At 65.9% G+C, this 57671-nt stretch carries 47 protein-coding genes and 1 tRNA gene; 23 read left to right on the forward strand and 25 right to left on the reverse strand.

Features of this window, described 5'->3' with window-relative positions; all coding sequences use genetic code 11:
* Nucleotides 1–369 (reverse strand): LysM domain-containing protein (locus tag G3N96_RS12870; protein ID WP_206137454.1); only part of this gene is annotated, 369 nt, incomplete at its 3' end.
* 424 nt (nt 370–793) lie between these two features.
* Between G3N96_RS12870 and G3N96_RS12875 the strand changes: the two genes are divergently transcribed.
* Nucleotides 794–1114 carry a hypothetical protein gene (locus G3N96_RS12875; RefSeq protein ID WP_206137455.1) on the forward strand — a complete coding sequence of 107 codons (321 nt, stop codon included), beginning with the start codon at nt 794–796 and terminating at the stop codon, nt 1112–1114.
* 138 nt (nt 1115–1252) lie between these two features.
* Here G3N96_RS12875 and G3N96_RS12880 read toward each other — a convergent pair whose 3' ends face one another.
* From G3N96_RS12880 to G3N96_RS12900, 5 genes are all read right to left on the reverse strand, one after another.
* Nucleotides 1253–1597, reverse strand: coding sequence for a DUF4148 domain-containing protein (locus G3N96_RS12880; protein ID WP_043177725.1), 345 nt, complete (start codon nt 1595–1597; stop codon nt 1253–1255).
* A 200-nt stretch (nt 1598–1797) separates the two neighbouring features.
* Entirely contained in the window at nt 1798–3210 is a 1413-nt protein-coding gene (gene gndA, locus G3N96_RS12885) for an NADP-dependent phosphogluconate dehydrogenase (RefSeq protein WP_043177729.1), read from the reverse strand.
* Nucleotides 3211–3307: 97 nt separating this feature from the next.
* The gene (locus G3N96_RS12890) at nt 3308–3949 is read right to left on the reverse strand and encodes a DUF938 domain-containing protein (protein WP_206137456.1); all 642 of its coding nucleotides are present in this window, start codon (nt 3947–3949) and stop codon (nt 3308–3310) included.
* Nucleotides 3946–4842 (reverse strand): NAD-dependent protein deacetylase, encoded by an 897-nt coding sequence (locus G3N96_RS12895; RefSeq protein ID WP_206137457.1) that lies wholly within the window; start codon nt 4840–4842, stop codon nt 3946–3948. Before G3N96_RS12895 ends, G3N96_RS12890 begins: the two co-directional genes overlap by 4 nt.
* A gap of 1090 nt (nt 4843–5932) precedes the next feature.
* Entirely contained in the window at nt 5933–6331 is a 399-nt protein-coding gene (locus G3N96_RS12900) for a lysozyme inhibitor LprI family protein (RefSeq protein WP_124576335.1), read from the reverse strand.
* A 185-nt stretch (nt 6332–6516) separates the two neighbouring features.
* Here G3N96_RS12900 and G3N96_RS12905 point away from each other — a divergent pair, with 185 nt between their 5' ends.
* Nucleotides 6517–7476 carry an LLM class oxidoreductase gene (locus tag G3N96_RS12905; protein ID WP_206137458.1) on the forward strand — a complete coding sequence of 320 codons (960 nt, stop codon included), beginning with the start codon at nt 6517–6519 and terminating at the stop codon, nt 7474–7476.
* A 299-nt stretch (nt 7477–7775) separates the two neighbouring features.
* Nucleotides 7776–10250, forward strand: a complete 2475-nt coding sequence (locus tag G3N96_RS12910) for a mechanosensitive ion channel domain-containing protein (RefSeq protein ID WP_206137459.1) — start codon at nt 7776–7778, stop codon at nt 10248–10250.
* 27 nt (nt 10251–10277) lie between these two features.
* Here G3N96_RS12910 and G3N96_RS12915 read toward each other — a convergent pair whose 3' ends face one another.
* Nucleotides 10278–11111, reverse strand: a complete 834-nt coding sequence (locus G3N96_RS12915; protein WP_206137460.1) for a CerR family C-terminal domain-containing protein — start codon at nt 11109–11111, stop codon at nt 10278–10280.
* Nucleotides 11112–11203: 92 nt separating this feature from the next.
* Between G3N96_RS12915 and G3N96_RS12920 the strand changes: the two genes are divergently transcribed.
* The 8 genes from G3N96_RS12920 (at nt 11204) to G3N96_RS12955 (ending at nt 23457) form a co-directional block, all read left to right on the forward strand.
* Nucleotides 11204–12325, forward strand: coding sequence for an HlyD family secretion protein (locus G3N96_RS12920; protein WP_206137461.1), 1122 nt, complete (start codon nt 11204–11206; stop codon nt 12323–12325).
* A complete protein-coding gene (locus G3N96_RS12925; protein WP_206137462.1) occupies nt 12318–13904 on the forward strand; it encodes an MDR family MFS transporter in 1587 nt (528 codons plus the stop codon). Before G3N96_RS12920 ends, G3N96_RS12925 begins: the two co-directional genes overlap by 8 nt.
* A 13-nt stretch (nt 13905–13917) precedes the next feature.
* Nucleotides 13918–15405, forward strand: coding sequence for an efflux transporter outer membrane subunit (locus G3N96_RS12930; protein WP_206137463.1), 1488 nt, complete (start codon nt 13918–13920; stop codon nt 15403–15405).
* A gap of 327 nt (nt 15406–15732) precedes the next feature.
* Entirely contained in the window at nt 15733–17268 is a 1536-nt protein-coding gene (locus G3N96_RS12935) for a catalase (RefSeq protein ID WP_206137464.1), read from the forward strand.
* Nucleotides 17269–17345: 77 nt separating this feature from the next.
* Nucleotides 17346–17957 (forward strand): ankyrin repeat domain-containing protein, encoded by a 612-nt coding sequence (locus G3N96_RS12940; RefSeq protein WP_206137465.1) that lies wholly within the window; start codon nt 17346–17348, stop codon nt 17955–17957.
* Between the two features lie 79 nt (nt 17958–18036).
* Nucleotides 18037–18507: a VirK family protein gene (locus tag G3N96_RS12945; RefSeq protein ID WP_206137466.1), complete on the forward strand. Its 471-nt coding sequence runs from the start codon at nt 18037–18039 to the stop codon at nt 18505–18507.
* Nucleotides 18508–19493: 986 nt separating this feature from the next.
* Entirely contained in the window at nt 19494–21323 is a 1830-nt protein-coding gene (locus G3N96_RS12950; RefSeq protein ID WP_206137467.1) for a S53 family peptidase, read from the forward strand.
* Between the two features lie 448 nt (nt 21324–21771).
* The gene (locus tag G3N96_RS12955; protein ID WP_206137468.1) at nt 21772–23457 is read left to right on the forward strand and encodes a DUF3300 domain-containing protein; all 1686 of its coding nucleotides are present in this window, start codon (nt 21772–21774) and stop codon (nt 23455–23457) included.
* Nucleotides 23458–23594: 137 nt separating this feature from the next.
* On the opposite strand, the gene G3N96_RS12960 is transcribed toward G3N96_RS12955, so the two are convergent.
* Nucleotides 23595–24245: a pyridoxamine 5'-phosphate oxidase family protein gene (locus tag G3N96_RS12960; protein WP_124576323.1), complete on the reverse strand. Its 651-nt coding sequence runs from the start codon at nt 24243–24245 to the stop codon at nt 23595–23597.
* 312 nt (nt 24246–24557) lie between these two features.
* On the opposite strand from G3N96_RS12960, the gene G3N96_RS12965 reads away from it, so the two are divergent.
* Nucleotides 24558–26024 (forward strand): PLP-dependent aminotransferase family protein, encoded by a 1467-nt coding sequence (locus G3N96_RS12965; protein ID WP_206137469.1) that lies wholly within the window; start codon nt 24558–24560, stop codon nt 26022–26024.
* 22 nt (nt 26025–26046) lie between these two features.
* Here G3N96_RS12965 and G3N96_RS12970 read toward each other — a convergent pair whose 3' ends face one another.
* The 7 genes from G3N96_RS12970 to G3N96_RS13000 all read right to left on the reverse strand — a co-directional run bounded on the left by G3N96_RS12970 (nt 26047) and on the right by G3N96_RS13000 (nt 34717).
* Nucleotides 26047–27597 carry a phospholipase D family protein gene (locus G3N96_RS12970; protein ID WP_206137470.1) on the reverse strand — a complete coding sequence of 517 codons (1551 nt, stop codon included), beginning with the start codon at nt 27595–27597 and terminating at the stop codon, nt 26047–26049.
* A 260-nt stretch (nt 27598–27857) separates the two neighbouring features.
* Nucleotides 27858–27933 (reverse strand) — tRNA-Ile (locus tag G3N96_RS12975).
* A gap of 129 nt (nt 27934–28062) precedes the next feature.
* Complete coding sequence (gene rpoD, locus G3N96_RS12980) at nt 28063–30483, reverse strand: RNA polymerase sigma factor RpoD (RefSeq protein ID WP_089427997.1); 2421 nt, start codon at nt 30481–30483, stop codon at nt 28063–28065.
* An 88-nt stretch (nt 30484–30571) separates the two neighbouring features.
* A complete protein-coding gene (gene dnaG, locus G3N96_RS12985) occupies nt 30572–32449 on the reverse strand; it encodes a DNA primase (RefSeq protein ID WP_206137471.1) in 1878 nt (625 codons plus the stop codon).
* A gap of 70 nt (nt 32450–32519) precedes the next feature.
* Nucleotides 32520–32966, reverse strand: coding sequence for a GatB/YqeY domain-containing protein (locus G3N96_RS12990; protein ID WP_089447354.1), 447 nt, complete (start codon nt 32964–32966; stop codon nt 32520–32522).
* A 210-nt stretch (nt 32967–33176) separates the two neighbouring features.
* On the reverse strand, nt 33177–33389 hold the full coding sequence (gene rpsU, locus G3N96_RS12995) for a 30S ribosomal protein S21 (RefSeq protein ID WP_006479415.1): 213 nt from the start codon (nt 33387–33389) through the stop codon (nt 33177–33179).
* Between the two features lie 107 nt (nt 33390–33496).
* Nucleotides 33497–34717, reverse strand: coding sequence for an NAD(P)/FAD-dependent oxidoreductase (locus G3N96_RS13000; protein WP_206137472.1), 1221 nt, complete (start codon nt 34715–34717; stop codon nt 33497–33499).
* Between the two features lie 130 nt (nt 34718–34847).
* Between G3N96_RS13000 and tsaD the strand changes: the two genes are divergently transcribed.
* Nucleotides 34848–35888: a tRNA (adenosine(37)-N6)-threonylcarbamoyltransferase complex transferase subunit TsaD gene (gene tsaD / locus G3N96_RS13005; RefSeq protein WP_174949174.1), complete on the forward strand. Its 1041-nt coding sequence runs from the start codon at nt 34848–34850 to the stop codon at nt 35886–35888.
* 99 nt (nt 35889–35987) lie between these two features.
* Here tsaD and folE2 read toward each other — a convergent pair whose 3' ends face one another.
* Entirely contained in the window at nt 35988–36797 is an 810-nt protein-coding gene (folE2, locus tag G3N96_RS13010; RefSeq protein WP_089428001.1) for a GTP cyclohydrolase FolE2, read from the reverse strand.
* An 86-nt stretch (nt 36798–36883) separates the two neighbouring features.
* Here folE2 and G3N96_RS13015 point away from each other — a divergent pair, with 86 nt between their 5' ends.
* On the forward strand, nt 36884–37936 hold the full coding sequence (locus tag G3N96_RS13015) for an RNA-guided endonuclease TnpB family protein (protein ID WP_206137473.1): 1053 nt from the start codon (nt 36884–36886) through the stop codon (nt 37934–37936).
* A 171-nt stretch (nt 37937–38107) separates the two neighbouring features.
* Here the strand turns inward: G3N96_RS13015 and dxs are convergent, their stop codons facing one another.
* The 3 genes from dxs to G3N96_RS13030 form a co-directional block, all read right to left on the reverse strand.
* Nucleotides 38108–40012 carry a 1-deoxy-D-xylulose-5-phosphate synthase gene (gene dxs, locus G3N96_RS13020; protein WP_011355804.1) on the reverse strand — a complete coding sequence of 635 codons (1905 nt, stop codon included), beginning with the start codon at nt 40010–40012 and terminating at the stop codon, nt 38108–38110.
* A gap of 81 nt (nt 40013–40093) precedes the next feature.
* Nucleotides 40094–40978 carry a polyprenyl synthetase family protein gene (locus tag G3N96_RS13025; RefSeq protein ID WP_124576318.1) on the reverse strand — a complete coding sequence of 295 codons (885 nt, stop codon included), beginning with the start codon at nt 40976–40978 and terminating at the stop codon, nt 40094–40096.
* A complete protein-coding gene (locus G3N96_RS13030) occupies nt 40975–41268 on the reverse strand; it encodes an exodeoxyribonuclease VII small subunit (protein ID WP_027791079.1) in 294 nt (97 codons plus the stop codon). The genes G3N96_RS13025 and G3N96_RS13030 overlap by 4 nt, the downstream gene beginning before the upstream one ends.
* 270 nt (nt 41269–41538) lie before the next feature.
* On the opposite strand from G3N96_RS13030, the gene G3N96_RS13035 reads away from it, so the two are divergent.
* Nucleotides 41539–42645: an aromatic ring-hydroxylating dioxygenase subunit alpha gene (locus G3N96_RS13035; protein ID WP_124576317.1), complete on the forward strand. Its 1107-nt coding sequence runs from the start codon at nt 41539–41541 to the stop codon at nt 42643–42645.
* Between the two features lie 117 nt (nt 42646–42762).
* Entirely contained in the window at nt 42763–43632 is an 870-nt protein-coding gene (locus tag G3N96_RS13040) for a sulfurtransferase (protein ID WP_124576316.1), read from the forward strand.
* 54 nt (nt 43633–43686) lie between these two features.
* On the opposite strand, the gene G3N96_RS13045 is transcribed toward G3N96_RS13040, so the two are convergent.
* From G3N96_RS13045 to polA, 3 genes are all read right to left on the reverse strand, one after another.
* On the reverse strand, nt 43687–44562 hold the full coding sequence (locus G3N96_RS13045; RefSeq protein WP_206137474.1) for a dienelactone hydrolase family protein: 876 nt from the start codon (nt 44560–44562) through the stop codon (nt 43687–43689).
* Nucleotides 44563–44974: 412 nt separating this feature from the next.
* On the reverse strand, nt 44975–46309 hold the full coding sequence (locus tag G3N96_RS13050; protein WP_124576313.1) for an NAD(P)/FAD-dependent oxidoreductase: 1335 nt from the start codon (nt 46307–46309) through the stop codon (nt 44975–44977).
* Nucleotides 46310–46579: 270 nt separating this feature from the next.
* Nucleotides 46580–49333: a DNA polymerase I gene (gene polA, locus G3N96_RS13055; RefSeq protein WP_124576312.1), complete on the reverse strand. Its 2754-nt coding sequence runs from the start codon at nt 49331–49333 to the stop codon at nt 46580–46582.
* A 1-nt stretch (nt 49334) separates the two neighbouring features.
* On the opposite strand from polA, the gene G3N96_RS13060 reads away from it, so the two are divergent.
* The gene (locus tag G3N96_RS13060) at nt 49335–50093 is read left to right on the forward strand and encodes a TIGR00730 family Rossman fold protein (RefSeq protein ID WP_089497407.1); all 759 of its coding nucleotides are present in this window, start codon (nt 49335–49337) and stop codon (nt 50091–50093) included.
* Between the two features lie 387 nt (nt 50094–50480).
* Nucleotides 50481–50777: a hypothetical protein gene (locus G3N96_RS13065; RefSeq protein ID WP_124576311.1), complete on the forward strand. Its 297-nt coding sequence runs from the start codon at nt 50481–50483 to the stop codon at nt 50775–50777.
* Between the two features lie 126 nt (nt 50778–50903).
* Here G3N96_RS13065 and G3N96_RS13070 read toward each other — a convergent pair whose 3' ends face one another.
* Nucleotides 50904–52430 carry an AMP nucleosidase gene (locus tag G3N96_RS13070; protein ID WP_124576310.1) on the reverse strand — a complete coding sequence of 509 codons (1527 nt, stop codon included), beginning with the start codon at nt 52428–52430 and terminating at the stop codon, nt 50904–50906.
* 129 nt (nt 52431–52559) lie between these two features.
* Between G3N96_RS13070 and G3N96_RS13075 the strand changes: the two genes are divergently transcribed.
* The 5 genes from G3N96_RS13075 (at nt 52560) to G3N96_RS13095 (ending at nt 56073) form a co-directional block, all read left to right on the forward strand.
* Nucleotides 52560–52955 carry a hypothetical protein gene (locus G3N96_RS13075; protein WP_021160838.1) on the forward strand — a complete coding sequence of 132 codons (396 nt, stop codon included), beginning with the start codon at nt 52560–52562 and terminating at the stop codon, nt 52953–52955.
* A gap of 101 nt (nt 52956–53056) precedes the next feature.
* Entirely contained in the window at nt 53057–54055 is a 999-nt protein-coding gene (locus G3N96_RS13080; protein WP_206137475.1) for a homoserine kinase, read from the forward strand.
* On the forward strand, nt 54046–54855 hold the full coding sequence (locus G3N96_RS13085; RefSeq protein ID WP_069251080.1) for a BPSS1780 family membrane protein: 810 nt from the start codon (nt 54046–54048) through the stop codon (nt 54853–54855). Before G3N96_RS13080 ends, G3N96_RS13085 begins: the two co-directional genes overlap by 10 nt.
* A 190-nt stretch (nt 54856–55045) precedes the next feature.
* Nucleotides 55046–55498 carry a MarR family transcriptional regulator gene (locus G3N96_RS13090; RefSeq protein ID WP_089428013.1) on the forward strand — a complete coding sequence of 151 codons (453 nt, stop codon included), beginning with the start codon at nt 55046–55048 and terminating at the stop codon, nt 55496–55498.
* A 155-nt stretch (nt 55499–55653) separates the two neighbouring features.
* Nucleotides 55654–56073 (forward strand): organic hydroperoxide resistance protein, encoded by a 420-nt coding sequence (locus tag G3N96_RS13095; protein ID WP_039358076.1) that lies wholly within the window; start codon nt 55654–55656, stop codon nt 56071–56073.
* A 113-nt stretch (nt 56074–56186) separates the two neighbouring features.
* On the opposite strand, the gene G3N96_RS13100 is transcribed toward G3N96_RS13095, so the two are convergent.
* Both G3N96_RS13100 and G3N96_RS13105 read right to left on the reverse strand, forming a co-directional pair.
* The gene (locus G3N96_RS13100) at nt 56187–56363 is read right to left on the reverse strand and encodes a DUF3563 family protein (RefSeq protein ID WP_069251078.1); all 177 of its coding nucleotides are present in this window, start codon (nt 56361–56363) and stop codon (nt 56187–56189) included.
* 81 nt (nt 56364–56444) lie between these two features.
* Complete coding sequence (locus G3N96_RS13105; protein WP_206137476.1) at nt 56445–57554, reverse strand: PHB depolymerase family esterase; 1110 nt, start codon at nt 57552–57554, stop codon at nt 56445–56447.
* Between the last annotated feature and the right edge of the window lie 117 nt (nt 57555–57671).

The following is a 57671-nucleotide window of genomic DNA, read 5'->3' on the forward strand; positions in this document are numbered from 1 at the left end:
CGAGCCCGCCCGCGCGGCCGCCGCTGGCGGCTGCCCGAGCGACGTCGCGGCAGGCGGCGGCGCGACGCGCAACACCTGACCGGGATACACGGCATCGGTCGGCGCCATGTGGTTCCAGCTGGCCACGTCCTGGACGCGCTGCCCGTAGGCGTTCGCGACGCCCGCGAGCGTATCGCCCGGATTCACGCGGTAATAGCCGGCGATCACGCCCGGCGTCGCGGCCGACGTGGGTGCCGGCTGGCGCGCCGGCTGCCAGTTGTCGGTCCACGGCGTCATCGTGCAGCCCGTCAGCGCGAGGGCTGCGGCAGCGAGCGCCGCCTGCGGCAGCCAGCGCGTCAGCGCATCGTGGATGGGAATAGTTTCTCTCAAGGGTCCTCCCGGATTTGCGTCGTTGCGCCGCCCACCGCCCCCCGGCGCGCGACGCACGATGTCCGGCCGAACGGCCGGATCAACCAGTATCCGACCGCGCTCGCGGCCGTCAGTTTCCACAGCGGGACGTGGGTGCGAATGGGCTCACCGGCCCCTTTTTCGCTTCGTCCCGACCGGCAAAGATACCATTTGTGGCGGTCAAGGCCGCGTGAGGTGCCTGATCCGGCAACAATCTTGCGGCGTCGCACCGGCGTGCCGGTGGCCTGCAAGCCGCGCCGCGCGGGCCGTCGGGCGGGCTGTGGCGGCCCCTCCGCATGCCGCGCCGCCCGCGCGGGCAGTGTCGATCCCGTCACATTCTCCCCGTCGATCGCCACCTATACTCGGTGATGCACTGCGCGATCCAACGACAACGAGGAGCATGACAATGAACAACGCGACGTTTCTTTCCGTGCAGCTCAACGCCGACGACTTCTCCGGCTCCAGCGGCCTGGTCGACTTGCTCAATCGGCACCTGCTGTTCGCGACCGACGTCGCCGAGGCGGCCGATGCGCTCGTCCAGCTGGCGAGCGTCGCGCACATGACGGGCGCCACGCGCCACAGCGTCGAGCTGCCGATCCTCGCGATCGAGCGGCTGCGCGATGCGCTCGACACGTTGAGCGGCTACGACGAAACGTGGCTGCAGGTGCTGGAACCGGCCGAAGCGTTGTTCCGGGACATCGGGCACCGCCGGCACGCGCTGCACTGAACTGAACTGAACTGAACTGGACTGGCAGCTGGCGCGATAGGCGCGCCGCCAATGAAAACAGCCCGCCGTTCCGCATGACGGAACGACGGGCTGTTTGTGCTTCCAGGGTCGGATCAGGCCGCCGATGCGGCCGCGCCATTAACGACCCTTGTAGATCGGGGCGTCGTCAGCGATACGCTTGACTTGCCAGCCGGTCTTGGCCTTGGCCGGCGCGCCGGATTCTTGCGCGGCAGCCGGTTGCGCGCCGTAGCCGGTCGTGTCGGCAGCGGCGACGTTCTGTTGCGGGTTCAGGCGGGCTTCAGCAGCCTGGATGCCTTCCGGGTAGTTCGTACGGTCGCTGCCCAGCTTGTAGCCGGCCTGTTGCACGGCGACCAGATCGGCCTTCACTTGTGCACGGGTGACGGGCGCGTTCTGTTGGGCGAACGAGACGGCGGGAACGGCGAGGACGGCAGCTGCGGCGAACGTTGCGATCAGCGATTTCATGATTACCTCCGGGATTTTTTTGCTCCGCCGCACACACCATGTCTGCAGCGATGGAACAGAGTTTAGTCCCGGCAACACCTAGGGAAAACCATGAAACAACGAAAACACTATTTCCCAGGAACCAACAATCTCGGCATCCGGTATCGAAAAACCCTATCGATAGAATAGATTTTCGCAACAATGCCGCCCTCGCGGGCGGGTTACGACCAGTTCGCGTGGAAGCTGCCTGGCTTGTCGGTACGCTCGAACGTATGCGCGCCGAAGAAATCCCGCTGCGCCTGCACGAGGTTCGCCGGCAGCCGCTCGGAGCGGTAGCTGTCGAAGTACGCGACCGCCGACGCGAACGCCGGTACCGGCACGCCGGCCTTCACCGCGGCGACCACGACGTCGCGCAGCGATGCCTGGTAATTCGCGGCGATGTCCTTGAAGTACGGGTCGAGCAGCAGGTTCGCGAGCGCCGAATCCTTCGCGTACGCGTCCGTGATCTTCTGCAGGAAGCGCGCGCGGATGATGCAGCCGGCACGGAAGATCTTCGCGATCGTCCCGAGATCGAGGTTCCAGCCGTACTCTTCCGACGCCGTGCGCAGTTGCGCGAAGCCCTGCGCGTACGAGATCACCTTGCTCAGGTACAGCGCGCGGCGCACCGCTTCGACGAACGCGGCGCGATCGCCGTCGAACGGCGCGGCGGCCGGGCCCGACAGGACCTTGCTGGCCGCGACGCGCTCGGTCTTCAGCGACGACAGCACGCGCGCGAACACCGATTCGGTGATCAGCGGCAGCGGCACGCCGAGATCCAGCGCATTCTGGCTCGTCCACTTGCCGGTGCCCTTCTGCGCCGCGCGATCGAGGATCACGTCGACCAGGTGCTTGCCGGTTTCCTCGTCCTTCTTGCCGAAGATCTTCGACGTGATCTCCATCAGGTAGCTGTCGAGCTCGCCCTGGTTCCACTCGGTGTACACCGCGCCGAGTTCGTCGTTGGTCAGGCCCGCGACGTCCTTCAGCACCGCATAGCTTTCGGCGATCAGCTGCATGTCGCCGTATTCGATGCCGTTGTGGACCATCTTCACGTAATGGCCTGCACCGTCCGGGCCCATGTACGCGACGCACGGCTCGCCGTCCGACGGCGCCTTGGCCGCGATCTGCTTCAGGATCGGCTCGACGAGATCGTACGCATCACGCTGGCCGCCGGGCATGATCGACGGGCCGCGCAGCGCGCCCTCTTCGCCACCCGACACGCCGGTGCCGATGAAGTGCAGGCCCGATTGCGCGAGTTCCTGGTTGCGGCGGATCGTGTCGGTGAAGTGCGTATTGCCGCCGTCGATCAGCACGTCGCCCTTCTCGAGCAGCGGCTTGAGCGACGCGATCGTCGCATCGGTCGCCTCGCCGGCCTTCACCATCATCAGGATCCGGCGCGGCGTTTCGAGCGACGCGACGAATTCCTCGAGCGTATAGGTCGGCACCAGATTGCGGCCGGGGAATTCGGCGATCAGTTCGTCGGTTTTCTCGCGGCTGCGGTTGTACACCGACACCGCGTAACCGCGGCTCTCGATATTGAGTGCGAGATTGCGGCCCATCACCGCGAGCCCGATCACACCGATTGCTTGTTTGCCCATTAGTCAATTCTCCGGAAAAAACGGGGCGCGACCCGAGCCGGGTCGCGCGCACAGGCGAAAGGATAGTGGAAACCCGGCGGCGATGCGCGCTTGCCTGTCATTGCTCCGCGTCCGGCAGCCGCCGGAACACGACGCTCAGGTTGTTCGCCGGCATCTCGACCACCTCGATGCAGTCGAGCCCGCGATCGAGGCCGAGCGCGACGACGGTCTCGAGATCGCGCACGCCCCACGACGGGTCGCGGCCGCGCAACTGCAGGTCGAACGCTTCGTTCGACGGCGCCGTATGCCGGCCCTCGCGACGATACGGCCCGTACAGGAACAGCACGCCGCCCGGCCGCAGCAGGCGCGACGCCCCCGCGAACAGCGCGTCGGTGCAGGCCCACGGCGAGATGTGAATCATGTTGATGCAGACGATGGCATCGAGCGTGTCGACCGGCCAGGACGCGTCGCGCACGTCGAACGCGAGCGGCCCGGCGACGTTGGCGAGACCCGCATGGGCAACCCACGCGGCGATCGAGCGCCGCGCCTGCGCATCGGGATCGCTCGGCTGCCAGTGCAGGCCCGGCAGCGCCTGCGCGAAGTGGACCGCGTGCTGCCCCGTGCCGCTCGCGATTTCGAGCACGCGGCCGCTCGCCGGCAGCACGCGGCGCAAGACGTCGAGGATCGGCCCGCGATTGCGTTCGGCCGCCGGCGCCGACAGCCGCGCGGACGGCTCGGGAGAACAGGTCGGATCGGTCACGATGCCTGCTCCGGTGCGTGGCTCGCGAGGCCCAGCCGCGCAGTCAGCGCGTCGAGCGCGGGCGCGCAGCGCGCCTCGACCTTCAGCGTCAGCATCGGATCGGCGCGCGTATGGCCGAGATTGAGCGCGGCGACCGGCTTGTTCTGTGCCTGCGCCCACACGCAGAAGCGGTAGCCGGAATACACCATCAGCGACGAACCGACGACCAGCAGCGCATCGGCCGCCTCGAGCGCCTGCGACGCGAGCGTCACGCGCTCGCGCGGCACGTTTTCGCCGAAGAACACGACCGCCGGCTTCAGCAGCCCGCCGCACGCGGGGCACGCCGGAATGCGGAACGTGTCGAGCGCGGCCCATTCGAGGTGCGCGTCGCCATCCGCGGCCGGCTCGGCCTGCGCGCCCAGCAGTTCGGGATTGTCGGCCTCGAGCATGACCTGGATCGTCGCGCGCGCATGATGCGCGCCGCAGCCGAGGCACGTGACGCCGTCGATGCCGCCGTGCAGTTCAATGACGTCGCCGCTGCCCGCGCGCTGGTGCAGGCCGTCGACGTTCTGCGTGACGAGCCGCTCGATCCGTCCCGCGCTGCCGAGCCGCGCCAGTGCCACGTGCGACCCGTTCGGCTGCGCGCGGCCGACGACGGGCCAGCCGATCATGCTGCGTGCCCAATAGCGCCGCCGCGCGGCATCGGAGCCGAGGAATTCGTGGAGCTGGATCGGCGGCGAGCGCATCCATTGGCCGTTGCGGTCGCGATAGCCGGGAATGCCGGAATCGGTGCTGATGCCCGCGCCGGTCAGCACCAGCAGGCGCGGATGACGCTCGACGAACGTGTGCAGCGCATCGAGCGCGGCCGGATCGACGTCGGCGGTTGGGGGATCGTTCTGAGCTGTGTCGTTCATGTTGGCAACGCGTGATCGGGCGCGCCGGCAAGCCGTGCGCCCGCACGGGCGGCCAGGCACGCCAGCACATGATACAGAACGCCGCGCGATCGGGCCGATGGCCCGCGTCGCAAACCTGCGCACAAAAAAAGACGCCCATCGCCACGTAGCGATGGGCGCTTCAACAATTGATCCATCGGGGTAGTGGATCAACTGACAGCACAATTTCGCGGCGTCCGCCCTGCTGCGGCGGGTGAACGCTTCCCCTGGACTCCATGTGTTCCGCGATGCCGAATGCATCGATGCGCTGCCGGCTTTCCGATGCGATCCGGTTCGGCCCCGTCGCGCCGCTGCAAGGCACGGCACGCCTACGCCTACGCCGCGCGACGACTCGCGTTGCGCGCGGCAGATTGACGATCCGGGATCCGGGCCGGGCCATCCGCAGGCATTCACGGTTCATCCCCGACGGCCGACCGGCACCAGTCGGCCTCGTGCGTCATGCCTGCACGTCGTCGTTCAGAACAAACCCGATTGCTCGGATGGAACGGAAAGCCGCGCGCTCACGTCGCCTCGATAAACGGCGAAGCGAATGGCCCGGCAGGTCGGCGATTCATGTTTGCAACACGACACGTTGCGATTCGGTCTGTTTTCATTCTCTTGTCCCCGTCTCCGATACGTCCGACCCACTGAAGCGATCGCCGGACCGACTGCGTCCGCGACCGCGCTCACGGCGTGCACAGTTATGCAAGGAGCGCACCATGCTTCATGCCGCAAGGCCGCGCGGGTCGAAACGGGGCCATCGACGCGCATCGCGCACCGGCAAGCCGCGCGAACGTTTCGAAACTGAAACGCCTGCCGGATCGGCTGCCGTCGGCCGGCCGAGCCGTCCCGCCGCACCCGCCGGGCCCGGGCAAACAGCGCGACGTTGCCTCTGCGCGCGACCGCCGAACGGCTTACAATCGCCCCACAGTGCCGCATGAACCGGCGCGCGGCGCCGTCCTGGCCTTCCTCGCGCGGCGCGCACCACCCGACCGGAGCCCACTACCCGACGCATGCCTGACGCACATGCGTAACACTGTGCGTGGCTTAGCACCGGGGCCGGCGCGACACCTCAACGAAAGGCGTCGATCACCTTGACGCGACGCTCGGTTTCGTCGACGAAGCAACTGTCGACCTCCACGAGCCCGAGCGTGCCGCCCGCATCGGGCTGCCGCGATTCGGCACACTTCGCGTCCCGCGCCTTGAGCCAGCGGCGCTCGTCGTTGCGCAGTCTCGCCTGCCCTTGCGCATCCAGGCTCGCCATCTTCGTCTTGTAGACCGCATTCAAGCGCTTGTCGGCTGCTTCGTATTGCAGTCCGAGGCAATTGCGAATGTCGGCCGTGTGGCCCGTTTCCTCGGCGGTCTTGCAAATAGCGGCGCGCTGCGCATCGTCCGCGAGCGCGTCCGACGCGACCGCGAAAAGCATCGCGCTTGCCGCCAGACCGATCGCCATGTGTTGAAGCATGTTCATCCGGATGCGTTGTTTTCAATGACGGAAGGCCCCGATTATGCCCGGCCCGCTGCCCGCATGACCTGCGTTGCCTCGACGTCAACCGGTCGCTGCGCATGCCATACCGCGCAACCGTCGTGCAAACACGCTAGCATTCGAACTCGCAACGTCGCGCGTTGGCTTCGCGCTGCCTCCAAGGACTCGACATGACCACCCCAGCCTCTGCCCGCCCCGATGTCGCGCATCGCGTCTTTTCGGACGGACGGTTGTCGATCGGCCTTACGCTTCCACTGCTTCGCACCGGCCATATCGTCGCCGACTTCGACGAGCAGCTCGAACTCGCGGCGCTGGCCGACACGCTCGGCTTTCGCGCGCTGTGGGTTCGCGACGTGCCGCTGAACAGCGCCGACTACCCCGATCCGGTCGGGCACCTCGACCCGTGGGTCCTGCTCGGTGCACTGGCATCCCGCACGCGCCGGATCGCGCTCGCCAGCGGCGCGATCGTGCTGCCGCTGCGTCATCCGCTGCATATCGCCAAAGGCGCGCTGTCGCTCGCGACGCTGTCGGGCGGCCGCTTCATCCTCGGGCTCGGCTCCGGCGACCGCCCGCCCGAATATGCGGCGTTCGGTGTCGACGCGGAGACGCGGCGCGACCGCTACCGCGCCCACTGGGACGTCGTCGCGGCCGCGCTCGGCGTGCCGTCGCGCGTGCTGCCCGACGAAGCGCCGCCCGATGCGCCCGAATTCACGCTGCTCCCGTGCGGCGCCGACGCCGTGCCGATGCTGGCGGTCGGCTCGGGCGGACAAAGCGTCGACTGGATCGCACGGCACTCGCTTGGCTGGATGACGTACCACCGCGATCCGGACACGCAGCGCGCACGCTATTCGATGTGGCGCGCGGCGGTCGACCGGCTCGCGACGCCAGCCTTTCGCGCGTTCGGCGTCTCGATGCGGCTCGACCTCGTCGCGGATCCCGACGCGCCGGCCACCGCGTTGCCGCTCGGCTATGCAACCGGACGCCGGGCATTGATCGAGACCCTGCGGGACATGCACGCGGCGGGCACGCACCACGTCACGCTGAATCCGGGCTCGGACCGGCCCGTGCGCGAAGTCATCGAGGAAATCGCGGAACACGTTCTGCCCGTTTTTCACGACGAGCCAGCGTAATTCGGCAGGATTCCAGATTAATTTGACCCGATGCGTGCGTGGTGCACGCGTAGTCGACGAGCCGACATTACAAATGTCTTGCGCGCCGACCATTGAAACGCCCGACCTGTCTGGCGACCCACAGTCCGCGTCGGACACATGACTGCGCAAACGCGCCGCAAACGCCCGCACCACGTCGGGTATGCCCGATTCGAATGATCGTCGACGGAACTATTCGGTTCCCATCGCAATCATGTTAACTTCCGTCCATCGTTCAGCCTGGCGGGCCGCGCGCCGATGCGCGCCCGCATGCCTACTCCATGCGACATTTCCTTCTCGGCTGGCTGCTGGCCGCCGTCGTCTCGGCCGCTCATGCGGCTGCTCCCGCCCCGGCCGCCGCGTCGGCCGCTTCCGGCGCCGCGCCCGCGCTGACGCCGCAACAGGCGCAGCAGGCACTCAATGTGCTCGAAAATCCGCGCGATCGCGCGCAGGTCGAAACGACGCTCCGGGCGATCGCGGCCGTCGGCGCGTTGAGCGCCCCCGCGATCGCAGCGAGTGATGCGGCTGCGGCCAGCGCCGCGTCGGCCGCCGCGGCCCCGGCGGCGCTGACGTCGAACGGGCTCGCATCGATGCTCGTCCGGCAGGGATCGCGCTGGACCATCGAAATCGGCGGTGCATTGAAGGAATCGCTGCACTCGCTGCTCGACGTCGGCTCGGTCGGCAACTGGTGGCATGACAAGCTGGTGCGCGCCGACGCGCGCGCGGATCTTGCACACGCGCTCTGGATCATCGTCGCCGTGCTCGTGCCCGCGCTCCTCGTCGAATGGTTCGCGAAGCGGATGCTGCGACGCGCGCTGGCCGCGGTGGCCGCTCGGCGCGCAGACACGTCGCGCCCCACCGAGTCCGAGTCCGTTACACCCGACTCCGAGACGCTCGACGACGACAACGCACCACCGGGCACGGCTGCCCCGCCAGATGTTCCCGACACCCCGAACGCCGCGCCCGCGTCGTCGCAAGGCCGCGGCCACGCGCGCCGCCACACCACGCTGCTGCACCGGATGCCGCGCGCGCTCGTCAGTCTGGCGTTGCGTGCCGTGCCGCTGCTCGTGTTCGTCGGCGTCGCGAGCCTGACGATGTCGGTGATCGGCGATACGGCCGCCCCGATCGAATCCGCGCTCGAAGCGCTGATCGACATCTACGTGATCTGCCGGCTCGTCACGATCGTCAGTCGGCTGTTCTTCCAGCCCGATGCGCGGCAATTGCGGTTGCTGCACATCAGCGACGCGTGGGCCGACTTCGCGCAACGCTCGATCGCGCGGATCGTGATCGTGGTCGGCGCCTGCACGGCCGCAGTCGAGATCGCCGCGAACTTCGGCCTCAGCGACGCCGGTCACGTCGCGCTGCTGAAAGCCGTCGCGCTCGTCGGGCACCTGATGGTCTCGGCGCTGATCCTCCAGTGCCGCCTGCCGGTCGCCGCGCGGATCCGCGCGGCCGGCGAGGATCGCCCGTCCTTCGCGATGATCGCCAACGCGCTCGCGGACGCGTGGGCGCCCGTATCGGTCTTCATCGTGATGGCGCTGTGGTTCGTGTGGGCGCTCGACGTCCACAACGGCTACCGCGTGCTGATCACGCTCGGCGGCCGCTCGATCGCCGTGATGATCGGCATGCGGATCGTGTCGATCGTCGTGTTCGGCGCGCTCGCGCGGCTGTTCCAGGGCCGCGACGAAGATCGCACGCTCGTCCATGCGCACGCTTACCGCTACTACCCGTTGCTGCGCCAGATCGTGTCGGGCGCGATCGGCATCGTGACCCTCGTGCTGCTGCTGCAGATCTGGGGCGTGCCGATCTTCCGCGCGTTCGAGACCGGCACGATCGGCCACCGGCTCGCGTCGGCGCTGGTGACGATCGCCATCGCGGCCATCGTCGCGCTCGTCGTGTGGGAAGCCGCGAACATCGCCATCGAGCGCCGCCTGCAGCGCTGGACGCGCGAAGGCAATCTCATGCGCGCGGCGCGGCTGCGCACGCTGCTGCCGATGCTGCGCACGCTGCTGTTCGTGATGATCGCGCTCGTCGTCGTGCTGACGGGCCTCAGCCAGCTCGGCGTGAACGTCGGCCCGCTGCTTGCCGGCGCCAGCATCTTCGGTGTCGCGCTCGGCTTCGGCTCGCAGAAGCTCGTGCAGGACTTCATCACCGGGATCTTCCTGCTGATGGAAAACGCGATGCAGGTCGGCGACTGGGTCACGCTCGCCGGTGTGTCGGGCACGGTCGAATACCTGTCGATCCGCACCGTGCGGCTGCGCGCCGGCGACGGGTCGTTGTACACGATTCCGTTCAGCTCCGTGACGACCGTCAACAATACGAATCGCGGGCTCGGCAACGCGGCCGTCAAGATCAGCATTGCCTACGGCGAGGATATCGATCGCGCGATCGCGACGCTGAAGGAGATTGGTGCGGCACTGCGCGACGATCCGAAGTACCGCGACGGCATCCTGTCGGACTTCAGCTACTGGGGTATCGATCAGGTCGACGGCGCGACGCTCGCGCTGGCCGGACAGATGCAATGCACGGACTCGACGCGCTGGAGCGTGCAGCGTGAATTCAACCGGCGGATCGCCGAGACGTTCCTCGAACGCGGCATCCGGATCGCCAATCCGCAGCGCAGCGTCGTTGCGTACGCGGACGGATCGCGGCCGGTGGTCGATGACGAAAACGGCACCCACGGCGACAGCAGCCATCCTGCCGAAGTGACGGCCCGGCCGCCGTCGCCGGCCGCACCGGCGCGCAAGCCGGGTTGACCGGCCGGGGCCGGCGGCGCACCGCGTTCAACGCGCGGCAGGCTTGCTCCCGCGCCGCGGGCCTTTCGCGGCGGACGTCGACGCCCCCGCCTTCGCCGTCCGTTTCGCCGTCGCGCCCGGCTCGCGCTTCGAGCCGGCTGCAGGATCGGCCGCCAAGGCGTCGCGCTGCACGTGCCATTGCTGGAGCAGCACCCGCGTCTGCTCGGCAATCGTGTCGATCAGCAATTTCGCGCGCGCGCCTTCGAATGCCTCCCATTCGAGCAACTGCAGCGCCGAACGCTGCGCGATGTGGAACACCGTGATCTGCCCGAACAGGCTCAGTGCACGCAAGCGCGTGACGGGATCGTTGGCCGGCCGCCCCGAGATGCGGCCGATCAGCTCGGCGCTCACGTCGTTCAGCGGCTTGCGCATGCGCTTCATCAGGATTTCGCTCGCGCTCGCCGGCTCCTGGCCGCCTTGCTCGCGTGCAAAGAACATCCGCTGGTTCATCGTCTTCGGCGCCGTGAACATCCGGTCCGCCAGCGCGCGCAGCAGCCCGACGAACGCATCGATCAGCACGTCGACGTCCGCGTCCGCATCGAGCATCGCCCATGCATGGCCGACCGCCGGCGCGAACACTTCCCGGCCGAGCTCCGCGATCGTCTCCACGCACGCGCGGTACACGCCTTCCTTGTTCTCGAAGTAGTACTGGAGCGCCGGCGCGTTCACGCCGGCCATCGCCGCGATCTCGCGTGTCGATGCCCCCGCGAACCCGCGCTCGCCGAACAGTTCGATCGCCGCCTCGATGATCCGCTGGCGCGTTTCGTCGCCGCGGGCGTAGCCGCCCGCCGACGTACGGCGCAGCTTCTTCGCTTCGTTCATGCCTTCCTCGTCATTCGATCGACCGACATTCTACTTGACACAATTTTATCAACTGGAATAATTCTTCCACTTGGAATAAATTGGATGCCAGCATGTCGACGCCGCAAGACTCGCCACCGAAAGCAGATCGTCAGGAAAACGGAACAACCCCGCGCAACGGCAACGGATCGAAGCGGCGCATCCTGCTCGTCGTCGCCGTGCTTGCGGCGATCGGCGGCGCCGTCTGGCTCGGCCGCTGGTGGACGGTCGGCCGCTTTATCGAAAGCACCAACGACGCGTACCTGCAGGCGGACAGCATGACGGCCGCGCCGAAGGTCGCCGGTTACGTGACCGACGTGTACGTGCGCGACAACCAGGCCGTGAAGGCCGGCGATCCGCTCGTGCGGCTCGACGTCCGCCAGTACCAGGTCGCGCTTGCCCAATCGCTTGCGACCGTCGACGCGCGCCGCGCCGACATCGCACGCGCCGAGGCCGACATCCGCCAGCAGCACGCGAATCTCGAACAGGCCGATGCACAGGCAAAGGTGTCGCGCATCAACGCGCAGCACGCCAGCGACGAATACACGCGCTATGCGCCGCTCGCCGCGACCGGCGCGGAAACGCACGAACGCGTGGCCGACCTGAAGAGCACGCGCGATCAGGCGGCCGCGACGCTCGCCGCGAACAATGCGTCGATCGCTGCCGCCCGCACGCAGATCGCGTCGTTCACCGCGCAGCTCCAGCAGGCGCGCGCGCAGCTCGAAGCCGCGCAGGCCAGCGCCGCACAGGCGCAGCTCGACCTCGACAACACGATCGTGCGCAGCACCCTCGCCGGCCGCGTCGGCGATCGCACGGTACGCGTCGGTCAATACGTGCAGCCCGGCACGCGCCTGCTGACCGTCGTGCCCGTCGACTCGATCTACCTCGTCGCGAACTTCAAGGAAACGCAGATCGGCAACATGCGCATCGGCCAGCCCGTCGAACTGCACGTCGACGCACTGCCGGACGGCGCGCTGTCCGGCGTCGTCGACAGCTTCGCCCCCGGCACGGGCGCGCAATTCGCGCTGCTGCCGCCCGAGAACGCGACCGGCAACTTCACGAAGATCGTCCAGCGCGTGCCGGTGCGCATCCGCCTCGCCGCGGACGCCCGCGCGCAGCGCATGCTGCTGCCGGGGCTGTCGGTGACGGTCGACGTCGATACGCGCTCGGCCCGCGACGAGACGCATCATGGCTGAAGCGTCCGCCACGATGCCGATGCCGCCGCACGAGGGCCGCGCGAGCGTGACCGACTGGATCGCGGTCGCGGCGGGCGCGCTCGGCGCGCTGATGGCGACCCTCGACATCTCGATCACGAACTCCGCGCTGCCGCAGATCCAGGGTGAAATCGGCGCGACCGGCACCGAAGGCACGTGGATCTCGACCGGCTACCTGATGTCGGAAATCGTGATGATCCCGCTCGCCGCGTGGCTCACGCGCGTGTTCGGGCTGCGCAATTTCCTGCTGACGAACTCCGCGCTGTTCATTGCCTTCTCGATGATGTGCGGCTGGTCGCATTCGCTGCCGATGATGATCGCCGGCCGGATCGGCCAGGGCTTCACCGGCGGTGCGCTGATCCCGACTGCACAAACCATCATCCGCACGCGGCTGCCGCTGTCGCAGTTGCCGGTCGGCATGACGCTGTTCGGCCTGATCGTGCTGCTCGGGCCGCTGTTCGGCCCCGTGCTCGGCGGCTGGCTCGCGGAGAACGTCAGCTGGAGCTGGTGCTTTTTCCTGAACCTGCCGGTGTGCCTGTTGCTGATGGCGCTGTTGATATTCGGGCTGCCGTCGGACCGCCCGCAATGGCATTCATTCCTGAACGCGGACTGGCTCGGGATCTTCGGCCTCGCGATCGGTCTGAGCTCGCTCACCGTCGTGCTCGAGGAAGGTCAGCGCGAACGCTGGTTCGAATCGCAGATGATCGTCACGTTGAGCCTCGTGTCGCTTGCCGGGATGATCCTGATCGCGTTGTCGCAGATCTTTGCGAAGCGGCCGATCATGCGGCTGTCGCTGATGCGCAACCCGCGCTACGCGAGCGTGATCGTGATCGTGTCCGCGGTCGGTGCCGGGCTGTACGGCGTGTCCTACCTGCTGCCGCAGTTCCTTGCGATCGTCGCCGGCTACAACGCGGAACAGGCGGGCGCGATCATGCTGCTGTCGGGGCTGCCCGCCTTCCTCGTAATGCCGATCCTGCCGCGCCTGCTCGGCAAGGTCGATTTCCGCATTCTCGTGATCTCGGGGCTGCTGCTGTTCTGCCTGAGCTGCATGCTCGACATCAGCCTGACCGCGCAGAGCGTCGGCCACGACTTCGTCTGGTCGCAACTGATCCGCGGCGTCGCGCAGATGCTCGCGATGATGCCGCTCAATCAGGCCTCGATGGCGGCCGTCGCACGCGAAGACTCGGGCGATGCGGCCGGGCTCTACAACATGGCGCGCAATCTCGGCGGCTCGATCGGGCTCGCGATCATCGGCACCGTGATCGACCGGCGCACGACCTTCCATACGGCCGCGCTCCGCGAATCGGTGACGGCGAACTCGCTGATCGGGCAGGACCGGCTGTCGGCCTATGCGGCCAACTGGTTCTCGCACACCGGCGACCTCGCGTATTCGAACATGCGCGCGCTCGGACAGCTGGCCCAGCAGATCCAGATCCAGGCCGTCGTGATGACCTATTCCGAAACCTTTTATCTGCTGGGCCTCGCGCTGCTTGCCTGCGTGCCGCTCGCGCTGCTGCTGAGAACGCCGCGCGGGCCGCAGCCGATGTCGTCCGGCCACTGAACCGTCTTACGCGATGAAACCCTCCTCCCTGCCCCGCCGCCCCGCGCTCACGCTGTGCGCGGCCGCGTGCCTGCTCGCCGGCTGCACGGTCGGCCCCGACTATCGCGGCGCGCCCGCCGCGCCGGACGCGCCGACCTTCGTGCGCGCGCCGGCCACCGGCGTCGACTCCGCTGCGCCCGCGCCGAGTGCATGGTGGCACGCGCTCAACGACCGCCAGCTCGACGACCTGATCACCGCCGCCCTCACGTACAACCCCGATCTGCACGCGGCACAAGCCCGCTTGCGCGCATCGCGCGCGCAGCTCTCGCAACAACGGGCGGCCCAGTTGCCGAAGTCGTCGGCTACCGTCGCCGCCATCCGCATGCGCGAGCCGGACGTCAGCGCGCTCGGCTCGCTGCTGCCGTCGAACGGCTCGAACCCGTCGGGCGGCACCTCGCCGTCGCTGGGTGGCTCGGGCCCGCTTCAGCTCTACTCGGCAGGCTTCGACGCAACCTGGGAAATCGACCTGTTCGGCGGCACGCGCCGCGCGGTCGAAGCAGCATCGGCGCAAGCGGAAGCGGTCGACGCCGATCTCGCCGACACGCAGGTATCGATCGCAGCCGAAGTCGCGAACGCGTACGTCGACCTGCGCGACCAGCAGCAGCGGCTTGCGCTGTCGCGGCGCACCGCCGAGCTGCAGCAGAAGATGCTCGAACTCACGCAGCAGCGCCGCGCGCGCGGCGTCGCCGCAGATGTCGACCTCGAGCGCCTGACGACACAGGTCGAAACCACGCGTGCGTCTCTGATCCCGCTCGACGCGCAGGTGACGGAGTCGCTCGACCGGCTCGCGATCCTGACGGGCCGCGCGCCCGGTTCGCTCGACGCGGCACTGTCGACACCGGATGCGACGCTGCCGACGCTGCCCGGCAGCGTCGCGATCGGCGATCCGGCCACGCTGCTGAAACAGCGTCCCGACATTCGCGCGGCCGAGCGCCGGCTCGCATCGAGCAATGCGCAGATCGGCGAGCACGTCGCCGACTATTTCCCGAAGGTGACGCTGCTCGGCGATCTCGGTTTCAGCGCGACGGATCCGGGCCACCTGCTCCGCAAGCAGAACTTCACCTGGGTCGGCGCGCCGTATCTGCAATGGAACATTCTCGACTTCGGGCGCACGCGCGGGGCGGTGCGCGCGGCCGAGGCATCGCGAGACGAGGCGGAAGCGAACTATCAGAAGGCGGTGCTCGGCGCCCTGCAGGATGCCAACACGGCATTGCAGCGCTATGGGCATCAGCGCGAACACGTCGTTGCGCTCACCAAGGTGCAGACGTCGGCCGTGCATTCCCGAACGCTGATGGACGAACGCTATCGCGCGGGCGTCGCATCGATGATCGACCTGCTCGATACGCAACGCGAAGCGCTGTCCGCGCAGCAGAACGTGATCGCCGGGCAGGCCGAGCTGATCAAGGACTATGTGTCGTTGCAGAAGAACCTCGGGCTCGGGTGGCAGGCGGGCGCGGGGTGATGCCGAGTTGTTCGGTGCTGCACGGCTCGGTTCGTCGAGACTGCCGCGGCACCGACGCTCGAAATGTCGATCGCAAAAGTTCACGCAAGGCATCCTACGTTCGATGAACCCACGTTCGACGCTTGCGGACCGCTTCACGGCGCGTGACGCAACAACTCATTGCGCGCACAACAATATTCATCGCCTGCGTTGATGAGAGCCGCACCCGCCGCATCGACGCCGTCGCTATCGGAAACATATCGAATATCAATTAGCCAATCGTCTGACGATCTCTTCTAATTCAGTCGGCTTCCCCACCACCGATCGGATTCAAGGAGTTCCATCGTCATGTCCTCATCCTCCCATCGCGTGCTGAGACACGCAGTCGCCGCGATCTGCGTTGCACTTTCCGCGTCCCCCCATGCCGCCGAACTCACGCGAGACACGGGCGCCCCCATCGGCGACAACGAGAATTCGCAGACGGCCGGCCCTGCCGGCCCCGTGCTCCTGCAAGACTCCGCACTCATCGAGAAACTGCAGCGCTTCGATCGCGAACGCATTCCGGAACGGGTCGTGCATGCACGCGGCACCGGCGCATTCGGCGAATTCGTGCCGACCGCCGACATCTCGAACCTGACGAAAGCGAAGGTCTTCACACCCGGCACCCGCACGCCCGTGTTCGTGCGCTTCTCCACCGTGATGGGCTATCGCGGCTCGCCTGAACAGGCGCGCGATCCGCGCGGTTTCGCGGTGAAGTTCTATACGCAACAGGGCAACTGGGACATGGTCGGTATCAACTGGCCCGTGTTCTTCATTCGCGACGGCATCAAGTTCCCCGACTTCGTTCACGCGAACAAGCCGAGCGCCGTGACCGGCGTGCAGGATCCGAACCTCGCATTCGACTTCTTCGCGCACACGCCCGAAGCGACGAACATGCTGACGATGCTGTACACGAACGCCGGCATGCCCGATTCGTATCGTCACATGGACGGCTTCGCGGTGCACGCGTTCAAGTTCGTCAATGCGCACGGCGACGTGCACTACGTGAAGTTCCACTGGAAAAGCCAGCAAGGCGTGCGCGGCCTGCGTCCGCAAGAGATCGACGCATCGATCGGGCGCGACTGGAACATGATGACGAACGACCTGTACGGCGCGCTGAAGCAAGGCGACTTCCCGAAGTGGGATCTGTACGTGCAGGTGCTCACGCCGCAGGACCTGAACCGGTTCGACTTCGATGCGCTGGACGACACGAAGGTGTGGACCGGTGTGCCCGAGCGCAAGATCGGCACGATGACGCTGAACCGCGTGCCCGGCAACTACTTCCAGTCGACCGAGGAATCGGCGTTCGCACCATCGCGACTCGTGCCCGGCATCGAGCCGTCCGAAGACCGGATGCTGCAGGACCGGCTGTTCGCGTACGCCGACACGCAGATGTACCGGCTCGGCGCGAACTACATGGATCTGCCGATCAATCGGCCCGTCGTGCCGGTGGTCAACAACAACCAGGACGGCAGGATGAACGCCGGCGACCGCAAGGGCGAGGTGAACTACGAACCGTCGACACTGCATGAACTCGCGCCGGATCCGCAGTACAAGTCCGTGCGCATGACGCTCGGCGGCACGACGCAGCAGGAAGCGATCCACAAGAAGCTGCGGTTCCGCCAGGCGGGCGAGTACTACCGCGGCCTGTCGCAGCAGGACAGGGACGACCTGATCACCGCGCTGTCCGGCGATCTCGGCAAGGTGACGAACGCGCACAACCAGTACGCGATGCTGTCGTACTTCTACAAGGCCGATGCCGACTACGGCACGCGTCTCGCGCAGGCCGTGCATGCCGACGTGGGGCAAGTGCAGGCGCTCGCCGCGAAGCTGAACGAGAACTGATCCCGCGACTCCGGTCGCCGTCGACGTGCGGGGTTGCACCGCGCACGTCGACCCAACCCATCCACCAGGACATCCTCATGCAATCCGAACGCCTGACGCGCGCGATCCGCTCCACCGCAGCAGTCCTGGCGCTGGCCGCGGTCGCCGGTTGCGCGCACCTTCCCGAACAGCCGGCGTATTCGCGTGCCGACCCTGCCGCGCTGCGCCGCTACGACGGCGACTGGTTCGACGCCGCCCGCGTCGGACGCGTCGACATCCTGCGTGCATTGCGCGACGCCGGCTACCCGGTCGACGCCACCGACAGCCGCGGCTTCACGGCCGTGATACTCGCGTCCTACGACGGCCAGCCCGCCGCGCTCGACTACCTGCTGTCTGCCGGCGCAAACGCATGCGCCGGCGACCGCCACGGCAACACGGCGCTGATGGGTGCCCTCTTCAAGAACGAACCCGATATCGCGCGGCGCCTGATCGATACGCAATGCCCGATCGACCAGACGAACGGCGCCGGGGAAACCGCGCTGGGATTCGCCACGCTGTTCAATCGATTCGACCTGATTCCGCTCCTCGTCGCGCGTGGCGCGAATCCGAATCATGTCGATCGGCGCGGTCAGTCCCTGTTGCAGCTCGCGCGCTCGCACGACAACACGGAAGCCGTGGACGCGCTGCGGGATGCAGGTGCGCGACAGTAGCTGCCGCGACCGAACCGTCTGAACAATGCCTGCGCGCCGTGCTATCGTGCCCGTGGTTTCATCGCACGGAGACAGGAAAATGCTGAATCGCTTCGCCATTGTTCTTGTTGCCGCCGGCGCGGCAACCAGTCTCGCGGCAACAGCCGCGAGCTCCCAGCCGGACAACGTCAATTCGTATCGACAGTTGCGCACGCGGCTGTTTTCAGGCGTAACCGTGACTGCAATCTTTTCACCGAACCAGTGCCAGAATGCGCAGCCGGTTCAAGCGAAGGCAACGGTGCCCACCGTATCGGGCGGCTTCGCGATACGCGACTTCATGGAAGTCGGCGGCAATACGCTTGCATTCGCCAACCAGCACCTTACCGCCCAGCCCAGCGGCTCGCCGGTGCTGGAGTTGATTCAATACCGCGTCATGCAGGATGAAAGCGCGACGGTGACGGTGCGCTCGCTTTCGCCAACCACGTATCAGCCGGTCGCGCCGGCCCAGGTCTTCCAGTGCACGCTCGGCGACGGCGTCCGCTTCGCCTATGCATGGCGCGAGCGCGACTGACGACCGGGATTCGTAGGGAACGTGAAAATCTTCGATTGAAAAGCAGGAGTACTACGAAAAAAGACGATGCACGGGACAGGAAATCCGTCTCGTGCATCGAGCCGGAATACCGCGGCATCCGACTGCCCTTCCGTCTGTCGCGGCCATCGGCAATCTGCCAGCGTGCCCTTCCAGGTTGCGGGCACTTCAATGCAAGGATGGTCGTTCTCAAGCACGGCTGGTTCGATCCTCGTTGACTCGGACGGCATGTGGAACGTCGGACACCTCGCGACTTCATGCCCGGCTTCCTGATGCGCGCAGGCTCGCCTTGCTTCACCGCGACCCAGCGATTCGAGTCACGCCTCGAACACGATCGGCCAATTGCGCCCATTACGCATCGAACGAGAAATGATCGGCAAATCGCATTCCGCATTACTTTCTTTGGCGGCCTCGAACATTACAAAATACTGCCAATATTTTCAAAAACATTTCACTTATTCGCTTTAATTTAGTTTCATATAATCAAAAAAAGTTTGACACCCCGCTTTCGTTCTTGATACCGTCCGATGCAAGCAATCTGACGAATTGCTCACTACGCAATCGCTTCCGCTCTACGTTTTTTTGCTTCCGCCGCACCGCAATGCTCGCCGCCGGCCGCATCGTTCGCGCCGACGCATGCAACATCCCGATGCATCTCATTGGACAACTGCCATCCGGCAGCGGGCCGAAGGATCGAATCAAATGAGCAGGACAACGAAACTGTTGCTCTAGCAATCTCGCCCGCGTCACGTCCGGCGCAGTTGCGTCGTATCGCGGCGCAGCCTTCCCGTTACCGCGTTTTCCGTATTTCGCCTCCGGAGAAAAGACACTTTTCCGGATCGGGCGAAAGGCCCTGTCGCGTCCGTGCCATCCGCACGCGGGCGACAGAAATCGGCGGTGCATGAACCGCACCGCTGTCGACCGTTGTTGTTCGTGCTGTTCGATGTTCAACCGGAGGGGTAATTCAAATGAATCAGGTTGCAGACAAGAATCAAAAGCACAATCGCTTCGTCAAACTCGCACTCGCCGCCGCAGCCGCGTCGTTCGGCATGGCGACCGCCCACGCCGCGCCTGCGGCCGGCTGGACGGAAACGCACACCAAGGGTTTCCTGCCGCTCGTGCAGCAGAGCGAAGCCGGTACGGCCGGCGCGCCCGCCGCGAGCACGGCGGCGGCGGCAGCAGCAGCCGTCGAGATGGCGCCGGGCGAGTCGGTGGACATCGTGCTCGGGCTGAACCTGCGCAACGAGGCGCAACTCGACCAGTATCTGCACGACCTGCATACGCCTGGTTCGCCGCACTACCGGCAGTTCCTCACGCCGGCGCAGTTCGCGTCGCAATATGCGCCGACCGACCAGCAGGTCGCCTCGGTCGTCGCGCATCTGCGCAAGGCAGGCTTCGTGAACATCGTGGTCGCGCCGAACCGTCTGCTGGTCTCCGCGTCCGGCACCGCGGCCACCATCAAGTCCGCGTTCCTCACGACGCTCAAGCGCTTCACGCGCAACGGCCGCAGCGTCTACGCGAATACCGACGCCGCGCAAGTGCCGAACGCGATCGGCGGCGTCGTGGGTTCGGTGCTGGGCCTGCAGAACGTCGAGCTGATGCACACGGGCGCGGGCGGCCAGCCGCAAGGCAACACCAGCAACCTGACGATTCCGGCCGGCGCGTCGGCGGTGCCGCACAACCCGACCGAATTCTCGTCGATCTACGGCGGCGACGGCACGCCGACCGCCTCGCAGACCACCGTCGGCATCATCTCCGAAGGCGACCTGTCGCAGACGGTAAGCGACCTCAATACGTTCGCCGCAAACAACAGTCTCGGCACGATCAGCAGCAGCATCGTGAAGACGGGCCCGTCCGGCAGCTCGTACACCGACACCGACGGCACCGTCGAATGGAACCTCGACAGCCAGTCGATCGTCGGCGCGGCCGGCGGCAGCGTGAAGCAGGTCGTGTTCTACGTCGCGCCGTCGATGACGCTCACGGCGATCACCGCCGCGTACAACAAGGCCGTGACCGACAACGTCGCGAAAGTGATCAACGTGTCGCTGGGCGTGTGCGAATCGTCCGCGAACAGCACCGGCTCGCAGGCTACCGACGACACCATCTTCAAGCAGGCAGTCGCGCAGGGGCAGACCTTCTCGGTGTCCGCCGGCGACCATGGCGCGTACGAATGTGCGAGCGGCACGCCGTCGCGCTCGACCTACACGGTGAGCGAGCCAGCGACGTCGCCGTACGTGATCGCCGTGGGCGGCACGACGCTGTTCACCAATACGTCGACCAACGCGTACAACAGCGAGATCGTCTGGAACGATCCGAGCTGGCAGCCGGGCACCGTGTGGTCGACGGGCGGCGGGTACAGCAAGTACGAAGCCGCGCCATCGTGGCAATCGTCGAGCCTCACGGGCTCGACCAAGCGCGCACTGCCTGATGTCGGCTTCGACGCGGACCTGCGCACCGGCGCGATTCTCGTCGTCAACGGCCAGACGTCCGACACGCTGTGGGGCTCGGGCTACCTCAACAACGAAGGCGGCACGAGCCTCGCCGCGCCGATCTTCACGGGCATCTGGGCGCGCTTGCAGTCCGCCAACAACAATGCGCTCGGGTTCCCCGCGTCGAGCATCTACAAGTACTTCCCGAGCAACGCGGCACTGCTGCACGACGTCACGTCCGGCAACAACGGCAGCGGCACCTACGGCTACAAGGCAAAGGCCGGCTGGGACGCGACGACGGGCTTCGGCAGCGTGAACATCTCGAAGCTGAACACGTTCATCCAGAGCACGTCGGATTTCGCACGCTGATGAATCGCTGACTGCCCCGGTTCCGCATGCGCACCGCAACGCATGCATGGAACCGGATGTGATCGCTGAACAACCCGTGGGGGCCGCAGGGCCGTCGCGGGCTTTTTGTATTCCGCGCAGTCTCGAGGCGCAGCCTTCGGCGCGACGATGCCCTCGTCAACCTTGCAATCGTTGCGCAAGCAACTTTCATGTCCATTACCCGGGCAGCATCGACCCGCTTACGGACTGCAAGGTACACACTGTTACACAACACGCAGACAACTTCCGCGCGTGTCGTGCGTTTAACTGAATATATCGATTCGTCGCGGGACAACCACCCTGCGAGCGCGACCCTGCCGCCGGCCCCGGCCGATGCCCCGGAGCATGCACTGACGGTCTCGGCACAGTGCTCAAGCCGATCGCGCGGCCCGCATGCCTGCCAACGCCGACACAACACCGAACGAGCAACATGAACAACACACGTGCACACCGCCCCGTCAGAACGATGATCGCGTCGTCCCTCATCGTGTCGCTGCTCGGCCTCTCGGCCTGCAACAAGAACGGCGACAGCAGCGCCGCCGCTCCGGCCAGCGACGCAAGCGCGGCCGCCGCGGCCCAGCCCGCCTCGGCGCCCGTCGCCTACACACCGCCGACTGCCGACCAGCTCTACCGGATGGTCGCGCCGATCGCACTGTTCCCCGACAAGCTCGTCGCGCTGGTGCTGGCGGGTGCAACGTATCCGGACCAGGTCACGGCCGCCAATAACTGGGTCATGCAGAATCCGTCGTTGAAGGGACAGCCACTCGCCACCGCCGCCGATGCGCAGCCGTGGGATCCTTCCGTCAAGGCGTTGACCGCGTTCCCGGCGGTGCTGTCGCAGATGGCATCGAACCCGGCCTGGACCACGTCGCTCGGTCAGGCCTACTACAACGACCCCACCGACGTGATGAACGCGATCCAGGTGATGCGCCAGCGCGCGCAGACGTCCGGCCATCTCCGCTCGAGCGGCCAGATGCGGGTCACGCAAGTCGCGCAGGCCGCACCGACCGGCTATACGCCGACCAACGATGCGCCCGTGGTCTACGCCGGGCCGGCGATCGTGCCGCCCCCCGCGCAGGCCATCGAGATCGAATCGGCACAGCCCGAGGTCGTCTATGTCCCGTCGTACAACCCGACGGTCGTCTACGGCGAGCCGGTTTCGGCCTACCCCGGCTACGTGTACCGGCCGCCTTCATACAGCACGGGGGAAGTCGTTGCCGCTGGCGTGATCACGTTCGGCGTCGGCATCGCCGTCGGCGCGGCGATCTTCGGGCACCACGACTGGGGCTGGCATGCATGGGGCATGAACTGGGGCGCGCCGCGTCCGGAAGGCCCCGGCTGGAACGGCGGCTGGCAGCGCCCGGCCGTGGTGTACAACCACACCACGTACGTGTCGAAGTCGACCACCGTGATCAACAACATCACCAGCATCCGCAACACGCGAATCACGAACAACTACGGCGGCAACGTCACCAACAACACGACGAACACGACGATCGAACGCAACACGATGCAGCCGGGTGCGGAGCCCATGCGCGGGCAGGCCATGGAGCAACGCCCGGGCGCCGGGCCGATGACGATGCCGCACTTCGGCGCGAACGATGCACGCCCCGGCGCGCGCCCGTCGCCTGGCGCGTTCGCACAGAACCGTGCGAACGAACCGCATGCCGAGGCACCCGCGCAGCATGCGCCCGGCGCGATGCGCGAGGCGCGGCAGCAGGCCATGCAGCAGGCGCACGCCGCGCAGGAAAATCGTGCGGCCGCCCAGCAACAGCGCAACGAGGCTCAGCAACAACGCGAAGCGATGCAACAGCACAACGCAGTACAGCAGCAGCAACGCGAGGAAATGCAGCAACACAACGCAGCGGAGCAACAGCAGCGCAAGGAGTCGCAGCAACACAATGCGGAGCAGCAACGGCAGCGCGACGCCATGCAGCAACGCAACGAGACTCAGCAGCAAGTACACAAAGAGGCGCCACCGCACAACGAGGCGCAACCACAGGAACACACGGCAGCGCAGCCGCGGCAACCGGCCCCCGAGCACGCACCCGCACCGCATCCGCACCCTGCGGAGTCGCATCCGCCACACGAGACGCATGAGCATCGCACCGAGTGAAATGCACGCCCCGACGGCAGTGCGAGTTTCGCACTGCCGGCTGGCGAAAACGCGCCTCGGTACCGTGCGAACGCAGCTCGGCGCAAAATTCCGCGCGCCACCGTTTTCAGCGAGACCGCACGGCCTTGCCGTGCAACTTACGCCTCCCAGTTCCGGACATAATCCGGCACCGGCACGTTGCCGTCGGCATGAACCGGTGCGCCGTGCACCATCTTCAGCGGCAGGATCCCCGTCCAGACAGCGAGTGCGAGATCTTCGTCCTTGTCGGACGGCATTGAATCGCTGACCTTCACGGCCGCTTCCGCAAGCGCAATCCGCAGCACGCTGGTCGCGTTGATTTCCTTGTCGTTGCCGGGCCGCGCGTCATGCTGGCGACCCGGAGCGATCTTGTCCATCAATGCATCCAGCGCCGCCAGCTTGTCCGCACTACGTTCCACCACCTCGAACCGCCCGTAGATCACCGCGGATCGGTAATTCATCGAATGGTTGAAGGCCGACCTGGCCAACACGAGACCGTCCAGCAACGTCATTGCGACGGAGGCCGGAGTGCCCGCCGCCAGCGCCTTGATCATCCGGCTGCCGTTCGACCCGTGAATATAGAGGTGATCGCCCCGTCTCCAGTGCGCGGTCGGGATGCAGTGCGTGTCCTCGCCCGAACCGAATGCGATGTGGCACACGTAGGCCTCGTCCGCGATGCGATGAAGCATCTCGCGATCATGGCTTGCCAGCTCCGGCAGGCGGCGAATGGTGGTGCGGGATGTGGGGGAGATGACAGTCTGGTCGTTCATGTTTCGTTTTCCTGTTTGCACACCCTTGCGCGCATCGAGCGGCCCGCGTTTCGGCAACGCGCAGGCATTCACTGTAAATAATATTTGTACTGCGAAGTTAATGGCATCGAACGCTACGGCTTGCACGCGCGAATGACCGGTCGATCGCCCCATCGACAGTCGCTATCCAAATCGATCAAAATACGCGCGCGCCGATCCGTGGCGATCGCTGGACATACCCGTGCACCGGCCGGCACCACAAGAACGTGAACGATACGATGTGCATCGAATCTTCAAAAGAACCAGCTCACCCAAAAAATCTGGAACCAGCTCATGGATCTCGCGCTGCTCGTCTCATCGCTTTCCAGACAGGACGGCACGACACGCCACAGCCAGCAGGAAGCCCTCTACCGGAGCCTGCGCACCATGCTGATGGACGGCCATATCCCACCCGGCACGCGGCTCGTGTCGACGCGCGTGCTCGCGGCCGAGCTGGGCATCGCGCGCAACTCGGCGGTCTATGCGTACGAGCGCCTTGCCGAGGAAGGCTTCGTGGCGGCCACGCGCAACGGGACGATCACACTATGGGACGGGGGCGGCCGTTCCAGCACCGGGCCCGAACGCGGCCCGGCCCCGGTTCGATTGTCCGAGCGCGTGCACGGGCTGGAGAACGCCGATCCCGAACCCGAACGCATGCTGCCGTTCGTTCCCGGCCTCCCTTCGCTCGATGAATTCCCCGTCGCCCAATGGCGCCGTTGCATCGAGCGCGCATGGAGAGTCATCAAGCCCACGCAGCTCGCCTACGGCCCGGTCGAAGGGCTGCCCGAATTACGGCGTGCCGTGGCCGCCTACATTCGGGTCTCGCGCGGCGTGCGCTGCGAAACAGGCCAGGTATTCATCACCGACGGCACGCAAAGCAGTCTCGAACTGTGCGCGCGCATGCTCGCGAATCCCGGTGAATACGGCTGGCTAGAGCATCCCTGCTACAACGGCGCCCGAACCGCATTCCGGTCGACCGGGCTGGAGCTCGTGCCGATCGAGGTCGACCACGAAGGAATGGCGCCAACCGACGAACAGTGGCGCACCCGGGCGCCCCGGCTGATCTATACGACACCGTCGCACCAATACCCGCTCGGCGCGCTGATGAGCCCCCGTCGGCGCGCGGCGCTCGTCGAGCACGCACGTGCGTGCGGCGCGTGGATCATCGAGGACGACTACGACAGCGAGTTCCGCCACGGCGGCCAGCCGCTGCCCGCGATCCAGGGCCTCGATGCCGACGCACCGGTCTGCTATCTCGGCACCTTCAGCAAGACGATGTTTCCCGCCCTCCGGCTCGGCTTCATGGTGGTTCCGCCGATACTGGTGGAACGCTTCACCCGCACGCTGCGCGAACTCGTCCATCGCGGCCACTCGGCCGATCAACTGGCGATGGCCGAATTCATCGATACCGGCCTATTTGCACGACACCTGCGCAGGATGAGGACGCTGTATGCCGAGCGGCGGAGCAGCCTCGAAGCCGCACTCGCCCGCCACCTCGGTGCCGTGCTGAGCGTTCGCGAAAGCCCGGGCGGCATGCATCTGTCGGCCGATCTCGCGATGCCGCTGCACGATACCGACGTCGCCCGCGCCGCGGCCGCGCATGGCCTGCTGCTTCAGCCGCTGAGCAGCTATCGGGTCGGCGACGGCCGGCCGTACAACGGCTTCGTGCTCGGATACTCGGGGCTGAGCGACACGACGATCGAGACCGCGACGAGGCAGCTCGCGGCCGTCATCGAGCAGCACGGCCGCACGCGTTGCTGAATGGCGCGCGCGGCATCGGTGCTCACAGTTGCGACTCGAGCGGAAACAGCCCGAGGAACCAGACTTCCATCCGCCGCGCCGGGGACACTTCCGGTTCGTGATCGAGCTCGGTGACCTTCCCGTCCGAATCGGTCTGAATCCACTTGAGCCGTCCCTTGCCCGCCGGATCGGTCCTCAGCTCGACCCGCCACGCGATTCGATCGAGCCGCCCTTCCAGATCGTTGGCCACCTGCGACGCAATCGCCGGACTCTCGCAATAAACGCCGATTTCCGTATTGAGGTTCAGCGAGCGCGGATCGAGATTCATCGATCCGATGAAAATGCTCTTGTGATCGAACACGTAGGTCTTTGCATGCAACGACGCACGCGAAGACCCGATGATGACCTGCTTCGAAATGCTCTTGTCACCCGACGGCCGCCGCTCGTAAAGCCGCACGCCAGCGGCCACGAGATCGCTTCGGTAGTGCCGGTAGCCCGCATGGACGGCCGCCACATCGGTCGACGCGAGCGAGTTGGTCAGCACCGTGACGCGCACACCGCGCGCCGTGAGCGCACGCAGCCGCTCCACGACCTCCTTGCCCGGCACGAAGTACGGCGACACGATCAGCAGGTCATGTTCGGGCTGCAATGCGAGCGCCCGCAATTGCGGCATCAGGTGCCCGTCGCTGTCCTTCGGCGCGTGTGCGATCTTCGACGGATCGTCGTACAGCACCGTCGCGTGCCCCCACGACAGTTCGGTGCCCTGCCCATGAACGATCCGGTCGAGCCGCTGCCTGGCCTCGAGCACGTACGGATTGTCTTCCATGGCCCTCAGGTAGTCGCGCAACCGTTCGCGCTCGCGGTCCAGCCCGCCCGGCGCCGCATCATGCCCGACCAGCACGCTGATCGGATACGCGTACGGGGAATTCCAGAACGTATCGAATTCGGTCGAGATGTCCTTCACGACCGGGCCGTGAACGACAACGTCGAGATCGCCGAACTCCAGCATCGACGATGCGCCGAAATACTCGTCACCGATATTGCGGCCACCGACGATCGCCGCCTGGTTGTCCGCGATCATCGCCTTGTTGTGCATGCGCCGGTTGACGCGCGAGAACTCGAACACGGTGCCGATCTTCTTGAACCGGCGCGTGGCAACCGGGTTGAAGAGCCGGATCTCGATGTTCGGATGTGAACTGATCTCGAGCAGCTTGCGGTCGTCCGCGTTCGTGCCGAGGTCGTCGAGCAGCGCACGCACGCGCACGCCGCGATCGGCCGCGCGGATGATCGCGTCGGCCAGCTCGTGCCCGGTCAGGTCGTCATGCCAGATGTAGTACTGAAGGTCGAGCGAGCGGTCCGCGCGATCGGCCAGCAACACGCGCGCATCCAGCGCATCGACCGGATCGGTCAGCAGATGAAACGCGTCCTGCCCGGGGTGCGCACTGGCCTGCTTCTGGAACGCGACGCCCAGCCGAGTATTGTCCGTATCGGTGTACGCGTGCGTCGGCACGCGCTCGGCCTGCGGGGGCAGGCTCGCGCATGCAACGAGCGCCAGCAACGAAAGAAGCGCACCCCACGAACGCAGCATGGTCATGATTGCCGTCCCACTCCCGGCCGAAGTCTGTTTGTTCTCGCCGCCGGATGGATCGCGGGGCTGTTTGGCTTGCCTTCGGCCGCAATCGGTATCGCGTGTGAAACGGCCGCGCTACAGCATACTTCGATTGACGGCGACGCGGCACCCTCTCGGTACTTTCCTGATTACGACGTTCGTCTCGCATCCGCGCAAAGAAAAACCCGCGACGCATGAAGCCATCGCGGGTTTTCGGCATGCTGCGCGAACGCGCGCATGAAATCTGGTGGGCCCGGCGGGGTTCGAACCCGCGACCAATCGATTATGAGTCGACTGCTCTAACCGCTGAGCTACAAGCCCTGATGAGAAGCGAAGCGTGTCACACGCTGCCCCGACGAAGAAGCCGGGCCGGCATTGTAACAACAAAGGAGAGAAACGCCACCGGCATCACGCGGATGCCGGCGGCGTTCGCAGGAGAGAGGCTGGAAATCAGTTCCCTTCGAGGAACGACTTCAGCTTGTCGGAACGGCTCGGGTGACGCAGCTTGCGCAGCGCCTTGGCCTCGATCTGACGGATCCGCTCACGCGTGACGTCGAACTGCTTGCCGACTTCCTCGAGCGTGTGATCGGTGCTCATCTCGATACCGAAGCGCATCCGCAGCACCTTCGCCTCGCGCGGCGTCAGCGAATCGAGCACGTCCTTCACGACGTCGCGCATGCTCGCATGCAGCGCGGCATCCGCCGGCGCGACCGTGTTGGTGTCCTCGATGAAGTCGCCGAGATGGGAATCGTCGTCGTCACCGATCGGCGTTTCCATCGAGATCGGCTCCTTCGCGATCTTCATGATCTTGCGGATCTTGTCTTCCGGCATCTCCATCTTCTCGGCGAGCGTTGCCGGATCCGGCTCGAGACCGGTTTCCTGCAGGATCTGCCGCGAGATGCGGTTCATCTTGTTGATCGTCTCGATCATGTGAACCGGAATACGGATCGTGCGCGCCTGGTCCGCGATCGAACGCGTGATGGCCTGACGGATCCACCACGTCGCATAGGTCGAGAACTTGTAGCCACGACGGTATTCGAACTTGTCCACCGCCTTCATCAGGCCGATGTTGCCTTCCTGGATCAGGTCGAGGAACTGCAGGCCGCGGTTCGTGTACTTCTTCGCGATCGAGATCACGAGACGCAGGTTCGCCTCGGTCATTTCGCGCTTCGCCTGGCGTGCCTTCAGTTCGCCGGCCGCCATCTGGCGGTTGGTTTCCTTCAGGTCCTTCAGCGGCAGCACGACCCGCGCCTGCAGGTCGAGCAGGCGCTGCTGCTGTTCGCGGATCGCCGGGATGTTACGCGACAGCACTGCGCTGTACGAATGGCCTTCGGCCATGATCTTCTCGGCCCAGTCGAGATCGGTCTCGCTGCCCGGGAAGCGCGCGATGAATTCCGAGCGCGGCATGCCGCACTTGTCGACGACGATGTGCAGGATCTGGCGTTCGACCTGACGCACTTCGTCCACCTGCGCACGCAGCGTGTCGCACAGGCGTTCGACGGTACGCGCGGTGAAGCGGATCGTCATCAGTTCGGTCTGGATCGTTTCCTGCGCCTTCAGGTAGGCCTTCGACTTGTAGCCTTCCTTCTCGAACGCGCGGCGCATCTTGTCGAACCACTCGCTGATCTGCGAGAACTTCTCGAGCGACGCACGCTTGAGGGCTTCGAGCTGGGCGGCGTTGGCCGATGCCTGCGCGGCACCGTCATCTTCCTCCTCTTCCTCTTCTTCCTCTTCCTCTTCGGCTTCCTCGTCCTCGTTCTCGATGGCTTCCGCTTCCTTCGCGGAGAAGCCGTCGGTATCGGCGGAGTCCGAAGCATTCGGATCGAGCAGGCCGTCGACGAGCTCGTCGACGCGGATCTCTTCGTTCGCGACGCGTTCGGCCATCGCGAGGATGTCGGCGATCGTCGTCGGGCACGCGGAGATGGCCATCACCATGTGACGCAGGCCGTCCTCGATCCGCTTCGCGATCTCGATTTCACCTTCGCGCGTGAGCAGCTCGACCGTGCCCATTTCACGCATGTACATCCGGACCGGATCGGTCGTGCGGCCGAATTCCGAATCGACGGTGGACAGCGCGACTTCCGCTTCCTCTTCGACTTCGTCGTCCGACGACGCGGCAGGCGCGTTGTCGTTCAGGAGCAGCGTTTCCGCGTCCGGCGCCTGCTCGTAGACCGCCACGCCCATGTCGTTGAACGTGCCGATGATGCCCTCGAGGGCTTCGGTCTCGGTGAAGTTGTCCGGCAGGTGGTCGTTGATTTCGGCGTACGTCAGGAAGCCGCGCTCCTTGCCGAGCTTGATCAGCGCGCGCAGTTTCACGCGGCGCTCTTCGAGCTCCTCGGCCGTACCCGGCGTGCTCGTCGCGAACGCTTCCTTCAGCAGCGCCTTTTCCTTGGCGCGACGATCGCGCACCTTGGATTTGCCCGGTGCAGCCGCTGCTGCTGCGGGCTGCTCGTCGCTCTGATTTGCGTCGTCTTCGACGGATACTTCGTTCAGCTTTTTGGTCATGGAGTTCGCCGTACCGGCTATATCGACTCGCGGCTGCTGGACGACAGCCGGTTGAACCGTGGGTGCATGAGTAGTACGTACTGCCGTTTCGTCCGCGGCGGCAGTCGTGTCCCTTGCGCTTTTCGCACTTGCCCGCTTCGCCGCCGGCTTGGCCGGCCCGGAGTCGGGTCTGGCGGCAGCCCGTGTTCTGGCTGCCGGCGCCGGCGCAGCCTGAGCAGTGCCGGCCGCGGTTTTCTTTCCTGCTGGGGCTGACGTGGCTGAAGACGTTGTCCTGGTGGAAGAAGCAGACTTGGCCGCTGTGACCTTTTTGGTCGGCTCCGTCGAGCCCTTGCCTGTTGCTTTCTTTCCGCCTGTCGTCTTTGCCATCGCGATTCTCGCCTCTGCTTAGAAAACAAACCGCTGGAAACCTTATATTATAGCACGCTGGGGAGCCCTCTCTAAGCTCTCCAGCCGCCTACAGCCCGAGCCGACGCTTCATGTCGGTCCGCTGCTGGTTCAATTCCGTCAATTCGGCCAATTCCTCGGGTGTGAAGGCAGATTGCCGCGCCAGCCTGTCAAGCCGGTCGCAGCAGGCGTCGTAACGCATCTTGAGCACCGCCGCCTGCAGTTCCTCCCCCGCGATCCGTTCCTGTTCACGCTGCCGCTCGGGCACCGTCTCGTCTTCCGGATTCTGTAACAGCAAGTCGCGGACGTTTTCATCATAGTCCAGAATTTCGCGGAAGATTTCCTCGTAAGTCGCTCCATTCGAGGACGTCCGCAGGACATCCGACAGCAGCCGGAACTCCGCGCCCTCGCCCAGCGCGCGCGCATGATCGACGACTTCCGCGAACAGCTCGCCGATGCGCGGCAATGCGCGCAAGGTCGCCAGCTGCTCATCGTCGAGCTGCGACGCGATGCGCGGATGCATCACCAGCGTGCGCAATGCACGCTTTTCACTGTCCGTCACGCGGCGCCGCTCGCTGCGCGGGGGCGCTTGGCGCGGCGGGGCCGCGATCCGCGTATCGACGTCGGACAGCGCCGCGACCTCTTCGAACGGGATGTCGAGGCGGTCGGCAAACATGTGCATGATCTGCGCGCGCAACGCGTTCGCGGGCAGCGCCTGCAACAACGGCTTCGCATCGAACAGCGCCTTCGCGCGGCCTTCCGGCTGATCGAGCGCCTTGCCGGCAATTGCTTCGTTCAGCAAAAATTGCGACAACGGCATCGCGCGCTCGACCTGCTCGGAGAACGCCGCCTCGCCGAACTCGCGCACATAGCTGTCCGGATCGTGCTCGGCCGGCAGAAAAAGGAATCGGATCGTGCGGTTGTCCCCAGCATGCGGCAGGCAGGCCTCGAGCGCTCGCCGGGCCGCTCGCCGCCCGGCCGAATCGCCGTCGAAGCTGAAAATGACCGTATCGGTCTGGCGCAGCAGCTTCTGCACGTGAATCGGCGTGCACGCGGTGCCGAGCGTCGCGACCGCGTTCGGGAACCCGAGCTGGGCGAGCGCGACGACGTCCATGTAGCCCTCGACGACCAGCACGTACTTGCGCTCGCGAATCGCGAGCCGCGCCTCGAACAGGCCGTACAGCTCGCTGCCCTTGTTGAACAGCGGGGTTTCAGGCGAATTCAGGTACTTCGGCTCGCCGCTGCCGAGCACGCGCCCGCCGAAGCCGATCACCTGCCCCTTCACGTTACGGATCGGGAACATGATCCGCTCGCGGAACCGGTCGTAGCGGCGCGCGACGCCCTGCGCATCGGTCTTCTCGCTGACGATCACGAGCCCCGACTCGACGAGCGACTCGTCGCGATAGTCAGGGAACGCGGCTTCGAGGTTCTGCCAGCCGTCCGGCGCGTAGCCGAGCCCGAAGCGCGCGGCAATCTCGCCGGTCAGGCCCCGGTTCTTCAGGTACTGGATCGCGACGGTCGCGCCGCGCAACTGCTTGCGGTAGTAGTCGCACGCGGCGGTCATCGCATCGGACAACGCAGTCGCGACCGATTTCGATACGGGCGCCGGATAGTCACCGCCACCGCCGCCCCCACCGCCGCCGCCGCGCATCGACGGCTCGTGCGGCACGGTCAGCCCGACGGACTGCGCGAGATCCTGCACGGCCTCCGGGAATGTGAGCCCCGCGTGTTCCATCAGGAAGCCGATCGCCGTGCCGTGAGCCCCGCAACCGAAGCAGTGATAGAACTGCTTGGTCGGGCTGACGGTAAACGACGGGCTCTTCTCGTTATGGAACGGGCACAGCCCCATGAAATTGGCGCCGCCCTTCTTGAGCTGCACGTACTTGCCCACCACGTCGACGATATCGACGCGGTTCAGCAAGTCCTGCAGGAACGAATGCGGAATCACCGTGGGATCGAGCGAAAAAAGACAATACGACACCCCGGCGCACGCATCGCGCGCGCCGGGGAAACAGGTGTTACTTCGTGAGCGCGGCCTTGACCAGCGCGGAAATGGCCGTCATGTCGGCGCGGCCGGCGAGCTTGCCCTTCAGCACGCCCATCACCTTGCCCATGTCCTGCGGGCCGGCGGCGCCCGTCTGCGCGACCGCGGCCTGGACTTCGGCGGCCACCTCGGCCTCGGACAGCTGCTCGGGCATGTAGCCGCTGAGCACGACCAGTTCGGCCTGCTCCTTCGCGACGAGGTCGTCACGATTGGCTGCCTGGAACTGGCTGATCGAATCCTTGCGCTGCTTGATCATCTTGTCGATCACGGCCGTGATGCCCGCATCATCGAGGGTGATCTGATCGTCGACTTCGCGCTGCTTGATCGCGGCCATCAGCAGGCGAATCGTTGCCAGGCGCTCGCTTTCCTTCGCGCGCATCGCGGCCTTCATGTCTTCGCTGATCTGCTCTTTCAAACTCATCTTTCACCCGGGAAGGAAACGTGAATCCGACGCCCGCCATAAGGGCGTCAACACAAAAACCCGCTTGGGACAATGTCTCAAGCGGGTTGCTCGAATCCGGCATCGGCGGCTCGCCCGATCGGTCGCACGATCATGCCCGATCTTTCGCGATCACCTGATCGCACGGAGTCGCCGGTGCGCCGCTCAGCGAACCGCGCGGCGCCCAATCGTTCAGTACAGCTTCTTCGGCAGTGTCTGGCTGCGGATGCGCTTGTAATGACGCTTCACCGCAGCAGCCTTCTTGCGCTTGCGCTCCGCGGTCGGCTTCTCGTAAAACTCGCGCGCACGAAGCTCGGTCAACAGACCATTCTTCTCGATCGTGCGCTTGAAGCGACGCATTGCAACTTCGAACGGCTCGTTCTCTTTAACGCGAATGATCGTCATGATCCGACACGAATAAAGGTTTGCAAGGAAAGACTACCGAGTATAGCAGAGCGATTGCCTAAAGGCACGGGGCCCGGCCCCGCCAAAACGGCGTCGGCCCGGCCCCGTCAGGCGCCGCGCGCATACTCCGCCGCGGCCTGTCCGGCCGCCGTGCCGGACGCCCATGCCCATTGGAAGTTGTAGCCGCCGAGCCAGCCCGTCACGTCCACCGCCTCGCCGACGAAGAACAGCCCCGGTACGCGCGCGCTCATCATCGTCGCCGACGACAGGTCGCGCGTATCGACCCCACCCTTCGTCACTTCGGCCTTCTTGTAGCCCTCGGTGCCGTTCGGCGTCAGCGTCCAGCCGGACAGCGCGTCGCCGATCTGGCGCAGCGTCTTGTCGGGCAGGTCCGCGAGCCGCGCGTCGGCCGCGACGCGATGCGTGTCGAGCCACGCATGCGCGAGGCGCGACGGCACCCAGTCCGCGAGCAGCGAACCGATCTGGCGCTTCGACGTGCGCTTCGCGTCGAGCAGGTCGGCCACCGTGTCGCGCTGCGGCAACAGATCGACGCGAATCGGGTCGCCAGGCTGCCAGTAACTCGAGATCTGCAGGATCCCGGGCCCGGACAGGCCGCGATGGGTCAGCAGCAGGTCCTCGACGAATTCGCCGCCGCGCTTCTTGTCGCCGGTCGATACGCGCACCTCGAGCGATACGCCGGACAACGCCGCGAACGGCTCCCAGTCCTGCTGCGCGAACGTCAACGGCACGAGCGCGGGCCGCGTATCGATGAGCTTGTGGCCGAACTGCTTGGCAATCCGGTAACCGAAGTCGGTCGCGCCGATCTTCGGGATCGACAGGCCGCCGGTCGCGATGATCAGTGCGCGCGCACCGATCGCCCCCGCCTGCTGCGTGTCGAGCGTGAAGCCGTCGGACGGCGCGTGGCGCACCGCGTCGACGACGACGGGCCGGCGCCACGCGATACCGCCCGCGTCGCACTCATGCTTCAGCACGTCGATGATCGCGTCGCTGCCGTGGCCGCAAAAGAGCTGGCCCTTGTGCTTTTCGTGCCACGTCACGTGATGGCGCTTGAGCAGCCCAAGGAAGTCACGCGGCGTATAGCGCGCCAGCGCCGAGCGCGCGAAATGCGGATTCGACGACAGATAGTTGTCGGGGCCGGCGTACAGGTTCGTGAAGTTGCAGCGGCCGCCGCCCGAGATGCGGATCTTCTCGGCGAGCCGCGGCGCGTGATCGATCAGCACGACGCGGCGGCCGAGTTGCCCGGCCACGGCGGCGCTCATCATACCGGCGGCGCCCGCGCCGATCACGGCGATGTCATAAGTTTCCATGGCGCGGATTGTACCTGCCCGGCATCCGGCCCGGGCCGCCGCCAGCGGGGGCGGGCCCTCGCCTGCTATACTTTCCGGTTACGTTGACCTTCCCGCGGCGCGCCCGATACGGCGTGCCCTGCCCGTACCCATGCTCGTTCTCGGCATCGAAAGCTCCTGCGACGAAACCGGCCTCGCGCTCTACGACACGCAGCGCGGCCTGCTCGCGCACGCGCTCCACTCGCAGATCGCCATGCACCGCGAATACGGCGGCGTCGTGCCCGAGCTCGCTTCGCGCGACCACATCCGCCGCGCGCTGCCGCTGCTCGAGGAAGTGATGGCGCAAAGCGGCACGCGCCGCGACGACATCGACGCGATCGCGTTCACGCAGGGCCCCGGCCTCGCCGGCGCGCTGCTGGTCGGCGCGAGCATCGCGAATGCGCTCGCGCTCGCCTGGAACAAGCCGACCGTCGGCATCCACCACCTCGAAGGCCACCTGCTGTCGCCGCTGCTCGTCGACCAGCCGCCACCGTTCCCGTTCGTCGCGCTGCTGGTGTCCGGCGGCCACACGCAACTGATGCGCGTGACCGACGTCGGCGTGTACGAGACGCTCGGCGAAACGCTCGACGACGCGGCCGGCGAAGCATTCGACAAGACGGCCAAGCTGATCGGCCTCGGCTACCCGGGCGGCCCGGAAGTGTCGAAGCTCGCCGAAACCGGCACGCCGGGTGCGGTCGTGCTGCCGCGCCCGATGCTGCATTCGGGCGACCTCGACTTCAGCTTCAGCGGCCTCAAGACGGCCGTACTCACGCAAATGAAGAAGTTCGAAGCGGCCAAGCTCGAAGGTGAAGCACTCGAACGCGCGAAGGCCGACCTTGCGCGCGGCTTCGTCGACGCGGCCGTCGACGTGCTCGTCGCCAAGTCGCTCGCCGCACTGAAGAAGACAAAGCTCAAGCGCCTCGTGGTCGCGGGCGGTGTCGGCGCGAACCGCCAGCTGCGCGCTGCGCTGTCGGCCGCCGCGACCAAGCGCGGCTTCGATGTGCATTACCCCGATCTCGCGCTCTGCACCGACAACGGCGCGATGATCGCGCTCGCAGGCGCGTTGCGGCTCGGCCGCTGGCCCGAGCAGGCGAATGCCGACTACGCATTCACGGTGAAGCCGCGCTGGGATCTCGCGTCGCTCGCGCGCTGAGCCGCGCCACGCACGCGACGCAACGTCGCACCCGGCAAACAGAAAGGCCGCTCAATTTTGAGCGGCCTTTCTTCATCGACGCGACAAAACGCCGCGGCGCTATGCGGCCAGTCGCTTGTCGCGTTCGATCAGCGCATACGCACTGTGATTGTGGATCGACTCGAAGTTCTCGGCTTCGAGCACGTATGCCACCACACGCTCGTCCGCATCGAGACGTTGCGCGACGTCACGCACGAGATCCTCGACGAACTTCGGGTTCTCGTACGCGCGCTCGGTGACGAACTTCTCGTCCGGACGCTTCAGCAGGCCCCACAGCTCGCACGACGCCTCTTCCTCGGCGATGCGGATCAGCGCCTCGACCGGCAGGTCGGCCGCGAGCTCCGCGTCGATCGTCACGTGCGAACGCTGGTTGTGCGCGCCGTACTGCGAGATCTTCTTCGAGCACGGGCACAGGCTCGTCACGGGCACGAGCACCTTCAGGAACAGGCGCGTATCGCCATTGCGGCTTTCGCCCGCGAGCGTCACTTCATAATCGAGCAGGCTCTGCACGCCCGACACCGGCGCCGTCTTGTTCACGAAGTACGGGAACGTGACCTCGATGCGACCGGCTTCGGCTTCCAGCTTCTCGAGCATCGATGCGAGCATCGCGCGAAAACGCTCGACCGTCAGCGGCGCGCGATTCTCTTCGAGCAGCGCGACGAAGCGCGACATGTGCGTGCCCTTCTGGTCGGCCGGCAGGCGGACATCGAGGTTCCAGACACCGACGGTCGGCTGCACGTCGCCGCTTTCGGTGCACACCGTCAACGGATGCCGGACCGCCTTCACGCCCACACGCTGAATCGGAATCTGGCGGGTATCCACCGTGCTCTGCACGTCGGGCATCACGAAGGCGGGATTCATCTGGTTCATCAGTTACTCCGAGAAACCCCGCCACTGATGGCGGGAAGAAAAAGAGCGCCATCGACAGACAGCATTCCATCGTTAGAATGACCGGCATGATACTTGTCTACCGCTACCGGGTGAAATCGCTCAACGGACTCCTGAACAAACAGGGCCGTGCGGTGAACTATGTCTGGAATTTCTGCAACGACACGCAGAAGCACGCGCTCAAGTGGAACAAGAAGTGGCCTACAGGATTCGACCTGAACGTGCTGACGACCGGCAGCAGCAAGGAACTCGGTATTCACTCCGGCACGGTCAACGCGACGTGCGAGCAATACGCGAAGTCGCGCAGTCAGCACCGTCGGCCCTACCTGCGCTATCGCGGCAGGAAATCGCTCGGCTGGGTGCCGCTGAAGGGGCGCGACCTGAAGCGCGAGGGCGACGCGTTTCGCTTCGCCGGCAACACCTTTCGCGTGTTCAACAGCCGACCGCTTCCCGAAGGCAAGATCAAGGACGGAACCAACTTTGCGCAGGATGCGCGCGGCAATTGGTTCTTGAACATCGTGATCGAGATGCCAGATGTTCAGGCCCGCCCGATCCGTTCCGGCGTCGGCATCGATCTCGGCCTGAAAGACTTCGCCACACTTTCGACGGGCGAGAAGCTGCCGAACGACCGGTTCGGCCGGCGAGCGGCCGATAAGCTGGCAAAGGCCCAGCGAGCGCGAAAGCACAAGCGACATATCGCGAAATTGCACGCCAAGGTGGCGAATGCGCGTGCTGATTTCCAGCACAAGCTGGCGCTCGATTTGGTGCGGCGCTTCGATTACATCGCGGTCGGCGACGTGTCGGCCGCGAAGCTCCCCAGAACCAGGATGGCGAAGAGCGTCTACGACGCATCCTGGTCGTCCTTCCGAAACAAGCTCCGTTACAAGGCGATCGCGCACGGAGCCACGTTCGAGGAAGTAAACGAAAGCGGTTCTACCCAGTCCTGTTCGGCGTGCGGGTCGAAAGACAGCACGACGCGGCCGAAAGGTATCGCGGGACTGCGAATAAGAGAGTGGGCCTGTAGTGGCTGTGGTGTCGCACATGATCGAGATACCAACGCTGCGCTGAACATTCTCCGATGCGGACGTGCATCGCCAGGCGTGGGAATCCTCCGCCTTTAAGCGTGGGAGGACGTCAACTTGTTCAATCCTTGTAAGCCACGCGTTCGACGACGCGCACGCCGCGTCATGCGGCAGCCGGAAAAGCAACATGGGCCCGCAGGCCCATGTTTTCCGCATCAATGAAGACCGGTTGCGCCAGTCGCACCGGCACCGCCCGCGGGCGGCGCCAGCTTATGCGACGCGCTTCGCCTGACCGGCGACGTCGGCCGCCGGATTCAGAAAGCGTTCGCGAATCGATTTCGCGATACCCGCGCCGTCGAGGCCGCATTGCGACAGCAGCTTCGCGGGGTCGCCGTGATCGATGAACAGGTCAGGGAGGCCCAATTGTAGTACGGGTCGGATAACCCCACTCTCCATCAGGGCTTCCACGCAGGCCGAGCCCGCGCCACCCATCACGCAGCCTTCCTCGACCGTGACGAGGTAGTCATGCGTCTCGGCGAGTTCGCGCACGAGCGCCGCATCGACCGGCTTCACGAAGCGCATGTTCGCGACCGTTGCGTCGAGCTCCTCGGCCGCGGCGAGCGACGGCGCGACCATCGTGCCGAACGCGAGGATCGCGACGCGCTTGCCTTCCGGCTGCGACGTCTGGCGACGCACTTCACCCTTGCCGAGCGGGATCTCGGTGAATTCCTTCACCGTCGGCACGCCCGTGCCCGCGCCGCGCGGATAGCGCACCGCGGTCGGGTTCGGCTGCTGCAGCGCCGTGTGCAGCATCTGGCGGCATTCGTTCTCGTCGGATGCAGCCATGATCGTCATGTTCGGGATGCAGCGCATGAACGCGAGATCGTACGCGCCCGCGTGCGTCGCACCGTCCGCGCCGACGAGGCCCGCGCGGTCGATCGCGAACACGACCGGCAGGTTCTGCAGCGCGACGTCGTGGATCAGCTGGTCGTATGCACGCTGCAGGAACGTCGAGTAGATCGCGACGACCGGCTTGAGGCCTTCGGTTGCCATGCCGCCCGCGAACGTCACCGCGTGCTGCTCGGCGATGCCGACGTCGTAGTAGCGATCCTTGAAGCGCTTCTCGAACTCGACCATGCCCGAGCCTTCGCGCATCGCGGGCGTGATGCCGACGACGCGCGTATCGCGCTCGGCTTCGTCGCACAGCCACTCGCCGAACACCTGGGTGTACGTCTTCTTCGCGGGCGTGGTCGACGGCTTGATGCCTTCAGCCGGATTGAACTTGCCGGGGCCGTGGTAGAGCACGGGATCGGCTTCGGCGAGCTTGTAGCCCTGGCCTTTCTTCGTCACCACGTGCAGGAACTGCGGGCCACGCAGTTCGCGGATGTTCTGCAGCGTCGGGATCAGTGAATCGAGATCGTGACCGTCGATCGGGCCGATGTAGTTGAAGCCGAACTCCTCGAACAGCGTGGCCGGCACGACCATGCCCTTCGCGTGCTCTTCGAGCTTGCGTGCAAGTTCGAGCACCGGCGGCGCGACGCTCAACACGCGCTCGACACCCGCGCGCGCAGCCGCATAGAAGCGGCCCGACATCAGGCGTGCGAGATGGCGATTCAGCGCGCCGACCGGCGGCGAGATCGACATGTCGTTGTCGTTCAGGATCACGAGCACTTTCGCATCTTCCGACACGCCCGCGTTGTTCATCGCCTCGAACGCCATGCCGGCCGTCATTGCGCCGTCGCCAATCACGGCGATCGAGAAGCGGTCATCGCCGTTCAGTTGACTGCCGATCGCCATGCCGAGCGCGGCCGAGATCGAGGTGCTCGAGTGCGCGGTGCCGAACGTGTCGTATTCGGATTCGCTGCGGCGCGGGAAGCCCGAGATACCGTCCTGCTGGCGCAGCGAATGCATCTGGTCGCGGCGACCCGTCAGGATCTTGTGCGGGTAGGTCTGGTGGCCCACGTCCCAGACGATCCGATCGTTCGGCGTGTTGAACACGTAGTGCAACGCGATCGTCAGCTCGACCGTCCCGAGGTTGGACGACAAATGGCCGCCCGTCTTCGACACGCTGTCGAGCACGAACGCGCGCAGTTCATCCGCGAGCGGTTGCAGTTGGCGACGATCGAGGCGGCGCAAATCCGCCGGGTCGTCGATGGTTTTCAGCAAGTCGTACATCGTCGTTCCATTGTAGGAAATCAAACGCGCCCGCATTCTGATGCACGCACCGTAGCATGTGCGCGGCGGCGGGCTTTCGCGTCAGCTGACCCGGTTCACTACCAGGTCGGCAAGTTCGGCCAGACGCTGTGCGCGCGCGCCGAACGGTTTCAGCGCGTCGTGCGCTTCGGCGCGCAGTTGTGCTGCGAGCTCGCGCGACGCGTCGAGGCCGAGAATCGATACATAGGTCGGCTTGTCGTTCGCCGCATCCTTGCCGGCCGTCTTGCCGAGCGTCGCCGAATCGGTCGTGACGTCGAGAATGTCGTCGACGACCTGGAAGGCCAGACCCACGGCCCCCGCGTATACATCGAGCGCCGCCATCGTTTCCGTGGACGGCGCCTCGCCGGCCAGCGCGCCCATCCGCACGGCCGCGCGCAGCAGTGCGCCCGTCTTCTTCCGGTGCATCGTCTCGAGCTGCTCGAGCGTCAGCTTGAGGCCGACGCTCGCCAGGTCGATCGCCTGCCCGCCGGCCATGCCGATCGAGCCGCTTGCCAGCGCCAGCTCGCGCACGAGCGCGGCCTGCTGCGCCGGCGACAGCGCGGCGGCGTCGGTCAGCGCAACGAACGCCTGCGACTGCAGCGCGTCACCGACGAGCAGTGCCGTCGGCTCGTCGTACTGCACGTGCACGGTCGGCTTGCCGCGACGCAGCGCGTCGTCGTCCATGCACGGCATGTCGTCGTGCACGAGCGAGTAGACGTGGATCATCTCCAGTGCCGCCGACGCCGCATTGCGGGCCGCTTCGGTCGCGCCGGTCAGTTCGCCTGCTGCATGGCACAGCAGCGGGCGAACGCGTTTGCCGCCGCCGAGGACCGCGTATCGCATCGCCTCGTGGAGTTTCTCCGGCACCGCGGTTTCAGCGGGCAAATAGTGGCCGAGTGCGTCCTCGACACGGTCAAGCACGGACCGCATCCATTGTTCGAATGTCATAGATCGTCGTCTTCGCCGTCCGTGGCGGCCGTTCCGGACGAAAGCGGCTTCAGCGTCGCGCCGTCGAGCACGCGAACCTGCTGCTCCACTTTCTCGAGCTGCTGTTGGCAAAACGCAACGAGGGTCGCACCGCGGCGATACGCCGTCAGTGAATCCTCGAGGCTCAACGCGCCGCCTTCCATCCGGGCAACCAGCGTCTCGAGTTCCGCGAGCGCCGTTTCGTAATTGTCCGGCAACGGTTCGGTACCATTGCCGGGCGGCGTGGCGCCTGGGGATGCGGTTTTCGCCATGGACGAGGGTGTCAAATTTCAAAACAAGTCGGACATTCTACGGCAAAAGAGAATTTTCCGACCTGCCGTCGTGGCACCCGGGTACATATTCCGGCCCCACCTTCGACACACATTGTGCGCCTGCCGATTGTCGCCCGACAAAAAATTGACACAAATCAGGCACTTAATCCTAGCCTTGCGAGGCGAACCGGGTATAATTCCCCGTTTCCCTAAATCGATTTTTCGATGGTTGGGTTGTTCACTGCTTTCACGCTAACACCGGGAGTGGGAATGTCCAATCTGAGCGATGCGCTTCAGTTGAAGTCGGCTCACAGCCAGCTTCCAGTCACTGCATACTTCGATGAGGCGCTACTCGAGCGCGAGATCGAAACCCTCTTCAAGAAAGGACCTCGTTACGTCGGGCACGAGTTGATGGTGCCCGAGGCGGGGGATTATTTTGCGTTGCCGTCCGAGCAGGAAGGCCGCGTGCTGGTCCGCAACCAGGCGAACCAGATCGAACTGCTGTCGAACGTCTGCCGCCACCGGCAGGCGATCATGCTCAACGGGCGCGGGCACACGCAGAACATCGTTTGCCCGCTGCACCGCTGGACGTACGATCTCGAAGGCGAGTTGCTCGGCGCGCCGCACTTCCCCGACAAGCCGTGCCTGAACCTCGGCAAGAGCCCGCTGCAGAACTGGCAGGGGCTGCTGTTCGAGGCCGAAGGCCGGAATGTCGCGCGCGACCTCGCCCACCTCGGCACGAAGCATCACTTCGACTTCTCCGAGTACCACTTCGATCACGTCGAAGTGCACGAGTGCGATTACAACTGGAAGACGTTCATCGAGGTCTACCTCGAGGATTACCACGTCGTCCCGTTCCACCCGGGCCTCGGCAGCTTCGTGTCGTGCGACGACCTCAAGTGGGAGTTCGGCGACTGGTACAGCGTGCAGACGGTCGGCGTGCACAATGCCCTCGCGAAACCGGGCAGCGCGACTTACCAGAAATGGCACGAGCAGGTGCTGAAGTTCCGCAACGGCGTGCCGCCGGAGTTCGGCGCGATCTGGATGGTCTACTACCCAGGCCTGATGATCGAGTGGTACCCGCACGTGCTCGTCGTGTCGTGGCTGATTCCGCGAGGCCCGCAAAAGACGACCAACATCGTCGAGTTCTATTACCCCGAGGAAATCGCGCTGTTCGAACGCGAATTCGTCGAGGCCGAACGCGCCGCCTACATGGAAACGGCCGTCGAGGACGACGAGATCGCGATGCGGATGGACGCAGGCCGCCGTGCGCTGATGGCACGCGGCGAGTCGCAGGTCGGCCCGTACCAGAGCCCGATGGAAGATGGCATGCAGCACTTCCACGAGTTCCTGCGCCGCCACCTCGGCGACATTTGATAGCCGGTGCGGCGCTTTGACGCTGCACGGTATCCGGCAGACGAAAAGACGGGCTTCGGCCCGTCTTTTTTTGTTTAGACTTGGAAGGTCAGGCCATTCGCACTCCAGGGAGCCGTCATGCCACACACTCACTATACCACGCTCATCTCCGCCGCCAATCTCGCCGAGCGCCTGGCGGCGGCGCCCGGCAGCGTCGCGCTGTTCGACTGCCGCTTCGATCTCGCCGATCCCGCCGCCGGCGAAGCCGCGTATGCGGCCGGCCACATCCCCGGCGCCCAATACCTCCACCTCGACCGCGACCTGTCGGGCCGCAAGACGGGCACCAACGGCCGCCATCCGCTGCCGACCCGCGACGCACTCGCCACGCTGCTCGCGAGCCGCGGCCTCAAGCAGGGCCAGCAGGTCGTCGCGTACGACGCACAGGGCGGCGCCTATGCGGCGCGCCTGTGGTGGCTGCTGCGCTGGCTCGGCCATGATTCGGTTGCCGTGCTCGACGGCGGCCTACAGGCCTGGGAAGCAGCCGGCCAGCCACTGACGGCCGACGTACCGCACCCGGCCGCCGGCGATTTCCGCGCGGCCGCGCCGCTCGAATCGACGGTCGACGCGGCAGCCGTACTCGCCAACGTGAACGCACCCACGCGCGTCGTGATCGATGCACGCGCACCCGACCGCTATCGCGGCGAAAACGAGACGATCGATCGTGTAGGCGGCCACATCCCCGGCGCACGCAACCGCTTCTTCAAGGACAATCTCACCGCCGACGGCCGCTTCAAGACCGGCCATGAACTGCGCGAAGCGTTTTCCACCGTGCTGGCGGGCACCGAACCGAATCGCGTGATCCTGCAATGCGGCTCCGGTGTCACCGCATGCCACAACGCACTGGCACTGGAAGTTGCAGGCCTGCACGGCGCATCGCTGTATCCGGGCTCGTGGAGCGAGTGGAGCGCGGACCCGTCGCGGCCGATCGCAACCGGCCCGACACCGTAAGCGCCGGCGCGGCGCAGTCGCAACGAAGCGGCGGCCCATGCCGCCGCTTGCCGTTTACATCACGCCATACTTGCGGAGCCACGCGATCGCGCGCTTCCAGCTCTCCTCCGCGTCGGCCTTCACATAGCTCGGCCGGTAATCGGCAAAGAACGCGTGACCGGCATCCGGATACACGACGATCTCCGATTCGCGCGCGAGCTTCGAATCGCTCGCCTGGATCGCCTTGCGCATGTCGGCGAGCGACGCCTGCGTGATGTTCGTATCCTTCTCGCCATACAGCCCGAGCACGGGCACCTTCAGCAACGATGCATGATCGACCGGGTTGAACGGCGTCATCTCGTCGGTCTTGCCTTCGACGAAGCCGTACCATGCAACCGCCGCACGCACGCGCGGATTGTGCTCCGCATACAGCCAGCTCTGACGGCCACCCCAGCAGAACCCGACCACGCCGAGACGCGACAGGTCGCCGCCGTTCTTGCCGGCCCACGTGACGGTCGCATCGAGATCCTCGGTCACCTGACGGTCCGGCACCTTGCTGACGATGTGCTCGTCGAGTTCCTTGATCGTCGGATACTTCGCCGCGTTGCCCTGCCGCGCGAACAGGTCGGGGGCGATCGCGAGATAACCAAGCTTCGCGAAACGGCGGCAGACATCGGCGATGTGCGCGTGCACGCCGAAGATCTCGTGGATCACGATGACGACCGGCAGGTTCGTCTTGTCCTTCGGCTGCGCGCGATACGCAGGCACGCTCGCGTCGCCCGAGCGGATCTCGACGGTGTCGACGTCCAGCCCTTCGCTGTCGGTCGTGACCGTCTGCGCCGACACGGGCAGCACGGCCGCCGCGAAGGCACCGCCCAGCGCGGCCTGCATGAACTTGCGGCGCGAGAACGGAACGTGGGGAACCAGGCTGTCGACTTCGGGTTTCAACATGAATGCACTCCTCGATTGGGGGCCGCCGTCACGATCACGGACACGGCATGACGGGGCATCGCGCCGGCGCGCGGCGCGGATGTCGCGGCGGTTGGCACCCCGCCGCGAACGGAAACCCGGACAAGATGCCCAATAATCCGTTGTCGCGTCAACTGTCGGATATGTAAGACTCGATTACGGCGGGTTGATTCGGCGGCACAGAAACCCGCAGGCGGCCCATCGAATCGCAATGCGAAGAGCCGCATGTCGACACCGGTTGTGCGCCCGGATGCTTGCGAATTGAAACGAAAAACACGAGGTCGAAGTTGCCCGTCACACGTCGGCACGACAGCCCGGCTGCCCGCAAGGAACAACGGGCGGAGACCACGCACGACATGCGCACTCCCCGCCCGCTTCCCGCGCGAATGCGCGCTCAGTGCAGCTTGACGCGCGGCAGCGTCGTGCGCCGCAGCCAGTGCGCGACCGTATCGAGCATCATGCGCGGGTAGCCGTGCAGCGCGGCGATGTGCATTCGGTACAGCGACATGTACATGAAGCGTGCGAACAGCCCCTCGATCAGCATGTTGCCCCCGATCAGCCCGCCCATCAGGTTGCCGACCGCGCTGAAATGGCCGAGCGACACGAGTGAGCCCAGGTCGCGATAGGTGAACTCGGGCAGCGGGCGCCCGTCGAGCCGACAGCCGATTGCCTTCAGCAGGAAGCTCGCCTGCTGGTGCGCAGCCTGCGCGCGCGGCGGCACGTTGCGCTCGTTGCCGGGCCATGCGCATGCCGCACAATCGCCGAGCGCGAACACGTTGTCATCGGTGAAGGTCTGCAGCGTGCGGCGCACGTCGAGCTGGCCGAGCTTGTTGACCTGGAGGCCATCGAGATTGGCGAGCACGGACGGCGCCTTGATGCCCGCGGCCCAGACCGTCAGGTCAGCCCGCACCGTCTTGCCGCTCGCCGTATGGACGGCCCCGGGCGCCACCTCGGTCACGCGCTCCGCGAGCATCAGCCGCACGCCGATCTTTTCGAGCAGTTCGGCCGTCGCCGACGACACGCGCTCCGGCAACGCCGGGAGGATCCGCGGCCCCGATTCGATCAGCACGATGCCGACGTCGTGCCGCGGGTCGAGCTTGTGCAGCCCGTAGGCCGACAACACCTGCGCGGTATTGCGCAGTTCGGCGGACAGCTCGACGCCGGTCGCGCCGCCACCGACGATCGCGACCTGGATGCGCGGCTCGGCCGCTTCACCCGGTGCTGCAGGCGCCGGCGCCTGATGTTCGGCGCGCATGCACGCGGCGATCAGCCGCTTGCGGAAGCGCTCGGCCTCGCCAACCGTATCGAGCGCGATCGCGTTTTCCGCCGCGCCCTGCACGCCAAAGAAGTGAGTCGTGCTGCCGATCGCGATCACGAGCGTGTCATATTCCAGCTCGCGCGCCGGCAACAACTCCTCGCCGTCGCTGTCGTTGATGGGTGACAGCGTGATGCGCTTCGCCGCGCGGTCGAGCCCGGTCAACCCGCCCTGCTGGAACTCGAAGCCGTGCCAGCGCGCCTGCGCCGCATATTCGAGCTCCTGCGTGAACGGATCCATGCTGCCGGCCGCAACCTCGTGCAGCAGCGGTTTCCAGATGTGGGTCGGATTGCGGTCGACGAGCGTGACAAGTGCACGCGCGGGACGATTGCCGCGCGCGCCGTAACGGTCGCCGAGCCGCGTCGCCAGTTCCAGGCCGCCCGCGCCGCCGCCTACGATGATGATCCGATGCATCTGTTCCCCCCTTTGCGATTCGAAACTGCTGCCGCCGGACGATGCGAACGCGATGCATTCGCGCGACCCGGTGGATTAACCGGTTCGGACATCATCGATGTGCAGTTCGAAGCACTTCGATGCGCCCAACCCGGAACGCGGGGCGCGCTGCCCCCGTGTCAATGACATGCATTGTCCGGGAGCTTGCGCGTTGACCACAAGCAAACCATCTCGATATTCAGCATCCCTGCAACAATATGCCGCAGGAATCGGGAACCGCGCAACGGTGCGTCAGTGTGCCTCTTCCCAGTTCGCGCCGGCGCCTACTTCAGCTACCAGCGGCACCTTCAGCTTCGCCACGCCGCACATCATTTCCGGCAGTTTCTCGCGCACGAGCGACAGCTCGCCGTCGGGTACCTCGAGCACCAGTTCATCGTGCACCTGCATGATCATCCGCGACGCGAGCTTGTCGCGCGTGAGCCAGTCGTCCACCGCGATCATCGACAGCTTGATCAGGTCGGCCGCCGTGCCCTGCATCGGCGCATTGATGGCCGCGCGCTCCGCCGCCTGGCGGCGCGGACCGTTGCCGCCGTTGATCTCGGGCAGCCACAGGCGGCGGCCGAAAACGGTTTCGACGTAGCCCTTCTCCTTCGCAACCAAGCGCGTGTCTTCCATGTACTGCGCGACACCCGGGTAGCGGGCGAAATAACGATCGATATAGAGCTTCGCCGCATCGCGCGTGATGCCGAGGTTCGACGCGAGCCCGAACGCGCTCATCCCGTAGATGAGCCCGAAGTTGATCACCTTCGCAATCCGGCGCTGGTCGGAATTGACCTCCAGCGGCGTCACGCCGAACACCTCGGCGGCCGTCGCGCGATGGATGTCCTCGCCCTGCGAGAACGCGCGCAGCAGCGACGCGTCGCCCGAGATGTGTGCCATGATCCGCAGTTCGATCTGCGAATAATCGGCCGACACGATCCGGTGGCCCGGCGACGCGATGAACGCCTCGCGGATCCGCCGCCCCTCGGCCGTGCGCACCGGAATGTTCTGAAGATTCGGATCGTTGGATGCCAGGCGGCCCGTGACCGCGACGGCCTGCGCGTAGTTCGTGTGCACGCGGCCCGTTGAAGGGTTCACCATGCGCGGCAGCTTGTCGGTATAGGTCGACTTCAGCTTCGACAGCCCGCGATGCTCGAGCAGCAGCTTCGGCAGCGGGTAGTCCTCTGCCAGCTTCTGCAGCACTTCCTCGTCGGTCGACGGCGCGCCGCTCGGCGTCTTTTTCACGACCGGCAACTGCAGCTTTTCGAAGAAGATCTGCCCGATCTGCTTCGGCGAGCCGAGATTGAATTCGCCGCCCGCCAGTTCGTACGCCTGCGCTTCGAGCTCGATCAGGCGCGTCGCGATTTCCGTGCTCTGCGCCTGCAGGCGCGCATCGTCGATCAGCACACCCGTGCGCTCCATCTTGCGCAGCACGAGCGACACGGGCATCTCGATCTCGCGGTACACGCGCAAGAGGCCCGGTTCGCGCGCGACCTGCGGATACAGCGCGTGATGCAGTTGCAGCGTGATGTCCGCATCTTCGGCCGCGTATTCGGCGGCCTGCGTGAGCGCGACTTCGTCGAAGCCGATCTGCTTCGCGCCCTTGCCGGCCACGTCTTCGTACTTGATCGTCTTGACACCGAGATGACGCAGCGCAAGGCTGTCCATGTCGTGCGTGCGATGCGATTCGACCACGTACGATTCGAGCAGCGTGTCGTGCTCGATGCCGTTCAGCGCGATGTCGTAGTTCGCGAGCACCTGCGCGTCGTACTTCAGGTGCTGGCCGACCTTCTTGCGATCAGCCGATTCGAGCCACGGCTTCAGGCGCGCGAGCACTTCGTCGAGCGGAAGCTGTTCGGGCATGTCGGGGCCGCGATGCGCAACCGGCAGATACGCCGCCTTGCCCGGCTCGACCGAGAACGACAGGCCCACGAGCCGCGCGAGCATCGGGTCGAGCGCGGTCGTCTCGGTGTCGAATGCAGTGAGCTCGGCCGCGTCGATCTTCGCGAACCACGCGTCGAATTGCTCCCAGGTCTGGATCGTGTCGTATTCGCGCACGATGTCGGCCGCCACCACCGGCGCCGGCTCGCCTTCCGGCGCGTCGGCGCCGCCGCCTTCCGCCGGCGCGCTGTCGACTTCGCGCAGCCAGGTCTTGAAGCCGTAGCGCGCGAAGATGTCGCGCAGCAGGTCGCGTGCCTCGCCGTCGGTCTTCAACGACGCCTCGATCGATTCGAGATGCGGCGCGAGATCGCAGGCCGTCTCGACGGTCACGAGCTTGCGGCCGAGCGGCAGGAAGTCGAGCGCGCGGCGCAGGTTGTCGCCGACCACGCCCTTGATGTCGCCCGCATGCTCGATCACGCCGTCGAGGCTGTCGTACTGCGCCAGCCATTTCACGGCCGTCTTCGGCCCGCACTTCTCGACGCCCGGCACGTTGTCGACGGTATCGCCGATCAGTGCGAGGTAGTCGATGATGCGCTCCGGCGGCACGCCGAACTTCGCGATCACGCCGTCGCGGTCGAGCGTCTCGTTGGTCATCGTGTTGACGAGCGTGACGTGGTCGGTGACAAGCTGCGCGAGATCCTTGTCGCCGGTCGACACGATCACGTTCATCCCGTGGCGCTCGGCTTCGCGCGCGAGCGTGCCGATCACGTCGTCGGCCTCGACGCCTTCGACCATCAGCAGCGGCCAGCCGAGCGCACGCACGGCGCCGTGGATCGGCTCGACCTGCAATGCGAGGTCGGGCGGCATCGACGGACGGTTTGCCTTATAGTCGGCATAAAGGTCGTCACGGAACGTCTTGCCCTTTGCATCGAACACGCAAGCGCTATACTCTGCACTGACTTCCTTGCGCATACGGCGCAGCATGTTGATGATTCCGTAGAGCGCTCCGGTCGGCTCCCCGCCAGGGCCACGCAAATCAGGCATCGCATGGTAAGCCCGATACAGATAGCTCGAACCGTCAACCAATAGCAGGGTCTTACCTTCCAGATTTCGTTCTTCAGGCATTATGAACAAGAGAAAAGTGATTCCGAGTCTGCGTTCGCTCGCAGATCAAGAACGCGCGACGGCCAAGAAGGCGCGCGCATCGTGGCAGATGTTCACGATTATGGCAGAGTTTATCGAGGCGACCGAGTACCTGTCGGAGATCCGCCCGGCTGTCAGCATCTACGGTTCTGCCCGCCTCAAACCCGACACGCCGCACTACAAGCTCGCCGTGCAGATCGCACGCAAGCTGTCCGACGCCGGCTTCGCCGTGATCTCCGGCGGCGGCCCGGGCATCATGGAAGCCGCGAACAAGGGCGCGCACGCCGGTAAGGCACCGTCGGTCGGCCTGAACATCGAGCTGCCGCACGAGCAGGCCGGCAACCACTACCAGGACATCTCGCTGCGCTTCCGCCACTTCTTCACGCGCAAGGTCACGTTCGTGAAGAATTCGGATGCGGTGATCGTGATGCCGGGCGGCTTCGGCACGCTCGACGAACTGTCGGAAGTGCTCACGCTGATCCAGACGAAGAAGTCGCGCCTCGTGCCGATCATTCTCGTCGGCAGCGAGTTCTGGAAAGGGCTGCTGCAGTGGTTCCGCGACCAGCTGATTCCGATGGGCCTCATCAATCCGGAAGACATGGACCTGATGCAGGTGATCGACGATCCCGACCAGGTGCTCGACGCGGTGCTCGCGTTCTACGAGGACAGCGGCGAGGAAGAAGGTTCGGACGATGAAGGCCATCCGCCGCGCCCCGAAGAAGACCGGATGTTCTACCTGTAATCCATCCAAGACGACCGCCGGCCCGACGGCCGGCGCGCCCCTCCCGCGCGGCAGACGTGGCGATTTCGCCACCTGCCGCGTGTCACTTTGTAACGCGCCGTTAATCGCGCTTCGTGGCTGCGCGCCATCGAATGTCAAATCCGCGCAGCCGGTGCCGTGCGGCACGCGCCATCATCCGCTCACGCAGGCCGCCATTGTCAAATGACGCGGCCCGACGCCCGCCCCCCTCGCCTGCCGGCCGCCAATCCTCCGTAACAACCCGGCCTCGCGTTTTCCGTCGCACGCCAGCACACTGCATGTGTCGGCGCGGCGTTCCCCCGGTGGAACGGCCCCCCTCGCTTCCATCGCGTCGCGCCGGCCTTTTATAACGACATCACGGAAAAGAACATGCAACGCTCGCTGATCGCCCTTGCCTTCGCCGGCCTCGGCCTTTCGCTGTCCGGCCTCGCCCACGCCGTCAACGTCGACGTCAATATCGGCACGCCCGCGCCGGTCGTCGTCGCGCCCGCGCCCGTCATGGTCGCCCCGGCACCCGCGGTGATCGTCGGCTGGCATGGCGACCGCTACTGGGACGGCCGCCGCTACTGGGAACGCCGCGAGTGGGAAGACCACCAGCGTCATCACGGCCATGGCGATCGCGGCTATCACTGCCCGCCGGGACACGCGAAGAAGGGTGAGTGCTGAGCGCATGACCGCCGGGCCGTTCGGCCCGGGCACTGCAGCACTGGCAAAAAACAAAAGGCCGCACGCGAACCAACATTCGCGTGCGGCCTTGGCCGTTGCGGACGCCGCGGCGCGGTGCCGTCGACGTTACTGGAACGCCACTTCCGCGAAGCTCCGCAACTTCCGGCTATGCAGCTTGTCGAGCCCGTTCGTGCGCAGGATCTCCATCGCCTTCACGCCGATCTGCAGATGCTGGTCGACCTGCCCGCGATAGAACGTATCGGCCATGCCCGGCAGTTTCAGCTCGCCGTGCAGCGGCTTGTCCGACACGCACAGCAGCGTGCCGTACGGCACGCGGAAGCGGAAGCCGTTCGCGGCGATCGTCGCGCTTTCCATGTCGAGCGCGATCGCGCGGCTCTGCGACAGGCGCTGCACGGGTTCGCGATGGTCGCGCAGCTCCCAGTTGCGGTTGTCGACGCTCGCGACCGTGCCCGTACGCATCACGCGCTTCAGCTCGACGCCATCAAGTTGCGTGACGTCGGCCACCCCGCGCTCGAGCGCGAGCTGCACTTCGGCGAGCGCCGGAATCGGCACCCACAGCGGCAGGTCGGCGTCGAGCACGTGATCCTCGCGCACGTAACCGTGTGCGAGCACGTAGTCGCCGAGACGCTGCGTGTTGCGCAGCCCCGCGCAGTGACCGAGCATCACCCATGCGTGCGGGCGCAGCACCGCGATGTGATCGGTGATCGTCTTCGCGTTCGACGGGCCGACGCCGATGTTGACCATCGTGATCCCGCTGCCGTCCGCGCGCTTCAGGTGATACGCGGGCATCTGCGGCAGGCGCGGCGGCGCGTTGCCCTCGGCCGGCTCGCTGCCGAGGTTCGCGTTGTAGGTGACGACATCGCCCGGCTCGACGAACGCGCTGTACTGGCTCCGGTAGGCACGCACCTCGGGATCGTCGCTCTCCGTCATCACCGTGCGGCCCAGCTTCACGAACTCGTCGATGTAGAACTGGTAGTTCGTGTAGAGCACGTAGTTCTGGAAATGCGTGGGCGACGTCGCCGTGTAGTGGCGCAACCGGTGCAGCGAGAAGTCGACGCGTGCAGCCGTGAACAGCGCGAGCGGATGCGGCTCGCCCGGCGCCGGCTCGAACGTGCCGTTGACGATGCGATCGTCGAGATACGACAGGTCGGGGGTATCGAAGATGTCGCGCATCGCGAGCAGGCGGTCGCGGTCGAGCTCGCCCTCGAGATGGATGCCTTCCGGAAACGCGAAATGGATCGGAATCGGCTGCGACGACACGCCGATCTCGATCTTCACGTGGTGGTTCTTCGCCAGCAGGCGCAGTTGCTCGCGATAGTAGTTCGCGAAGAGATCAGGGCGCGTGACCGTCGTCTCGAATACGCCCGGGCCCGCGACGAAACCGTACGAGCGGCGCGAATCGACGTGCGTGTTGACGTCGGTGCGGATCCGCACGAACGGGTAGCACGCGCGCACGTGCTCGGTAATCGATTCGTGGCGGCGATAGCGGGCGAACGCATCGCGCAGGAAGCCCGTGTTCGTGTCGTAAATGGCGGACAGCCGCGCGACGGCGGCGATCGGATCGTCGAAAGCCTCGACTGACGGGCTTTCGGGCGTCAGCACACGGTGCCGGCGGCTCAAGTCGTTCTTCATTTTAATTACCTCGTCTGATCCGACGACATTACCACGGAACCCGGTCGCCCTTATGGCTGCCCCTACGCACGCGAGGGCCGGATGGGGCGCAGTATTTGCTAAAATCGGTGGGTTCACTGGAGACTCATCATGAAGCCGCTCATTCTCGTCGTCGCTGCCGCCGCGTTTGCCGCCGCCAGCGCCGCTTACGCCGCCGGCGGCACGCCTGACGCCGACGCGCAGGCTCGGGCCGAGGCCAACGAGGCCGCCGGCCTGCCCGATCTCCGCAAGATCAACCGGCCGGGCGCCGAAGTCACGTCGAAAGTCGACTTCGCCGACATCCGCCGCACGCCGAGCTTTCACGAAAAAAGCAAGAACGGCACCGAAGTCACCGAGTACCGCGATCGCGGCAAGCCGGTCGAGATCGACGTGAAGTCGAACTTCGGCACGCGCTACCAGATGAGCTCGACGCCCGATACGTCGCCGAAGCCGCACGACGCGGGCATCCCGATCACGCGCCTGCCGTCGCTGAACCTGCGCTACTGATTCCGTGGCGCGCGGCACCGAACGCCGCGTGCCGCCTCCCTTCACCCGATGTCGCGACGCACGCCGCCCGCGTGCCGACACCCTGACCTGACGCATCCCGCATGGCCGTTTTCACTGCTGTTTCCGACTCCGATCTCGCGCAATGGATGCGCCACTACGAACTGGGCGACGTGCTTGCGTTCCGCGGCATTCCGTCCGGTATCGAGAACAGCAATTTCTTCCTGACGACGACGCGCGGCGAGTACGTCCTCACGATCTTCGAAAAGCTCACGGCGGAACAGCTGCCGTTCTACCTCGACCTGATGCGCCATCTGGCCGGCCATGGCGTGCCGGTGCCGGATCCGATCCCGCGCGACGACGGCGCGCTGTTCGGCATGCTGCACGGCAAGCCGGCCGCGATCGTCACGAAGCTCGACGGTTCGGCCGAACTGGCGCCGGGGGTCGAACACTGCATCGAGGTCGGGCAGATGCTCGCGCGCCTGCACCTCGCCGGCCGCGACTATCCGCGCAACCAGCCAAACCTGCGCAGCCTGCCGTGGTGGCAGGAGAACGTGCCGGCGATCGCGCCGTTCATCACGGATGAGCAGCGCGCGCTGCTGGAAGGCGAACTCGCGCACCAGGCCAGCTTCTTCGCGTCGGACGACTACGCGGCGCTGCCGGCCGGGCCGTGCCATTGCGACCTGTTCCGCGACAACGTGCTGTTCGCGCACGCGGCGCCCGGCACCGGCCACGACGTGCGGCTCGGCGGCTTCTTCGACTTCTATTTCGCGGGCTGCGACAAGTGGCTGTTCGACGTCGCGGTCACGGTCAACGACTGGTGCGTCGACCTCGCGACCGGCGTGCTCGACGTCGCGCGCGCCGACGCGCTGCTGCGCGCGTACCAGACCGTGCGGCCGTTCACGGCCGAGGAGCGCCGCCACTGGAGCGACATGCTGCGCGCGGGCGCGTACCGTTTCTGGGTGTCGCGCCTGTACGACTTCTACCTGCCGCGCGCGGCCGAGATGCTCAAGCCGCACGACCCCGGCCATTTCGAACGCATCCTGCGCGAGCGTATCGCGCATACGCCCGCGCTTCCCGAGATCCACACCGCATGCAACTGATCGAAGTGCCCGCCAAAACGGGCTATGTCTGGTTCCGTCAAGGCGTCTGGCTGTTCCGCCGGAACCCGCTCGCGTTCATCACGCTGTTCTTCACGTACTTGCTGGCGATCACGCTGATATCGATGGTGCCCGTGATCGGCTCCGCGCTGCCGCTGGTCTTCATTCCCGGTGTCGCGGTCGGCTTCATGGCCGCGTGCCGCGACACGGTGGCCGGCAAGCCCGTGATGCCGACGATCCTCGTCGACGGCTTCCGCTCGTACGGCACCGTCGCGACCCAGCGGCTGCTCGTGCTCGGCGTGATCTACGTCGCGTCGATGGTGATCGTGTTCGCCGCGTCGTCGTTCGTGGACGGCGGCGCGCTGTTCCACGTGATGATGGGCGCGGCGGACGAAGCCAGCACGACGCCGGAGGCGCTCGCCGCGCAAGGCACGCTCGGCGCGCTGTTCTTCGCGACGCTGCTCTACCTGCCGGTCGCGATGCTGTTCTGGTTCGCGCCGGTGCTGGTCGCGTGGCATGACGTCCCGCCCGCCAAGGCGCTGTTCTTCAGCGTCGTCAGCTGCTGGCGCAATCGCGGCGCGTTCGTCGTGTACGGCGTACTGTGGTTCGCCGTCGCGCTCGGCACGTCGCTCGCGCTGTCGCTGCTGCTGCAGGCGCTCGGCGCCGGCGCCTATGCGCTGACGATCATGATGCCGGTGACGATCATCATCGTCACGATGCTGTACTGCTCGTTCTACGCGACCTATCGCGGCTGCTTCGGCGTACAGGAACCGGGCGCGACAACTACCACGTCGGGCCGCTGAAGTCTGTCCGGCCGGCGCGCGGCGCCGGCCCGCCGTTCTCCGCGCCGGGCGGCCTCCCCCGGCATCTCCCTCCCCTCCGCCGACTCCGTCAGCCACCGGTCATCGCCGATCGCCCCTGTTCATCCGGATCTTTTGCGCGCAAAATAATTTGCGTACAAATTGTTCGCGCGTTCGCCGCGCCGCCCGAATCATGGACCGCCTGCCTCCGCTGCCCCAGACACTCGACGAGCAACTCTGCTTCGCGCTCTACTCGACTTCGCACGCGATGACGAAGGCGTACAAGCCGCTGCTCGACAAGCTGTCGCTGACCTATCCCCAATATCTCGCGATGCTCGTGCTGTGGGAACGCGACGACATCGCCGTGAAGGACATCGCCGCGCGGCTCGACCTCGACCCGGCCACGGTCACGCCCCTGCTGAAGCGGCTGGAGGCGCTCGGCTACGTCGAGCGTGTGCGCAGCGCAGCCGACGAACGCATCGTGAACGTGCTTGTGACGCCGGAGGGCCGTGCGTTGAAGGAGCGCGCGCGCTCGGTGCCCGCCGATCTCTTCTGCGCGATGCAGCAATCGCCCGACTTCCTGGTCAGGCTGCGCGCCGATCTTCAGCAGTTGCGCGACGCGCTCTCGGCCGCCAACGAACGCTGACAGCCGAGCCTCGATGAACCGGCCCGACGATACCGGCCTTTTTCTTCAAAAATTCATTTGCACACAAATGATTTGTGCTCTATTGTTTGTGTGTGGCCGGCGACACCCCGTTCGACCGGGCCGCTTTCCTCCCTTTTCCAGACAGGAGCTGCACGATGAACATTCTGTACAAGACCAGCGCCACGAGCACGGGTGGCCGCGACGGCCGCGCGGTATCCGCTGACAACAAGCTGGAAGTGAAGCTGGCCGCGCCGCGCGAACTCGGCGGCACGGGCGCGGAAGGCACGAATCCGGAGCAGCTGTTTGCCGCAGGTTACTCGGCCTGTTTCCTGAGCGCGATGAAATTCGTTGCCGGCCAGGACAAGAAAGCATTGCCGGCCGACACGCAGGTCACGGCGGAAGTGGGCATCGGCCCGAATGACGCAGGCGGCTTCGGGCTCGACATCGAACTGCGCGTGTCGCTGCCGGGGCTCGACAAGGCCGACGCGCAAGCGCTGGTCGAAAAGGCGCACCACGTGTGCCCGTACTCGAACGCGACGCGTAACAACGTGCCGGTGCGCCTGACGGTCGTCTGACGCGACACCAGGCCTGGAATGCAAAAAGGGCGCGTGCGGCATGGAGCCGCACGCGCCCTTTTCTGCTGCGTGACTCGCCGGAGCGGCGGACCTGACTGTCCGCCCTGCGCCCCTTAGCGCGAACCGAACGTGTACGGGCGGTTCATCGCCGCTTCGCGATCGATCTTGCGCATGCGGAATTCGAGATCATAGATGTCGGTGGCTTCGGCCAGGTACGCATCGGCGCGCTCTTTCGAGGCCTTTTCAGCGTTCTTGGTCAGCATCAGGAAGAGGTGGCTCAGCAGGTACATGGTTGATCTCGCAATCCAGAGGTTCTTTGACTAGGGTTTTCCCGAATTATAGGGAAAACCCTAGTCTTTGGCCAGCGTCGATCAGAAGGTGCGTCGTTCGGTCGCCACAGTGCGGCGCTGGGTTTCGAAAAAGGCCCAGATCATCGCGCTCGCATCGGGGCCGACCGCCGCGTGGAACGGCACGGCTTCGTCGCCGCCGGCCCACGCATGGTCGAGCCCTTTCACATGGCAGAGCCGGACGACCGGCTCGCCGTCGCGGCAGACATCGGTGATCTGTGCGCCCGCGTCGCGCGTCTCGACCCGCTCGCCGCCGCGCAACGCGCCGCGGCTGTCGGCAAGCCCGTTCAGGCGCATGAACTGCACCGTCAGCTGGTCGGCATTTTTCGGCGCGACCACGTGGTCACCGTCGCCCTGGACGACCAGCGCCGGCATGCCCGGATACGCGGCGGCATCGACCAGCGCGTCGACGGCCGCCGCCGGATTCTGGCGCACGCCGCGCCGCATCACGTCCATCGCGGTGATGCCCGAGGTCGCCTCGCCGAGCGCCGGGCCCGAATGCAGCGCCACCGCCGCGAAACGGTCCGGATGGTGCAGTGCAAGGAGCGATGCGAGACCCGCGCCGGCCGACAACCCCGCGACATAGACACGCGACGCGTCGAAACCGTGTTCGTCGACGAGCGCGTCGACGAGCGACGCCACCGCGTTCACCTCGCCGCGGCCCGCGCGGTCGGTATCTTCATACCAGTGCCAGCAGCCGTGCGCGTGCGCGCGCAGCGACTGCTCCGGGTACAGCACCGCAAAGCCGTGCTTGTCGGCCAGCAGGTTCATCCGCGTGCCTTGCACGAATTCGTCGACGGACTGTTGGCAGCCGTGCAGCATCACCACGAGCGGCATCGCGCCACGCCGGCGGCCAGGCGGCACATAAAGGCCGTATGCGAGATTCTGGACGAGGCGCCCCAGCGCGGGGGCCATCGGATGTTCACCGCGCGTCCACTCGCCGGCCGCCCATGCGGCCGCGCGCGGTCGCACGCGCGATTCGCGCGGCGGGGACGGATCGGATACGGCGGCGGAGGCCGCGGCCTCGAGTGCATCGCGTGTGATGCGCTGCGCATCGCGCGCCGAGCGCTTGGCGGCCGGAGACAGCATGCGTTTCATGCCGCCCAGCCACACCTTGGTCAGACTTTTGGTCATCGATCGGGCTCGCAGTCAGGAAAAATAGGGGCACCACAGCGGATGCATCGTTCGTCTTTGTGCAATGCACCATAACATTGTTTCTCGGACTTTTCCTGCACGCGGATCGTTCCCGGC

Source organism: Burkholderia sp. Se-20373 (assembly GCF_017104705.1).
Taxonomy (GTDB): Bacteria; Pseudomonadota; Gammaproteobacteria; order Burkholderiales; family Burkholderiaceae; genus Burkholderia.

What these genes read in the sequence shown, in the direction of transcription:
- G3N96_RS12875 (WP_206137455.1), top strand. Translation starts at nt 794, where the DNA reads ATGAACAACGCGACGTTTCTTTCCGTGCAGCTCAACGCCGACGACTTC.
- G3N96_RS12880 (WP_043177725.1), bottom strand. Translation starts at nt 1,597, where the DNA reads ATGAAATCGCTGATCGCAACGTTCGCCGCAGCTGCCGTCCTCGCCGTT.
- gndA (WP_043177729.1), bottom strand. Translation starts at nt 3,210, where the DNA reads ATGGGCAAACAAGCAATCGGTGTGATCGGGCTCGCGGTGATGGGCCGC.
- G3N96_RS12895 (WP_206137457.1), bottom strand. Translation starts at nt 4,842, where the DNA reads ATGAACGACACAGCTCAGAACGATCCCCCAACCGCCGACGTCGATCCG.
- G3N96_RS12900 (WP_124576335.1), bottom strand. Translation starts at nt 6,331, where the DNA reads ATGAACATGCTTCAACACATGGCGATCGGTCTGGCGGCAAGCGCGATG.
- G3N96_RS12905 (WP_206137458.1), top strand. Translation starts at nt 6,517, where the DNA reads ATGACCACCCCAGCCTCTGCCCGCCCCGATGTCGCGCATCGCGTCTTT.
- G3N96_RS12910 (WP_206137459.1), top strand. Translation starts at nt 7,776, where the DNA reads ATGCGACATTTCCTTCTCGGCTGGCTGCTGGCCGCCGTCGTCTCGGCC.
- G3N96_RS12915 (WP_206137460.1), bottom strand. Translation starts at nt 11,111, where the DNA reads ATGAACGAAGCGAAGAAGCTGCGCCGTACGTCGGCGGGCGGCTACGCC.
- G3N96_RS12920 (WP_206137461.1), top strand. Translation starts at nt 11,204, where the DNA reads ATGTCGACGCCGCAAGACTCGCCACCGAAAGCAGATCGTCAGGAAAAC.
- G3N96_RS12925 (WP_206137462.1), top strand. Translation starts at nt 12,318, where the DNA reads ATGGCTGAAGCGTCCGCCACGATGCCGATGCCGCCGCACGAGGGCCGC.
- G3N96_RS12930 (WP_206137463.1), top strand. Translation starts at nt 13,918, where the DNA reads ATGAAACCCTCCTCCCTGCCCCGCCGCCCCGCGCTCACGCTGTGCGCG.
- G3N96_RS12935 (WP_206137464.1), top strand. Translation starts at nt 15,733, where the DNA reads ATGTCCTCATCCTCCCATCGCGTGCTGAGACACGCAGTCGCCGCGATC.
- G3N96_RS12940 (WP_206137465.1), top strand. Translation starts at nt 17,346, where the DNA reads ATGCAATCCGAACGCCTGACGCGCGCGATCCGCTCCACCGCAGCAGTC.
- G3N96_RS12945 (WP_206137466.1), top strand. Translation starts at nt 18,037, where the DNA reads ATGCTGAATCGCTTCGCCATTGTTCTTGTTGCCGCCGGCGCGGCAACC.
- G3N96_RS12950 (WP_206137467.1), top strand. Translation starts at nt 19,494, where the DNA reads ATGAATCAGGTTGCAGACAAGAATCAAAAGCACAATCGCTTCGTCAAA.
- G3N96_RS12955 (WP_206137468.1), top strand. Translation starts at nt 21,772, where the DNA reads ATGAACAACACACGTGCACACCGCCCCGTCAGAACGATGATCGCGTCG.
- G3N96_RS12960 (WP_124576323.1), bottom strand. Translation starts at nt 24,245, where the DNA reads ATGAACGACCAGACTGTCATCTCCCCCACATCCCGCACCACCATTCGC.
- G3N96_RS12965 (WP_206137469.1), top strand. Translation starts at nt 24,558, where the DNA reads ATGGATCTCGCGCTGCTCGTCTCATCGCTTTCCAGACAGGACGGCACG.
- G3N96_RS12970 (WP_206137470.1), bottom strand. Translation starts at nt 27,597, where the DNA reads ATGACCATGCTGCGTTCGTGGGGTGCGCTTCTTTCGTTGCTGGCGCTC.
- rpoD (WP_089427997.1), bottom strand. Translation starts at nt 30,483, where the DNA reads ATGGCAAAGACGACAGGCGGAAAGAAAGCAACAGGCAAGGGCTCGACG.
- G3N96_RS12990 (WP_089447354.1), bottom strand. Translation starts at nt 32,966, where the DNA reads ATGAGTTTGAAAGAGCAGATCAGCGAAGACATGAAGGCCGCGATGCGC.
- rpsU (WP_006479415.1), bottom strand. Translation starts at nt 33,389, where the DNA reads ATGACGATCATTCGCGTTAAAGAGAACGAGCCGTTCGAAGTTGCAATG.
- G3N96_RS13000 (WP_206137472.1), bottom strand. Translation starts at nt 34,717, where the DNA reads ATGGAAACTTATGACATCGCCGTGATCGGCGCGGGCGCCGCCGGTATG.
- tsaD (WP_174949174.1), top strand. Translation starts at nt 34,848, where the DNA reads ATGCTCGTTCTCGGCATCGAAAGCTCCTGCGACGAAACCGGCCTCGCG.
- folE2 (WP_089428001.1), bottom strand. Translation starts at nt 36,797, where the DNA reads ATGAACCAGATGAATCCCGCCTTCGTGATGCCCGACGTGCAGAGCACG.
- G3N96_RS13015 (WP_206137473.1), top strand. Translation starts at nt 36,884, where the DNA reads ATGATACTTGTCTACCGCTACCGGGTGAAATCGCTCAACGGACTCCTG.
- dxs (WP_011355804.1), bottom strand. Translation starts at nt 40,012, where the DNA reads ATGTACGACTTGCTGAAAACCATCGACGACCCGGCGGATTTGCGCCGC.
- G3N96_RS13025 (WP_124576318.1), bottom strand. Translation starts at nt 40,978, where the DNA reads ATGACATTCGAACAATGGATGCGGTCCGTGCTTGACCGTGTCGAGGAC.
- G3N96_RS13030 (WP_027791079.1), bottom strand. Translation starts at nt 41,268, where the DNA reads ATGGCGAAAACCGCATCCCCAGGCGCCACGCCGCCCGGCAATGGTACC.
- G3N96_RS13035 (WP_124576317.1), top strand. Translation starts at nt 41,539, where the DNA reads ATGTCCAATCTGAGCGATGCGCTTCAGTTGAAGTCGGCTCACAGCCAG.
- G3N96_RS13040 (WP_124576316.1), top strand. Translation starts at nt 42,763, where the DNA reads ATGCCACACACTCACTATACCACGCTCATCTCCGCCGCCAATCTCGCC.
- G3N96_RS13045 (WP_206137474.1), bottom strand. Translation starts at nt 44,562, where the DNA reads ATGTTGAAACCCGAAGTCGACAGCCTGGTTCCCCACGTTCCGTTCTCG.
- G3N96_RS13050 (WP_124576313.1), bottom strand. Translation starts at nt 46,309, where the DNA reads ATGCATCGGATCATCATCGTAGGCGGCGGCGCGGGCGGCCTGGAACTG.
- polA (WP_124576312.1), bottom strand. Translation starts at nt 49,333, where the DNA reads ATGCCTGAAGAACGAAATCTGGAAGGTAAGACCCTGCTATTGGTTGAC.
- G3N96_RS13060 (WP_089497407.1), top strand. Translation starts at nt 49,335, where the DNA reads ATGAACAAGAGAAAAGTGATTCCGAGTCTGCGTTCGCTCGCAGATCAA.
- G3N96_RS13065 (WP_124576311.1), top strand. Translation starts at nt 50,481, where the DNA reads ATGCAACGCTCGCTGATCGCCCTTGCCTTCGCCGGCCTCGGCCTTTCG.
- G3N96_RS13070 (WP_124576310.1), bottom strand. Translation starts at nt 52,430, where the DNA reads ATGAAGAACGACTTGAGCCGCCGGCACCGTGTGCTGACGCCCGAAAGC.
- G3N96_RS13075 (WP_021160838.1), top strand. Translation starts at nt 52,560, where the DNA reads ATGAAGCCGCTCATTCTCGTCGTCGCTGCCGCCGCGTTTGCCGCCGCC.
- G3N96_RS13080 (WP_206137475.1), top strand. Translation starts at nt 53,057, where the DNA reads ATGGCCGTTTTCACTGCTGTTTCCGACTCCGATCTCGCGCAATGGATG.
- G3N96_RS13085 (WP_069251080.1), top strand. Translation starts at nt 54,046, where the DNA reads ATGCAACTGATCGAAGTGCCCGCCAAAACGGGCTATGTCTGGTTCCGT.
- G3N96_RS13090 (WP_089428013.1), top strand. Translation starts at nt 55,046, where the DNA reads ATGGACCGCCTGCCTCCGCTGCCCCAGACACTCGACGAGCAACTCTGC.
- G3N96_RS13095 (WP_039358076.1), top strand. Translation starts at nt 55,654, where the DNA reads ATGAACATTCTGTACAAGACCAGCGCCACGAGCACGGGTGGCCGCGAC.
- G3N96_RS13100 (WP_069251078.1), bottom strand. Translation starts at nt 56,363, where the DNA reads ATGTACCTGCTGAGCCACCTCTTCCTGATGCTGACCAAGAACGCTGAA.
- G3N96_RS13105 (WP_206137476.1), bottom strand. Translation starts at nt 57,554, where the DNA reads ATGACCAAAAGTCTGACCAAGGTGTGGCTGGGCGGCATGAAACGCATG.